This window comes from Stenotrophomonas sepilia, from assembly GCF_003244875.1.
Classification (GTDB): domain Bacteria; phylum Pseudomonadota; class Gammaproteobacteria; order Xanthomonadales; family Xanthomonadaceae; genus Stenotrophomonas; species Stenotrophomonas sepilia.
On the sequence record NZ_LXXZ01000059.1, the window covers coordinates 54,712 to 104,706 of the forward strand.

Below are 49,995 nucleotides of genomic sequence, written 5' to 3' on the forward strand. Positions count from 1 at the left end.
ATGCGGACTACCTGCTGGCCGCCCGCCAGGCACTGGAACAGATGCCAGCCCTGGCCGGGCACCGGTTGATGGTGTTCCACAGCATCCACTTCTACGATGATGGCCGCATCAATCTGGACCTGGTCGATCCGCAGCAACCTACGCACGTGGACAGCTACCACTTCGAGCACGGCCAGTGGCGCAAGGGCGACCCGGTCGATCCGCAGCGCTTCGCGCCCACCATCACCCTGCGCCGCAGCAGCACGGCGCTGGCCAACATCGATTTCGAGGCGGTGCCACGCGTCGCCCAGGCGCTGCAGGCGCAGCGCAACGCGCTGATGGCCACGCCGGGTGACGTCGGCCACGTCTATGTGATCGTGCGCAAGGGTGGCAGGCTGGTGTGGCTGCCGGACGAGGTCGCCGGCGATCGCCAGTCCGCACGACTCTCGTTCGACGCACAGGGCCGTTCCGGCAACGCGAACCGACGATAGTCAACGCAAAAAGGGGACGGAGGGGATTAAGTCGTTTACGCCTTGGTGCCGTCTGCGACTTAATCCCCTCCGTCCCCTTTTTGCTGTTTCACCGAGCGGGCGATGGCGTACTGTGCGCCGTAGTAGGTGGACAGCACCAGCAGGATGGCCAGTGGCAGGCCGCCGGCGAAGCGGTCCCAGGCCAGCAGCGAATCGCTGGCGACGAACAGCAGCGCACCGACGGCAGCCCAGCGTGCACTGCTGGCTTCCACGGCAGCGGGCTGTGGCCGGCGCCATTGCCGTGCCAAGGCCAACACCGCCATCGAGGCCAGCACCATCACGTACGCCAGCACCGGCATACGCATCGGTGCAGGCAGGTGCGGCCACAGCCCAAGCACATTGAGTACAGCGAACGCACCGAGCAGGATGCTGGCGGCGAGCAGGCCACGCCCGGCACGCAGGCCCTCACGGAAGGCCACGATGTAGCAGAGGTGCGCCAGCAGGAACGCCACCAGCCCCGGTACGAACGCGTCCATCGGCAACATCAGCGCGATGTCACCCACGCACGACAGCAGCATGCCGGCCAGCACCGCGCGCCGGTAGGACGGCCGCGCAGGATCACGCACCCGCCACGCGATGGCAGCGATCAGCAGCGTGGTCGCCGGCTTCGCCAGCCAATGCAGCCAGCGCCCGTCACCGTGCAGGAACGCGCCGATGATGGCGAGGACCGCCATCAGAAGGATCCCGACGTCGCGCACGCGCGCTGTCATCGCGCCTTCCACAGATCCGCCAGACGGTCAGGCTTGCCGGCAATGCGCTCCAGCACCGGATACTGCAGGCCACCGTGGTAGTCGATGTTCATCGTCTCGATGCGGTCGAACTGCTTCACCAGCAGCACGATCGGCGCCTTGTCCTTGGCCGCCGTCGCCACCGCATCCTTCAAGCGCTGGCTGCTGTACTCGCGCCCGCCAACCGCGATCACCTTCATGCCGGGTGCAAGACCGGCGTTGAAGGCCGCGCTGTCCCAGATCACGTCACCGACCGTGCCGCTGTCGAGCACGGTCGCGCCCAGCGAGTACGCCAGCAACGCCGCCTTGGCGCGTTTCTCCTGTGCCTTGTAGGCGTCGTTCGGGGTATCGCGGTAGACCAGCTTCCAGCCCGCCAGTTCCAGCCCCCCGGTCAACGAACCGTGGCCGTCCAGGCGCCCGCGCAGGAACGTCGCCCAGTCGTAGGGCGCGATGCCGTTCAAGGTCGCCACCACGTCGTCGAAGGTGTACGGGTTGACGTCCCAGTCGCCGTTGCCGACGCCGAAGAACGCACGCGCGAAGTCATCCAGGCTGCGACGGTTGCCGCTCAGCGCGCGCAGCTTGCCCTCCACTTCCAGCCACAGCATCTGGCCACCGGAGTAATAGTCTTCGCTCATCTGGTAGTTGCGGTACGGCAACGTCCGGCGCTGGGCGATGGTCGGGTCGTTGGTGGTGTCCTGCAACGGCCGCCAGGCCAGGCCCGGGCGGCCGCGATCATAGGTCGCGGCCACATTGGCCAGCATGTCGCGTGCCTGCGCGACCGACCACAGCCCCGAGCGTGCCGCCAACACCTGCCCCCAGAACTGGGTCTGGCCTTCGTACACCCACAGCAGGCTGTCGCCCATCGGCGTGTTGAAGTTGGCGGTGGCCAGGTCAGCGCCACGGCGGTACTTGCCGTTCCAGGAATGGGTGTACTCGTGCGGCAGCAGATCGCGCATCCAGGCGTTGTCGTCCCACTCGGTGAAGTAACCCGGGTCGGCGCTGTTCTCGCTGGAACGGTGATGCTCCAGGCCGATGCCACCAAGACGGTCGGTCAACGCCAGCAGGAATTCATAGTGGTTGTAGTGACGCGCACCGTAGAGCTTGTCGGCCTGCTGCACCAGCGCGCGGTGCAGGGTGATCTGTGCCTCGCTCGGCTTCAGCGACTTGGCCTCGTCGGCAAACACATTGAGGTGCACCGGCACCTTCGCGCCCGGATCGAGATCGATGCGCTTGTAGTGCTCGCCGGCAAACAACGGCGAATCGACCAGATGGTCATACGAGATCGGCTTGAACACCACGGTGTCGCCGTCGCGGCGTGCGGTTTCCAGCGCAGTGGCAAACGACCAGCCCTTGGGCAGGGTCACGCTGGCCTGCGCCTGCAGGTCGCGTGCATCGACGCCGGCCGGATACAGCGAGTTGGCATTCCACTGCAGGTTGAGCATCTCCGGGGTCATCACCACCCGCCCCTGGCTGCCCCCCTGCGAGGACAGGAAATCGAAGTGGGCGACGATCTCGCTGACGCCCTCGGGCACGTCCACCTTGAACGCATAGACGTTGTACTGGTCGCGCTGCCAGGCCAACGGCTTCCCGTTGGCGGTCACGCGCAGGCCGGCCAGCTTGTCGATCGGGCCGGTGGGCGAATGGTTGCCGGGAATCCACTGCGGGTACAGCAGGGTCATCGGACCGGGTTTGACCGGTACGGTGGCGGTCACCTTGAAGATGCGCCGGGCCAGGTCACGCGCGTCGACATCGATGCGCAGCAGGCCGGCGGCTGCGGCATCCCCCGGCGGCGAGGCCTGCGCCAGCGCGGGCGTGGCCGCCAGCGCGAACAGCACGGACATCACCAGGGCACGAGTCTTCATCGGCAACTTCCAGCAGCGGAGAATCCTCCGATGCTAGGCCTGTGCGGTGCCCTGCCCCATGGCCAAAGGTCATGGGCGGTGCGCCCATCAGTGCATGCCAAAGGCGTGCGAACCAAGGTTCGCACCCACCTTGTGCTGGTTCGCACCCACCAGAGCGGTTTCGGTAGATCCACGCCATGCGTGGATGACGCGCTTCCCGGTCAGTCGACCAGGCGCAGACGCAGTTCCTTCGGCAGCGCGAACACCATCGATTCCGGCTCGCCGTCCAGCTCGGACACGCCACTGGCACCCAGCTCGGCCAGGCGTGCCAGCACGCCATCGACCAGTACCTGCGGTGCCGAGGCGCCGGCGGTCACGCCGATGTGCTGCTTGCCCACCACCCACACCGGGTCGATCTCGTGTGCACCGTCGATCAGGTACGACTCCACGCCTTCACGGCGGGCCAGCTCGCTCAAGCGGTTGGAGTTGGAGCTGTTCGGCGAACCGACCACCAGCACCAGGTCGCAGCGCTTGGCCAGATCGCGTACGGCGTCCTGGCGGTTCTGCGTGGCGTAGCAGATGTCGTCGTTCTTCGGGCCCTGCATCGCCGGGAAACGCTCGCGCAGCGCATCGATGATGCCGCGCGTATCGTCCACCGACAGCGTCGTCTGGGTGGTGTAGGCGAAGTTGTCCGGTTGGTTGATCTGCAGCGTGGCGACCTGCTCGACATCCTCGACCAGGTAGATCTGGCCGGTACCGGCTTCGCGGTTCCACTGGCCCATGGTGCCTTCCACTTCCGGGTGACCGGCATGGCCGATCAGCACCACGTCACGGCCGGCACGGCAGTGGCGGGCGACCTCGAAGTGGACCTTGGTCACCAGCGGGCAGGTGGCATCGAACACCTTCAGGCCACGACGCTCGGCTTCCTGGCGCACGGCCTGGGACACGCCATGCGCGCTGAAGATCACCGTGTTGTTGTCCGGCACTTCATCGAGCTCCTCGACGAAGATCGCGCCGCGCTGCTTCAGGTCGTCGACCACGAAGCGGTTGTGCACCACTTCATGGCGGACGTAGATGGGCGCGCCCAGCGTTTCGATCGCGCGCTTGACGATCTCGATCGCACGATCGACACCGGCACAGAAACCACGCGGGTTGGCGAGCAGCACATCCATCAGTTCAATCTCCCGGCAGCGGCCGGCTTACGGTTTCGGATTGGCATTATCCGCCTTTTTGGCGGACTTGCCGTCGAACAGGCCAAACAGGGCGATGCCGATGGCACCCACCACGATGGCCGAATCGGCGATGTTGAACGAGGGCCAGGTGTAGCTGCCCACGTACCACTGGATGAAATCGACCACGTGACCGTGCACCTGGCGGTCGATCACGTTGCCGATGGCGCCGCCGATGATCAGTGCATACGGCACCGCAGCCTTCCAGTTGCCGCGGGCGGTGCCGCGCAGCCACCAGGCCATCAGCCCGCTGATGGCGATCGCCAGCGCTGTGAAGAAGTACTTCTGCCAACCACCGGCGTCGCTCAGGAAACTGAATGCCGCGCCGGTGTTGTAGGTGCGGTACCAGTTCCAGAAGCCGTCGATGACCACCACCGGCTGGAACTCCGGCAGGCTCGACAGCACCCAGGCCTTGGACCACTGGTCCAGGCCGATGATGGCCGCCGACAGCAGCAGCCAGACCAGGGCGTTCGGATGCGGACGGGGCGCGGCCATCAGAACCAGCTCCGCACTTCGCCGGCGCCGGTCACGTTGCTCACGCAACGGCCGCACAGCTCAGGATGGTCGGCGTTGCTGCCGACGTCGGCGCGGTGGTGCCAGCAGCGCACGCACTTGGCCTTGGTGGTCGGCTGGGCGCTGACGAACACCTCGTCGGTGGTCGCCGGGCGCACCTGCACGTCGCCACTGATGAACAGGAAACGCAGTTCATCGGCCAGCGGCTGCCAGCGCGCCGCCTGCTCTTCGCTGGCGGCGATGGTGATCTCCGCCTCCAGTGCAGCACCGATCGCACCGTTGGCGCGCATCGGCTCGAGCACCTTGGCCACCTGCTCGCGCACGGCCAGCAGCTGGTCGAAGTCGGCGGCGTTGAGCTGGGCACCGGCCGGCAGCGGCGCCAGGCCGTCGTACCAGGTGGTGAACAGCACATGGCCGGCACGTTCGCCCGGCAGGTAGCTCCACAGCTCGTCGGCGGTGAAGGTCAGGATCGGCGCGACCCAGCGGGTGAATGCTTCCGCGATGTGGTACATCGCGCTCTGTGCCGAACGGCGACCGTGTGAATCGGTCGGCATGGTGTACAGGCGGTCCTTGGTCACGTCCAGGTACAGCGAGCCCAGGTCCACGCTGCAGAAGTTCAGCAGCAGCTGCACGATCTCGGCCATGTTGTAGCCGTCGTAGGCCGCCTTGATCTTCTCCTGCAGCTCCCAGGCGCGATGCACGATCCAGCGGTCCAGCGCGACCATCTGCTCGAGCGGTTGCAGGTGCCGGGCCGGATCGAAACCGTCCAGGTTGCCGAGCAGGAAGCGTGCGGTGTTGCGCAGGCGGCGGTAGGCGTCAGCATTGCGCTTCAGGATTTCCTGCGACAGCGACATCTCGTTGCTGTAGTCGGCCGAGGCGATCCACAGGCGCAGGATGTCCGCGCCCAGCTTGTTCATGATGTCCTGCGGCTCGATGCCGTTGCCCAGCGACTTGGACATCTTGCGGCCGTGCTCGTCCACGGTGAAGCCGTGGGTGAGGCACTGCTTGTACGGCGCGCGCTTGTCGATCGCCACGCCGGTCAGCAGCGAGGACTGGAACCAGCCGCGGTGCTGGTCGGAGCCTTCCAGGTACAGGTCGGCCGGCTTGCCGAAGCCACGCGCGGCGAGCACGCCTTCATGGGTCACGCCCGAATCGAACCAGACGTCGAGGATGTCGGTGACCTTCTCGTAGTCGGCCGCTTCGGCGCCGAGCAGCTCGGCGGCGTCCAGCGAGTACCACACATCGATGCCCTCGGCTTCGACGCGGTCGGCAACCTGCTGCATCAGCTCCACCGAGCGCGGGTGGATCTCGCCGGTCTGGCGATGGGTGAACAGTGCGATCGGTACGCCCCAGGTGCGCTGGCGCGAGATGGTCCAGTCCGGGCGACCGTCGACCATGCTCTGGATGCGCGCCTTGCCCCAGGTCGGGAACCAGCCGACAGTGTCGATCGCAGCCAGCGCATCGCTACGCAGGTTGGCCTTGTCCATCGAAATGAACCACTGCGGGGTGGCGCGGAACACCACTGGCGTCTTGTGGCGCCAGCAATGCGGGTAGCTGTGGCGGATCGGGTGGAAGGCCAGCAGCGCGCCGCTGTCGCGCAGCACGCCGACGATGGCCTCCTGCGCCTTCCACAGATGCTGGCCGGCCAGCACCACCTCACCGGCCGGCGGGGTCGATTCCAGGTACACGCCACGGCCGTCGATCGGGGTCACCTGCCCGGCGTTGTACTTGTCCAGCAGGCCGTACTTCTGGCTGACCACGAAGTCTTCCTGGCCGTGACCGGGGGCGGTGTGCACCGCACCGGTACCGTCCTCGTCGGAGACGTGGTCGCCGTTGAGCAGCGGGATGTCGCGCTGCGGATAGAACGGATGCGCCAGCAGCTGGTTCTCCAGTGCCGCACCGGTGGTTTCACCGTGCAGCACCACGCTCTCGACGCCGTAGCGCTGCAGCGCGCGCTCGGCCAGGGCCGCGGCCAGCACCAGCCAACGGCGCTTGCCGTTGTGGGCCGGGCCCTCGGCCAGCACGTAGTTGATTTCCGCACCCAGCGACACCGCCAGCGAGGCCGGCAGCGTCCACGGCGTGGTGGTCCAGATCGGTACAGCCACTTCGACGTCGGCCGGCACGCCCACGCCGAACGCTTGGCCGATGGCCTGCGCGTCACGCGCGGCGTAGGCCACGTCGATCGCCGGCGATTCCTTTTCCTGGTACTCGATCTCGGCCTCGGCCAGCGCCGAACCGCAGTCGAAGCACCAGTACACCGGCTTGGCGCCGCGCACCAGGTGTCCGTTGGCCACGACCTTGGACAGCGCACGGATCTCGTTGGCTTCGAAGTCGAAGCTCAGGGTCTTGTACGGGTTGTCCCAGTCACCGGTCACGCCCAGGCGCTTGAAGTCCACGCGCTGGATGTTGATCTGCTCTTCGGCGAACTCGCGGCACTTCTGGCGGAATTCGACGGCGTCGAGCTTGGTGCCGACCTTGCCCCACTTCTTTTCGACCGCGATCTCGATCGGCAGGCCATGGCAGTCCCAGCCCGGCACATAGGGCGCATCGAAGCCGGCCAGGTAGCGCGACTTGACGATGATGTCCTTCAGGATCTTGTTGACCGCGTGACCCAGGTGGATGCGGCCGTTGGCGTACGGCGGGCCGTCATGCAGCACGAACAGCGGGCGGCCGGCGGCGTTGTCACGCAGCTGCTGGTAGAGCCCCTGCGCTTCCCACCGCGCCAGAATGCCCGGCTCGCGCTTGGGCAGGTCGCCGCGCATCGGGAATTCGGTGGCTGGCAGGTTCAGGGTGGTCTTGTAGTCCTGGCTCACGCAGTGGCTCGCAATCTATGTTCGGAAAGGAGGGCGCGCGCCTGTTCGGCGTCGCGGTGCATCTGGTCGGTCAGTGCCGCCAGATCATTGAATTTCTCTTCGTCGCGCAGCTTGGCGACAAACTCCACGTCGATGTGGCGCCCGTACAGGTCGCCCTGGAAATCGAACAGGTGGGCCTCCAGCAGCGGCTCCACGCCGTCCACCGTCGGCCGGGTGCCGAAGCTGGACACCGACGGCCACGGCTGGTCGAACACGCCATGCACCCAGGTTGCGTAGATGCCCGACAGCGCCGGCGTCTTCGGGAAGCGCAGGTTGGCGGTGGGGAAGCCCAGCGTACGGCCAAGCTGGCGACCGCGCACCACCCGCCCGCTGATCGCGTAGGGGCGGCCGAGCAGGTCGTTGGCGCGGGCGAAATCGCCCCCCTGCAGCAGCTGGCGGATGCGGGTGCTGGAAATGCGCTCGCCATGCAGGTCCACCGCTTCAATCTCGCCGGCGCTGAAGCCCAGTTCGGCGCCCATCTCCTGCAGCAGTGCCAGATCACCGCGGCGGCGGTTGCCGAAGCAGAACTCCGGCCCGATCCAGACTTCGCGGGCGCCCAGCCGGTGCACCAGCAACTGGCGCACGAAGGTCTCGGCCGGCATTGCCGCCATCGCCGCATCGAAACGCAGCAGGCCGATCGCATCGACGCCGAGCTCGCGCAGGATCTCGACCTTGCTGCGCGCCAGGGTCAGCCGCGGCGGCGGCGTGCCCTGGGCGAAGAATTCACGCGGCAGCGGTTCGAATGCCACGGCCACTGCGGCCACGCCCAAGGCGCGCGCGCGGGCGACCGCGTGGCGGACCAGCGCACGATGGCCCAGGTGAAGGCCGTCGAATGCACCGATACAGACCACGCTTCCGTTGGGGAACAGCTCCCCGCCCTCGACGCTTCTGAACAGCCTGCTCATCAACTCTCGTTCCGGCCCGACCGGGGCCGCCGCTTCAATGGTGTAACCCTGAAGTATAGCCGCCACGGGCCGCGATCAATGCCCGCGCAGGTCGCGCGGGCGGAAGCCCATCGCCAGCATGGCCACCGCATAGGTCGCGCCGCCGCCGCCGACCAGCAACGCCAGGGCACCGATCCGCTCCCACACACGCATCGCGGAGAAGCCCGGCAGCCAGTGCAGCAGCGCCAACAGCACGCCAACCATGGCCGCGCAGGCCAGCACCAGGCGCAGCAGATAGCCGCCCCAACCCGGCCGGCGCTGGTAGACATCGGTCTTGCCCAGCCAGTACCACAGCAGGCCCAGGTTCAGGTAACTGGACAGCGCGCTGGCGATGCCCAGTGCCAGGTGCAGGCCCGGCTGCTTGCCGATGGCCGCCATCACGCCCTGCGCCTTCAGCGCGTCGGGCACCATCACCTGGTACAGCACGGCCAGCAGGGCGAAGTTGAACACCATGTTGGCCACCAGCGCCGCCACCCCGGCGCGCACCGGGGTCTTGGTGTCCTGGCGGGCGTAGAAGGCCGGCAGCACCACCTTCAGCAGGGCGAATGCCGGCAGGCCGAAGCTCAGGCCGTACACCGACAGCGCGGTCATGCGGGTGTCGAAGGCGCTGAACTGGCCGTGCTGGAAGATGGTCGCGATCAGCGGCTCGGCCAGCAGCAGCAGGCCCAGCATGGCCGGCACCGAGATCAGCAGGGTCATGCGCAGGCCCCAGTCCAGCGAACGCGAGAAGCCCTCGCGGTCGGTGCTGACATGGTGGCGGGCCAGCGCCGGCAGGATCACCGTGCCCAGGGCCACGCCGAACACGCCCAGCGGCAGCTCCAGGAAGCGGTCGGCCAGCGACAGCCAGGACTGCGAGCCGTCGGTCAGCTTGGCCGCGATCACCGTATCCAGCAGCAGGTTGATCTGCGCCACCGAGGAACCAAACAGGGTCGGCACCATCAGCGTCATGACCTTGCGCACGCCCGGGTGGCGCCAGCCCCAGCGCGGCAGGGTCAGCAGGTTGATGCCCTTCAGCGAGGGCAGCTGGAACAGCAACTGCAGGATGCCGGCGGCCAGCACTGCCCAGCCCAGCGCAAGGATCTGCTTTTCCGGCGTGCCGCCCAGCCGCGGTGCCAGCCACAGCGCGCCGGCGATCATGCACAGGTTGAGAATGACCGGGGTCAGCGCCGGCATGGCAAAGCGCTGGAAGCTGTTCAGCGCACCACCGGCCAGTGCGGTCAGCGAGACGAACAGCAGGAACGGGAAGGTCAGGCGGAACAGGTCGACCAGCAGGCCCTGCTTGACCGGGTCGGTATCAACGCCGCTGGAGAAGACCGAGGCCAGCTGCGGCGCGAAGATCAGCGCCAGTGCGGTGACCAGCATCAGCACCCCGCCCAGGGTACCGGCGGTGCGGGACATCAGTTCGCGCAGCTCGGCGTGGCTGCGGGTTTCCTTCACTTCCGTGAACACCGGCACGAAAGCGGTGGCAAAAGACCCTTCGGCGAACAACCGGCGCAGGAAATTGGGTACCCTGAAGGCGACCCAGAAAGCATCAGTGATGGCGTTGGTGCCGAACGTGGTGGTCACCACGAAGTCCCGGACAAGTCCGAGAACGCGCGAGACCATGGTCATGCTGCTGAACGACAGCAGGCCCCGCAACAACTTGGGTGAACTCACTCAGCGTCCCTCTTGACAATCGACTTGACGTGCATTTCTTACGCCATCATACTAGCTAGCTTGCTGTTCCCATAACACCGATTTTTTCAGGAAACCACCACCGTGGCCAATATCAAGTCCGCCAAGAAGCGCGCCAAGCAGACCGTCGTGCGCAACGCGCGCAACGTGGCTCAGCGCTCGATGCTGCGCACCGCTGTCAAGAAAGTGATCAAGGCGCTGGACGCCAACGATGCCGCCGGCGCCGAAGCCGCCTTCGCCGTTGCCCAGCCGATCCTGGATCGCTTCAGCGCGCGTGGCCTGATCCACAAGAACAAGGCTGCTCGCCACAAGAGCCGCCTGAACGACCGCATCAAGGCCCTCAAGGCCGCCTGATCCGGCGTTGCCGCCCTACCCTTCGGGGTTGGGCTGCAGACAAAAGCCCGGCCCCGGCCGGGTTTTTTGTTGCCAGCGATCCACGGGGTCCGCGCGATCCGGCAGTGCCGGCCGCTGGCCGGCAACCCCGAGGAATGCCGGCCAGCGGTCGGCACTACCGGGGAACAAAAAAACCCGGCCGAAGCCGGGTTTTTCGCATGGAACCACAACAGCATTACTGCGCGTCGCGGGCTTCCTGCTCTTCTTCCTTCTGGCGATCGAAGAAGGCCATGATCCGGCTCATGATCGGGAAGGTGCCTTCGCGCCCCAGTGCGGAGACCAGGAACCACGGCTCCTTCCAGCCCAGCTCGGCAACGATCTGCTCGGCCGCGGCCTGCGCCTCGTCTTCGAACATCAGGTCGGCCTTGTTCAGCACCAGCCAGCGCGGCTTTTTCAGCAGTTCCGGGTCGTGCTTCTCCAGCTCGCGCTCGATCGCACGCACCTGCTCCACCGGCGAGATGCCGTCCACGCCACCTTCCATCGGCGAGATGTCCACCAGGTGCAGCAGCAGGCGGGTGCGCTGCAGATGGCGCAGGAACTGCGCGCCCAGGCCGGCGCCATCGGCCGCGCCTTCGATCAGGCCCGGAATGTCGGCGATCACGAAGCTGCGGTGGTTCTCCACCTTCACCACGCCCAGGTTCGGGTACAGCGTGGTGAACGGGTAATCAGCCACCTTTGGCGTCGCCGCCGAAACGGCGCGGATCAGGGTGCTCTTGCCGGCGTTGGGGAAGCCCAGCAGGCCGACATCGGCCAGCAGCTTCAGCTCCAGCTTCAGCGTGCGCTCCTCGCCCGGCTCGCCCGGCAACGCCTGGCGCGGCGAGCGGTTGGTCGAGCTCTTGAAGTGCATGTTGCCCAGGCCGCCACGACCGCCCTTGGCCACCAGCAGGCGATCGCCGTGCTGGGTCAGGTCGCCGATGACTTCATCGGTGGCGACGTTGATCACCACGGTGCCGACCGGCACGGTGATGGTCAGATCTTCGCCCCCCTTGCCATAGGCCTGGCGGCCCATGCCGTTCTCGCCGCGCTGCGCCTTGAAGATGCGCTCATGGCGGAAGTCCACCAGGGTGTTCAGGTTTTCGTCGGCGCGGATGTACACGCTGCCGCCCGCACCGCCGTCGCCGCCGTCCGGGCCGCCGAGCGGAATGAACTTCTCGCGACGGAAGCCAATGCAGCCGTTGCCGCCGTTGCCGGCGAACACTTCGATTTCTGCTTCGTCTACCAGTTTCATTGTTTCGATGCCTGCGATGGGCGCGGCCTGCTGGCCGCCACCTTGAATGTCATGCCGGCCGTGGGCCGGCAACCCGGCCCAGCCGGTCTTGCTTCAACTCTAACGAAAAGCCCCGCCGAAGCGGGGCTCTTCATGCAGCACTCCCATGCCGGGGCACGGGTGCCGGCGATGCCTGGATCAGGCGTCGGCCGAGACGATGCTGACGGTGCGACGCTTCTTGGCGCCCTTGACCGAGAACTCCACCTTGCCGTCCACGAGGGCGAACAGGGTGTGGTCACGGCCCAGGCCAACGCCCGAACCCGGGTGGAACTGGGTGCCGCGCTGACGCACGATGATGTTGCCGGCTTCGATGGCCTGGCCGCCGAAGATCTTGACGCCCAGGTACTTCGGGTTGGAGTCGCGACCGTTGCGCGAGGAGCCTACGCCCTTTTTATGTGCCATGACTGCTTCTCCTGATGCTTAGCCGGCGATGCCGGTGATCTCGATTTCGGTGTAGTACTGACGGTGACCCTGACGCTTCATGTGGTGCTTGCGGCGACGGAACTTGATGATCCGGACCTTGTCAGCACGACCCTGGGACAGGACCTTGGCGGTGACGGCAGCGCCCTTCAGCGCATCGCCCAGCTTCACGCCGTCGCTGTCACCCAGCATCAGGATGTTGTCAAACTTGATCTCGCTGCCGACTTCGACTTCGAGCTTTTCAATGCGGAGCTTTTCGCCCTGCGCCACGCGGTATTGCTTACCGCCGGTGACCAGTACTGCGTACATGACCAGGCCTTCCTCTGTAGTTATTGTGGTCTGAGCTGCCGCCATCGAGGGCGGACAGGAGCGGGATTGTACGCAGATCATCGGGCGCGGGTCAAGTCAACCCCTGGAGGGCCTGGAGGCCGGGCCCTGCCGGGCCGCGCCATGCCCGGCTGAACGGTCCGGGGTCCAGGCAGCCGAGCATGGCTCGGCTCTACACAAAGCTGTCGGCCCGTCTCACAAGGTGAGACACCGGGCTGGCATTGTCGCCCATTGCCCCCATCTGGTCACCTCGGTAGGCTGACCGATTGCCGTTCCCTGCTGGCCCGGCACCCAGCCAACGCCCCCACAACCGGATCCCCCATGGCGATGGATTTCATCCGCATCCGCGGCGCGCGGACGCACAACCTGAAGAACCTCGACCTCGACCTGCCCCGCGACAAGCTGATCGTGATCACCGGCCTGTCCGGCTCGGGCAAGTCCTCGCTGGCGTTCGACACCATCTATGCAGAAGGTCAGCGCCGCTATGTCGAGTCGTTGTCGGCCTATGCGCGCCAGTTCCTGAGCGTGATGGAGAAGCCGGACCTGGACCACATCGAGGGCCTGTCCCCGGCGATCTCGATCGAGCAGAAGTCGACCTCGCACAACCCGCGTTCGACGGTCGGCACGATCACCGAGATCTACGACTACCTGCGCCTGCTGTACGCCCGCGTCGGCACCCCGCGCTGCCCGGACCACGGCTACCCGCTGGAAGCGCAGACGGTCAGCCAGATGGTCGACCAGGTGCTGACCCTGGACCCGGAACAGCGCTACATGCTGCTGGCCCCGGTCATCCGCGACCGCAAGGGCGAGCACGCGCAGGTATTCGACCAGCTGCGTGCGCAGGGCTTCGTGCGCGTGCGCGTGGACGGCGAGCTGCATGAGATCGACGCGGTGCCGCCACTGGCGCTGCGCCAGAAGCACACCATCGAGGCGGTGATCGACCGCTTCCGCCCGCGCGAGGACATCAAGCAGCGCCTGGCCGAGAGCTTCGAGACCGCGCTGAAGCTGGGCGACGGCATGGCGTCGGTGCAGAGCCTGGACAACACGGAAACCGCGCCGACCCTGTTCTCCTCCAAATACTCCTGCCCGGTCTGCGATTACTCGCTGCCGGAACTGGAGCCGCGCCTGTTCTCGTTCAACGCACCGATGGGCGCCTGCCCCGGCTGCGATGGCCTGGGCATGGCCGAGTTCTTCGATCCTTCGCGCGTGGTGGTGCACCCCGAGCTGTCGCTGGCCGCCGGTGCGGTGCGCGGCTGGGACCGCCGCAATGCCTACTACTTCCAGCTGATCGCTTCGCTGGCCAAGCACTACCGGTTCGATGTCGACGCGGCCTGGAACTCGCTGCCGGACAAGGTGCAGCAGGCCGTGCTGTACGGCAGCGGCGACGAAGCGATCACCTTCACCTACTTCACCGAAGCCGGTGGCCGCACCCAGCGCAAGCATCGCTTCGAGGGCATCATTCCCAACCTCGAGCGCCGCTACAAGGAAACCGAATCGCCGGCGGTGCGCGAAGAGCTGTCCAAGTACATCAGCGAACAACCCTGCCCGGAATGCCATGGCGCGCGCCTGAACAAGGCTGCACGCAATGTGTTCGTGGCCGACCGCCCGCTGCCGGAGCTGGTGGTGCTGCCGATCGACGAGGCGCTGAAGTTCTTCAGCGAGCTGAGCCTGCCGGGCTGGCGCGGCGAGATCGCCGCGAAGATCGTCAAGGAAATCGGCGAACGCCTCGGCTTCCTGGTCGACGTGGGCCTGGATTACCTGACCCTCGAGCGCAAGGCCGACACCCTGTCCGGTGGCGAGGCGCAGCGCATCCGCCTGGCCAGCCAGATCGGCGCCGGCCTGGTCGGCGTGATGTACGTGCTCGACGAACCATCGATCGGCCTGCACCAGCGCGACAACGAACGCCTGCTCGGCACCCTCACCCGCCTGCGCGACCTCGGCAACACGGTGATCGTGGTCGAGCATGACGAGGACGCGATCCGCCTGGCCGACTACGTGCTGGACATCGGCCCGGGCGCGGGCGTGCATGGCGGCGAGATCGTCGGCCAGGGCACCCTGCAGGACATCCTGGAGGCACCGCGCTCGCTGACCGGCCAGTACCTGTCGGGCAAGCGCGCGATCGAGATCCCGGCGCGCCGGCACAAGCCGAACCCGAAGATGACCCTGCACCTGCGCGGGGCCAGCGGCAACAACCTCAAGGGCGTGGACCTGGCGATTCCGTCGGGCCTGCTGACCTGCGTGACCGGTGTGTCCGGCTCCGGCAAGTCGACCCTGATCAACGACACCCTGTTCTCGCTGGCCGCCAACGAGATCAACGGCGCCTCGCACCCGATCGCCCCGTACAAGGAGATCGATGGCCTGGACCTGTTCGACAAGGTGGTGGACATCGACCAGTCGCCGATCGGCCGCACCCCGCGTTCGAACCCGGCCACCTACACCGGCCTGTTCACTCCCCTGCGCGAACTGTTCGCACAGGTGCCCGAAGCGCGTGCACGCGGCTACTCGCCGGGCCGCTTCAGCTTCAACGTGCGTGGTGGCCGCTGCGAGGCCTGCCAGGGCGATGGCCTGATCAAGGTCGAGATGCACTTCCTGCCGGACGTGTATGTGCCGTGCGATGTCTGCCACGGCAAGCGCTACAACCGCGAGACGCTGGAGATCCTGTACAAGGGTTTCAACATCAACGACGTGCTGGAAATGACCGTCGAGGATGCGCTGAAGCTGTTCGAGCCGGTGCCGTCGATTGCACGCAAGCTGGAAACGCTGGTCGACGTCGGCCTGAGCTACATCAAGCTGGGCCAGAGCGCGACCACGCTGTCCGGTGGCGAAGCGCAGCGCGTGAAGCTGTCCAAGGAACTGTCGCGCCGTGATACCGGCCGCACCCTGTACATCCTCGACGAGCCGACCACCGGCCTGCACTTCCACGACATCGAAGCGCTGCTGGGCGTGCTGCACAAGCTGCGCGACGAAGGCAACACGGTGGTGGTGATCGAGCACAACCTGGACGTGATCAAGACCGCCGACTGGATCGTCGATCTGGGTCCGGAGGGTGGCCACCGCGGCGGCACCATCCTGGTCACCGGCACGCCGGAAGACGTGGCGGCCTGCCCGCAGTCGTATACCGGCCAGTTCCTGGCCCGCATGCTGCCCTCCACCAGCGCGCGCCCCGAGCAGCCGGCCGCCGTGGCCAACAAGCCCGACGCCCGCCCGCCGCGCAAGGTGAAGCCCGAGAAGCCGGCCAAGGTGGCGAAGAAGGCCGTGGCCGCCAAGAGCACCGGCAAGGCCAGCAAGAGCACGTCGAAGAAGAAGGACGCCTGATGAGCAGCGAACACAAGATCCTGGCCCGCATCCCGATCAGCGTGCGCTGGCGTGACATGGACAGCATGGGCCACGTCAACAACGCCAAGTACATTTCCTACCTGGAAGAAGCGCGCGTGCGCTGGATGCTGGGCGTGGACGGCGTGTCGATGACCGACCGCATCGCCCCGGTCGTGGCCGCGACCAACGTCAATTACCGGCTGCCGATCGTGTGGCCCAACGACATCGTGGTCGAATTGTTCGTCGAGCGCCTGGGCAACAGCAGCGTGACCATCGGCCACCGCATCGTCGACCAGCAGGACGCGTCGAAGCTGTATTCCGACGGCAACGTGGTGGTGGTCTGGATGGATACGCAGACCGGCAGGAGCGCGCCGCTGCCTGAGGCGATCCGCAGCGCTTCCACCTGAAGGTAGTGCCGGCCGCTGGCCGGCAACCTCCAGACGCTTCGCGCATGCCGGCCAGCGGCCGGCACTACCGATCCAATTCAAAGGACTGAGATGATCCACCAGACTGAACTGAGCGACCTGCTGCCCGGCATGGTCCCCTTCCCCACCGACGTCTTCCCCGCCGACCAGGCCTGGCTCGGCCAGCACCTGCTGCCGCTGCTGAAGATCGACCTCGGTGTGCTGCGCCCGGAACTGGCCGGCCAGGTGGCGACGATGCTGTGCCCGATCGAGCCGTACGACGGCTGCATCGGCGAAACCACCGAAGAACACCACAACGATTTCACCGGCACCAACTGGATCGCCTTCGAGCTGACCACCGGCAACCAGATGCGCTTCCTCGGCAACGAGGGCTATTTCATCGGCGACGCAGTACAGGACAAGGACGCGCAGGAACACATTGCGCAGATGCGCGACAGCTACGCCAAGGCCCGCCACTACCACGCCACGCATGGCCGCCTCGCCTGCTACTCGCGCTACGGCAAGGGTGAAGCCAGCGAGCGCGATTATCTGGATACGCTGGGGGGACAGATTTCCTGTGGCAACTGGATTGAAACGGCCGATATTCCGGCCGCCTTCACCCTGGAATTCACCGACGCCGCCAACGACCGGCATGCTCCAGATGATGCCGAACTGGCGATCATCCGCCGCGATGGCCACAAGTTCTTCGCCGTCGCCGAAGTCGCCGGCTACAACTGGTGCGCCACCGGCGCCGACGCGATCGTGATGCTGTATGAGCCGGTGAGCCGCACGGTGCTGTTCTCGTACGACTGGTCGTAAGACCCTGCGGTAGCGCCGGCCGCTGGCCGGCATTTCCTGTGCTGCCGGCCAGCGGCCGGCACTACCCGACCGTCATTTCGCGGCCTTGCGCACGGTCAACGCCGCACTCGCTTCGCCGCCGCCTTCCAGCTGCAGCCGCAGCGGTACCGCCAGCCCCTCCTTCAGCGCCCCCCGGCCCTGCATCAGCATCAGGTGCATGCCACCGGGCTTGAGTTCGGCACGCGCGCCGGCTGCCAGCGGCAGGCGCTCGATCGCGCGCATCCGGCTGACCCCATCGACGATCGTGGTCTCGTGCAGCGACACGTCGCCGAAACTACTGCTGGTCGCACCGGTGATCACCACTGCCCTGCTGCAGCCGTTGTGGATCACGCCATAGCCGGCAGTCATGGGCATCGCCGGATTCGGTGGCAACCGCGCCCAACCCTGCTCCATCGTGACGCAGCGTGATTCCGCAGCCGAAGCCGATGCTGCGGCCGCACACAGCACCCACAGTACGCCAACGAATGGTTTGGTTATCATCGCCCAGGTTCCTTCTTCGCAACGAGTCCGCAGCATGACGACGCTCATCGAGGTGATCAACCACGGCCCCATCCGCGAACTGCGCCTGGCGCGGCCGCCGGTCAATGCACTGGACACCGATCTGTGCCGGCAGTTGATCCATGCCATCGAACTGGCCATGGCCGAAGACGCGCACGGCATCGTGCTGTCGGGCAGCGAGCGCATCTTCACCGGTGGAATGGACGTGCCGCACCTGCTCTCGCATGGCGATGACAAGCACAAGCTGCTGGACACCTGGAACGCTTTCTTTGGCGCCGTGCGCACACTGGCCGAGAGCCGCATCCCGGTGGTCGCGGCGATCACCGGCCACGCCCCGGCCGGCGGCTGCGTGCTGGCCCTGTGCTGCGACTACCGGGTAATGGCGCGCAGCGCCGATCCGTCGCGGCCGTATGCCATCGGCCTGAACGAGGTGCAGGTGGGCCTGATCGCGCCGGAGGGCATCCAGCGCCTGCTGCGCCGTGCGGTAGGCGTGCACCGCGCCGGCGTGCTGCTGACCACCGGTTCGCTGGTACCGGCCGAACAGGCGCTGCAGATCGGCCTGGTCGACGAGCTGGCTGAGGGCGACCTGGTGGTGGCCCGCGCCGTGGCCTGGCTGCAGAACCTGCTGAAGCAGCCTCGGCAGCCGATGCTGCTGACCCGCGCCATCGCTCGCGCCGACCTGCACGAAGCGCTGCACCCGGACCTGATCCAGCTCGACCGCTTCGTCGACGCCTGGTTCGCCCCGGACGCACAGAACGCCCTGCAGGCCCTGGTGGCGCGCCTGGGCAAATAGACGGTAGTGCCGACCGCTGGCCGGCAACCGCAAGCGCCCCAGGAGGATCATGAGGTTGCCGGCCAGCGGCCGGCACTACCGATGATGGGCTGGCCCGCACCGGTATAATCGGGGCCTCTTCACTGCTGTGGCCGCCCCCTTGAACGACACGCCCGAACCCGTCGTCTCCGAGCTGATCGACCTGCTCACGCTGGAGCGGCTGGAGGACAACCTGTTCCGCGGGCAGAGCCGCGACATCGGCACCAAGTACGTGTTCGGTGGGCAGGTGCTGGGCCAGGCACTGGCTGCGGCGCAGGCCACGGTCGACAATGGCCGTCACGTGCACTCGCTGCACGCCTACTTCCTGCGCGCCGGCAACATCGACCACCCGATCGTCTACGACGTGGACCGCACCCGCGATGGCGGCAGCTTCTCGGTGCGACGGGTCACCGCGATCCAGCACGGCAAGGTGATCTTCTTCTGCGCGGCCTCGTTCCAGCAGGCCGAGACCGGCGCCGAGCACCAGCACAAGATGCCCGAGGTGCCGCAGCCGGAAGACATCGAACCGAATCGCCCGCTGCCGGCCGAGGTGCTGGAGCGACTGCCGATCAAGGTGCAGCGCTGGCTGTCGCGTGGCGGCCCGTTCGAGTTCCGCCACGTCTACCCGCGCGACGAACTGAACCCGCCCAAGCGCCCGCCCTACCACCAGGTGTGGCTGCGCCTGAGCGAGCCGGTCGGCGATGCACCGGAGCTGCACCAGGCGCTGCTGGCCTATGCCTCCGACTTCCACCTGCTGGGCACGGCAACCTTCCCGCACGGCATCAGCTACTACCACCCGCACGTGCAGATGGCCTCGCTCGACCACGCAATCTGGTTCCACCGCCCGTTCCGCGCCGACGACTGGCTGCTGTATTCGCTGGACAGCCCCAGCGCGCAGGATTCGCGCGGCCTGGCCCGCGGCCAGTTCTTCACCCGCAACGGCGTGCTGGTGGCCAGCACCGCGCAGGAAGGCCTGATCCGCGTCGTTCCCGACCAGGCCGCGGCCGCTGCCGTGCCGGCCAAGGAGTAAACCCATGCGCCAGATCTTCAGCAGCCAGCGCGTGGAAACCGTCGAAGGCGTGGCCGAGCTCCTGCGCGGGCATGGCATCGAGGTCAAGGTGACCAACGGGCGCTCCTACAAGACCCGCCGCCGCGGCCAGTTCAGCTATACCGACCTGGGCAACGCCAGTGCCTATCCGGCGGTGTGGATCGTGCGCGCCGACGATCAGCCGCGCGCGCGCGAAATCCTGCGCGAGGCGCGCCTGCTCGATACCACCCGCCGCGACCACCCCACGGCCGAGTTCGCCTTCCGCGACGCGCCTGGAACGGGCAGCGGCGGCCGCAGCTGGGCCTGGCGCATCCGCATCGCCCTGCTGGTGGTGATTGCTGGCGTGGCGTTGGTCATCGGCCTGCGCCATCGTGGTGCCCCGGCACCTGCCCCGCAGGCCCAGCCGCAGCAGGCGCAACCGGCCCCGCAGGCCGCCCCGGAAGAGGACGAAGTCCGGGTCCGCATCCAGCCCTCGAAGTGATTCGCGGGTGAAAAAGGGGACGGAGGGGATTAAGTCGTTTGTGGCACAAACGACTTAATCCCCTCCGTCCCCTTTTTGTCATGAGGATGCCGGCCAGCGGCCGGCACTACCGCACAGAATGGTGGTCACACTTCGCGCGCGGCTCCGTCATGGGACACAATCCCCGCAGGAGAGCCGCCGCCATGACGACGTTCGCCGCATCGATCGACCAGACCCTGGAACGCGAACTGCCCGCCGCCGCCAGCGGTTGCCAGCACGCCTACGGCCGCATCGTGCTGGCCTGCCAGAACACGGTCACCGCCATCGCGCTGGCCATCACCCGGGACCGCCAGGCCAGCGAGGACATCGCCCAGGAGGCCTTTGTGAAGGGCTGGCAGCAGCTGCACCAGCTACGCAGCGCGACCAGCTTCCTGCCTTGGCTGCGGCAGATCACCCGCAACCTGGCCCGCGACTGGCTGCGCGCCCAGCGTGGCCGTCCACTGACCGGCGAGGCGGCCGAGGTGGCGATGGGGATGGCCGCAGATCCGTCCCCGGGCGCAGCCGATCGCCTGCAGCGGGTGGAGGAAGAAATCGCCGCCGAGGACATCATCTCCACCCTGCCCGCCGACAGCCGCGAAGTCCTGTTGCTGTACTACCGCGAAGGCCAGCGCTCGCAGCAGGTGGCCGACCTGCTCGGGCTCAGCGACGCGGCGGTGCGCAAGCGCCTGTCGCGCGCCCGCGCGCTGGTGCGCGACGGCCTGCTGCAGCGCTTCGGTGAATTCGCCCGCAGCAGCGCACCGAGCGCCGCCTTCGCCACCGCCGTGGTGTCAATGATGCTGGTGGCCGCGCCCGGCACCGCCAGCGCCGCGATCGTGCTCGGCACCGGCGTCGGCATCGGTGGCAGCAAGCTCGGCCTGGGCGGCGCCAGCGTAGCCGGTGGTACCGCAATGGGCACCCTGACCGCCACGCTCGGCCAACTGCATGTGCTGCCAGTGGCAAGCTGGGGGGCGATCCTCGCCGGTGTCGCCGGCGGCGCGATCGGCAGCTACCTCGGTGCACGCTTCCTGATGTCCTATACCGAGACCGAACGCGAACGCGCGCAGGTTCGGCACTTTGTCCGCCTCAACACCGGTACTGGCCTGGTCTGGTGCCTGGCGATGCTGCTGGCGGCACTGTTGCAGGCTCCGATCTGGAGCCAGATGCTGCTGCTGGCATTGGGCCTGGGTGTGGTCAACTACCAGTGCCTGGTGCCGCTGCAACGGGTGATGGCGCCGATGATCGCGCGCGATTCGGCGCGGCGTGGGCGCCGCGGAACCAACTGGAAATTCGAATCCATGTACGGTCGCACCGGCATCATCGGGGCGAACCTGCTGGTGATCGCCCTGGTGGTGTATGTGCTGATGCGCAACGGCCACCTGTAACCGACAACGCCGGCACTGCGCCGGCGTTGTCTCCGATCACCGCATTGACACTCAGCGCTGCGGCTTCGGTGCGCCGCCATCGCGTGGACCGCCCTGGCGCGGGCCGCCGTGCATCGGGCCCTTGGCTGCGTCGAACTCGGCCTTGCTCAGCTGGCCGTCCTTGTTGGTGTCGGCGGCAGCGAACCAGGCATCACGATGCTGCTTCATGCGCAGCTCGCGGTCGGCCTTGTCCAGGTAACCGTCCTTGTTGAGGTCGAGCCGGTCGAAGCGCGCAGCCAGGCGCGGATCGGCCTTGGCCTCGTCGCGGCTGATGCGGCCGTCCTTGTTGACGTCCAGCCTGGCCCAGCGCTCACCGCCGTGGCCACGGCGGCCATGCTGCCAGCGCGGCAGCTCATCGCGCGAGAGCTTGCCGTCCTTGTTCTTGTCCAGCTCGTCGAACTTCGCGGCCAGGCGCGGATTGGCAGCCGCCTCGCTGCGGTCGATCACGCCGTCGCCATTGGTGTCCAGCTTGGCCGGGCGCTGCGCGGGCATGGCCGGGGTGTCGGCGGCCAGCGCGATTCCGGAAGCGGAGGTGCCCAGCAGCAGGGCCAGCAGCAGGGGGGTACGGATCATGAGGTCACTCCTGGGGATGGGAACAGCGTCGGGGTGATCACTTCACCCTCGGGGGACAACAACGCCCGGGCGCGACGTCGGTTGACGCCACTGCCGATTCCATTCATCCGCCGGACAGTCGCCGCCTCTGCGACAGGCTGGGGCTATGCTGTGCCCATGGCGATACATGGCGACAGAGACGACGAACTGCGGCTTTTCCAGACCGGCGAGCACCCCTGCGGGTACTGGTCCGACCGGGTGGCGCGCGACCTGGTGCTGGACCCGCACGATCGCCGGCTGGGTGGCCTGTACCCGCTGGCACTGAGCTGGGGCTTCCGCCGCAGCGGCGACCTGGTCTACCGGCCGCACTGCGCGCACTGCCAGGCCTGCGTGGCGGTCCGGATCCCGGTGGCACGCTTCGCCCCGGACCGCAGCCAGCGCCGCTGTGCCGCCCGCAATGACGACCTGGAGGTGCGGATCACTGCCGCCACCGCCCGCGACGACCTGTTCGCGCTGTATCACCGCTACCTCACCCACCGCCACGCCAATGGCGGCATGGACGACCACGGCCCGCACGAGTTCGAGCAGTTCCTGATCGGCAGCTGGTCGCACACCCGCTTCATGGAGATGCGCCTGCCCGGCCACGACGGCCAGCCCAGCCAGCTGCTGGGGGTGGCGGTGACCGACGTCACCGAGCATGGCCTGTCGGCGGTCTATACGTTCTTCGACCCGGACCACGCCGCGCGCGGGCTGGGTACCTTCGCGATCCTGCAGCAGATCGAGTGGGCGCGCCGCGAGGGGCTGCCGCACGTGTACCTGGGCTACTGGATCCGCGGGCACCAGAAGATGGACTACAAGCGCCGCTTCCATCCCCTTGAGGCCTACGACGGCCGCCGCTGGCACGATTTCGACAACGAACTGGACGGGCGCTGACAAACCGCTGACACCGGGCCGGGTGCAGAATAGGGGGATGAACGCCAAACCCCTGATCCTCGCCATGGCCCTGCTCTGCGGCGCCACCGCCCCCGCCTTTGCCACGTCCCCCGCGATGACTGAGAAGCCGTCCACTGCGCTGCGCCTGGCCACCTACAACACGTCGCTGTACTCCGATGATGCCGGTGGCCTGATCAAGGAACTGGAGGGCGACAGCGAGCACGCACGCAAGATCGCCGCCGTGCTGCAGCAGGTGCGCCCGGACCTGGTGCTGCTGAACGAATTTGATTTCGACGATGCCCATCGCGCCGCCGACCTGTTCCAGAAGCGCTACCTGGAAGTCGCCCAGCCCGGCGGCGGCAAGCCGCTGCACTTTGCCTACCGCTACCTGGCGCCGGTCAACACCGGTGTGCCCAGCGGCCTGGACCTGGACAACAACGGCGTGGTCGGCGGCGAAGGCCGCGGCCGTGGCAATGACGCGTGGGGCTACGGCCTGCACCCGGGCCAGTACGGCATGCTGGTGCTGTCGCGCTACCCGATCGATGAAACCAAGGTGCGCAGCTTCCAGCTGCTGAAGTGGAGTGCGATGCCCGGTGCCATCCGCCCGGTCGATCCGCGTACCGGCCAGAGCTTCTACAACGACCACGTGTGGTCGCAGCTGCGCCTGTCCTCGAAGTCGCATTGGGACGTACCGGTGAAAACCCCGGGCGGCGTGGTCCACGCGCTGGTCTCGCATCCGACGCCGCCGGTGTTCGACGGCCCGGAAAAGCGCAACGCGGCACGTAACCACGACGAACTGCGCCTGTGGCAGGAATACCTGTCCAAGGGTGAGAAGCCCTGGCTGTGCGACGACAAGGGCCAGTGTGGCGGCCTGGCGCAGGACGCGCGCTTCGTGATCCTCGGCGATCTGAACAACGACCCGGTCGATGGCGATGGCCGCCACGAGGCGATCGTCGAGCTGATCGAGAACGCGCGCGTGCTGCGCTACCCCACCCCGCGCAGCGTCGGCGGTGAGCAGACCAGCCTGGCCTATGCGGCCAAGGGTATCGAACGCAAGGGCGCACCGTTCCACGCCACCGGCGATTTCGGCCCGAAGTCCGGCACCATGCGCCTGGACTACGTGCTGCCCTCGACCGGCTTCGAATACGTGGGCAGCGGTATCTTCTGGCCGGCCAATGAAAGCCCGGAAGCGAAGATCGCCGACGGCAGCGACCACCATCTGGTGTGGGTGGACGTGAAGCAGTAACCGGAATGGCCGATTGCTGAAGATGTTGTAGAGCCGAGCCCATGCTCGGCTACTGCAACCAACCAAGCTTAGTAGCTCTGCCAGTCAATCTGAGCGTCAGCCCCGAGATACCGGTCCTGCCAAGCCTGCTCCCGGCCCGGGGAATCGATGAACTCATCCTCGGAAAGCTGCTCATATCCGAGCTCGATCTCCATCTTGTTCTCTGGATCCAGATGAAACGTCAAACTCGTCCAGAGTGCATGGTGCCATTGCGCAAAGAGCTGATGCATCTCCAGAAGCGCTGCTTCAGCATCATCTGGAATTTCTAGATAGCCGTATGAGCCTGACGGCTTGCGGTAGAACGCCCAACCCGACCAGACATTCTTGATGATCTCGAAGTTCAGCCAGATCTCGCATTGGTCGGTAGGCACGGCATCAATCAGTGATTGGCCAATTCGGTGATACAAGGCAGGTAGCGCTGATGTAAGCCGCTCGTCCAAGCCTTCTCCTGAGATGTCTTTGGCATTCATCCGTCAGAAGATAAAACACGCAGGATTTTGACGCTCAACCAGATGTCGCTTTCAGCTCGCAATTGCGGCCTAGCGCTCTACGTCTTTGCAGCAAACCCTCTAACGGCAGCACCTGGCACTCAATAGCCCCAGCAGGCCGTCGCGCATGACTGAAGATGTGATCCATTGTCGGGCTGAAAGCGTCACATGGAAAAGCAGCCGAGCGTGGGCTCGGCTCTACAGAAGACTCACACAGTTCATGGCAAGCCGGCGGGTGCGGCCTGGCGCTACCGCACAGAAATCTGTACCGACCAACGGTCGGTACCTACCGGGATGCGGCCGCCGGGCATGGCCCGGCGCTATCGGTTTAGGGGCGCAGTTCGACGCCGATGGCGTCGGCGGCGTCACGCGCGATGGCGCGTGCTTCGTCGATGTTTTCCGCGCGCGCCAGGGTGACACCGACGCGGCGGTGGCCATGCACGCTCGGCTTGCCGAACAGGCGCACGGCGGTATCCGGTACCTGCAGCGCGGCGGCGACGTTGTTGAAGTACGGCACACCCTCGCCGTGTGCCAACAGCGCGCACGACGCCGACGGACCACTCTGGCGGATCACCGGAATCGGCAGGCCAAGGATGGCGCGCGCGTGCAGCGCGAACTCACTCAGCTCCTGCGATACCAGCGTCACCAGGCCGGTGTCGTGCGGGCGCGGCGACACTTCACTGAACCACACCTCATCACCCTTCACGAACAGCTCGACACCGAACAGGCCCCAGCCACCGAGGTCATCGGTGATCGCACGCGAGATCTCTTCGGCACGCGCCAGCGCCGCGCTCGACATCGGCTGCGGCTGCCAGCTTTCGCGGTAGTCGCCGTCCTTCTGCAGATGGCCGATCGGCGCGCAGAACGAGGTGCCACCGGCATGGCGCACGGTCAGCAGGGTGATCTCGTAATCGAAGTCGATGAAACCCTCGACGATGCAGCGGCCGGCACCGGCACGGCCACCGGTCTGTGCGTACTCCCAGGCCGGAGCGATGTCCGCTTCGCTGCGCAGGGTGCTCTGGCCCTTGCCCGAGGACGACATGACCGGCTTGACCACGCACGGCAGGCCGATGGCGGCCACGGCAGCGCGGTATTCGGCCTCGGTATCGACGAAGCGGTAGGGCGAGGTCGGCAGGCCCAGGGTTTCGGCGGCGAGGCGACGGATGCCTTCGCGATCCATGGTCAGGCGTGCGGCGCGCGCAGTCGGGATCACCCGCAGGCCCTGCTCCTGCTCCAGCTGGACCAGGGTCTCGGTATGGATGGCCTCGATCTCCGGCACCACCAGATGTGGCTGCTCCTGGGCGATCAGGGCGCGCAGCGCCATCGCATCGAGCATGTCGATCACGTGCGAGCGGTGGGCGACCTGCATGGCCGGGGCATCGGCGTAGCGGTCAGCGGCGATCACTTCCACGCCCAGCCGCTGCAGCTCGATGGCCACCTCCTTGCCGAGTTCGCCCGAGCCCAGCAGCAGCACGCGGGTGGCGGAGGGGGACAACGGAGTTCCAAGCTTGGCCATGGCGGTTCCAGCAGCGACGTGAAGGCGGGTGGGCATTCTAGCTGGCCGCGCACCCTGACCATGGCATCCGACGAACGGTAGTCGACAAGTGATATCAATTTGATATCTTCAATTCGAACCCTCAAGGACGTACCGCCATGAAAGAGAAGTCGCTTGCCTCCCTCAACGGCCTGGGCACCCTGGCCGGATCCCTGCTGGTCGCGCTGGCGGGTACCGCACTGTTCGTACTCGGGGCGACGACCAGGACCGGTTCCGGCTCACCGAACCTGCTGCTGATGCTGGCCGGCATGCTGGTGATCTTCGCTGCGGTCTTCATCCTGGCCGGCCTGTACACCATCCAGCCCAACCAGGCGGCGGTGCTGAGCCTGTTCGGCAAGTACGTCGGCACCGTCAAGGACAACGGCCTGCGCTGGAACAACCCCTTCTATGCCAAGCGCCGGGTCAGCCAGCGCGTGCGCAACTTCGAGAGCGGCAAGCTGAAGGTCAACGAGCTGGACGGCAGCCCGATCGAGATCGCCGCGGTCATCGTCTGGCAGGTGGTCGATGCCTCCGAGGCCGTCTACAACGTGGACGACTACGAAAGCTTCGTGCACATCCAGTCCGAATCGGCGTTGCGCGCGATGGCCACCAGCTATCCCTACGACCAGCACGAGGAGGGACAGCTGGCGCTGCGCAGCCATGCCAGCGATATCTCCCAGCACCTGAAGAACGAGCTGGCCGAACGCCTGGCCGACGCTGGCGTGCAGGTGATCGACGCACGCATCAGCCACCTCGCCTACGCCGCCGAAATCGCCCAGGCGATGCTGCAGCGGCAGCAGGCCAACGCAGTGATCGCTGCACGCACGCGCATCGTGGCCGGTGCGGTCGGCATGGTTGAAATGGCCCTGGCCGAACTGCAGAAGAACGGCGTGGTGCAGCTGGATGAGGAACGCAAGGCGCACATGGTCAGCAACCTGCTGACCGTGCTGTGCTCGGACCGCGGCACCCAGCCGATCGTCAACGCCGGTTCGCTGTACTGAACCACCCTCGCAACGGGGCGCCCCACCGCCCCGCCAGGAGCTTGCATGAGTGAGAAGAAAGCCTACCCGCTGCGCATCAATGCCGACGTCCTGGCCGCCGCGCAACGCTGGGCTGACGACGAGCTGCGCAGCCTCAACGCGCAGATCGAGTATGTGCTGCGCGACGCGCTGCGCAAGGCAGGCCGCCTGCCGAAACCCACGCCATCTTCAGAGGACAAGGAATGAGCAAGCGCTGGAGCTACCAGACGATCGAGGTCAAGACGTCCATGATGGGCCTGCTCAAGGCCGAGGACATCCAGAGCGAACTGAGCCGCCAAGGCCAACTGGGCTGGGAGCTGGTCAACATCATCATCCCCGCACCGATGCGCCCGGCGATGCTGGTGTTCAAGAAGGAGGCCTGAGCCATGGGCGCCAGCGATCCGAAACAGTACGAGGTGGCCGAGAGCTCGCCGTTGCGCGTGCTGTGGATCGTGCTGCCCCTGCTCGCCGCCTTCGTGGCCTGCTTGTATGCGCAGCTGTACAAGGCGCCGGCCAGTGCCCCCTGGATCGAAGTAACGCTGTCGCCGCCCTGGTTCCGGATGGGCGGCAGTGCCGCCTGGAGTCTGCTGGTGATCGCGGTACTCGGCATCGGGTTGGGCGCAGCATTCTTCCGTCGCCGGGTGGAACTGGCCGACAACGTGCTGGATGTGCGCTCGACGATGTACCGCCGCCGCGTTCCGGTGGCGCAGCTGCGGCTGGACCAGGCCGAGGTGGTCGACCTGCAGCGTGACCCCCGCTATGGCATCCGCTTCAAGACCAACGGCTACGCAATGCCGGGCTTCTATTCCGGCCACTTTCGCCTGCAGGGCGGCGCCAAGGGCTTCGCGCTGGTCACCAACCGCGCGCGCGTCCTCGCCCTGCCGGTCCGCGATGGCAGCACCCTGCTGCTCAGTCTCGATCGGCCACAGGCGCTGCTGGAAGCACTGCGCAAGGTGGCCGTGCCGGGCCCGCGGCAGTAAGCTGCGGCGATGCAACGACGCCTGCCCCTGCTGATCAATACCGAAGCCATCGAACTGTGGCCCGCAGACCTGCTGCGTGCGCGCAGCAATCTCGACGCGCGCCTGCTGTCACGAGCGAACTGGGTGCTGCGGCGCAAATGCGATGGCCGTTACCTGGCGGCGGTGGTGGAACACGGCGTGCACGCCATGGTGCCGCGCCTGGCGCGCGAGCCCGGGGCCGAGGAAGCACTGGCCTTGCTGGATGCAGCCGCGGCCCGGCCATTCGGTGCAAATCTGGAAGCGCAGTGGCTGCCCCTCGCCGGCCTGCAGCAGCGCCTGCAGCAGCTCGGCCTGGATGCCCAGCGCTATGCCGACGACAGCGGCCTGCCGCTGGAACCCGAACCGTGCCTGCTGCACTTCGCTGGGCGCGACCGCTTCGCCCGCCCGCTGTGGCTGCGCCGCGGCGCTGCACAGGGCTGGCGGCGGATGCGCCTGCATGCAGCGCGCGATGGCATCGCACTGGATGCAATCTCCGGCTTCCGCAGCCATGCCTACCAGCTGGGCATCTTCGAACGGAAACGGGCGCGCGGGCTGAGCGTGACGGAGATCCTGAAGGTGAATGCCGCGCCGGGGTTCAGTGAACACCATAGCGGCCATGCGCTGGACATCGGCACGCCGGGCGACGCCCCGGCCGAGGAATCGTTCGACGCTACCGATGCGTTCGCCTGGCTACAGGTGCATGCCGGCGCGCATGGCTTCCAGCTGAGCTACCCGCGCGACAACCCGCACGGCATCGTCTACGAACCCTGGCACTGGTGCTGGAGACCGGCCAACGGCTGAGCCCCTCGTGGCGACCGCAAGGCGAAATTCATGGAGCTGTCCGGGCGGATTCCGCGCGCGCCCACCACGAGATGGAACAAGAAGGCAAAGACAGAAGCCGGTCGCTTCGCTCGAAGCCTCTACAACGGATCAGCGCGCGGCTGTTGGGTCCGCCTTCAAGCGAGCCGAGCACCGCAGGCCCGGCGAGGGCGAATAGGTGCGTGCGATTCTGTAGAGCCGAGCCACGCTCGGCTGCTCTCCGCACCGTCCCTCGACGGGCCGAGGAGCGCAGGGGACCGGTGCGCAGCACCGGCTCGCGGCCGGCGGCGCGTTTCTTTTGGTTACTTTTCTTTTCGCGCGAAAAGAAAAGTAACGCCCATGAACCATCACGATCGCATCGGCATGGATCGGAGCGACAGCCCTGCGAACGTCACCGCCTCAACGCATTGATCGCCAGCAACACCCATCCGGCCATCATGCTGGTGCCACCGATCGGCGCCATCCGCGTCGGCCACTGCCACAACGCCCCACCCATCAGGCTGCCGGAAAACAGCAGGACACCCAGCAGCAGCACGTACAGCGCCAGGTGTGCGATCGCGCCCTGCGCGCGCGGCCCAAGCGCCACCAGCACCGCGCCATGCGCGAACGCATACAGCGCCGCCATGTTCAGATGCTGCTGCGCCAACGGGTCGGCCACGCCATGCGATGCATAGGCAGACAGGCCGATCGAGGCGGCAGCCAACAGCGCCCCCAGGCAGGCCAGCAGGGAAGGCTTACGTGCGCGACGTTCCAGATTGAACATGAGGGCTCCTTGCGCAGCGCCCCTTGACGGGCGCCGGATGAAAAAAAACGCGCCGCAATGAGCGGCGCGTTTTCGTGTCCAACACTACATGGGTCAGCCGGGGATTACTTGACGGCCCAGTAGATGTCGTAGGTACCTTCCGGGGTGAACGACTTGTCGATGCCGTCCTTCCAGGTTTCGTACGGACGGTCGATGACTTCGTTGCCCGAGGTCACGGCCCAGGCACGCAGGCCGTTGCGCGCCACGTCCAGACCCGCCATGTGGCCGGTGTAGGCCGCATGCGCCGAACGGTGCGGAGCAACGTGCACGTACTTGACCGGAGCGCCACCGTCGATCTTGACGGTCAGCTCGTCGGCAGCAGCACCTTCAGCACCCTTCTTCTTCACCGGCTGGGCGATGTCGAAAGCGTACTTCTCCTGGCCGAAGTCGGTGGTGATGATGCGGAACGGACCGGCAGCTTCAAGGCCATTGGCCTCCATCACGCGCTTGATCCACTCCTGGTTGTCCTTGATGGACTTGGTGATGGTGTCCTGACCGCGGTCCACGTTGCCGGCGTTGACCACCAGCAGGTTCTCGGCCGGCACTTCAACGATGGCCAGGTCGGTCAGCGGGGCTTCCGGCGTGCGGTAGTCCACGTTCGGCACGGTTGCGAGCATGTTGGCCATGCGCGACAGACCCATCTTGATGTCATCGCCGATCTGGCGGCTGACATACAGGCCGGAGTAACGGCCGAACAGGTCGAAGCCGTACTTCACCGAGTAGTCCTGGGTGATCTTGACGTTGCGACCGCCCTTGCCGGTCGGCTCCAGGTTGAAGGTGGTGACCTTGTCGTGACCCTTGGTGGCGTCCTCGATGGCGATCACAACACGCTTGTTCTCTTCGGCTTCGGTGATCTTCCAGGAACCGGTACCCAGGTCCTTGGAGGTGAAGTCGAGGGTGGCACCGACACCCGAGGCCGGGCCGGACAGCTTCAGGTCAACGGCGGGATCGCGCAGTACCAGCGGGTTCCAGTCCTTGAAGCGGCGCAGGCTGCTGACCGTGTCGTACACGATCGTCATCTTGCGGTTGGTCTCGATGCTTTCGGTGATGTGACGCTCGCCCGGCAGACATACGCCAATGATGACGAACAGGCCAGCCACGATCCCCAAGGCGATCAGGAACTCGATAATACGGGTCATTCAGAGAGTCTCCGGGGCCGATCCCACGGCCGGGTTGATTGAAGCGAAGCGCCAATCCTAGCAGGCTTCGCGGGCATTGTTTATCGGGATTGGCGCACCGGTTTCCCTGCCGGCTGCGTATTTGTATGGACAAAGGATTCGAAGGGTAACGCATACCGCTACCCGGCAAGTAGGGGGCAACCCTGGCGGAAACCCCGGACTACGACCCAAGTCTTTGTACTTGAAAGATTTTTTCTCAGACCAGCTGGAGTTCGAACGCCTTCAATACGGCACGCGTACGGTCGCGCACACCCAGCTTGGAAAGGATGTTGGACACGTGGTTCTTGATGGTGCCCTCGGCGACGCCCAGCGAATTGGCGATCTCCTTGTTGGAGAAGCCACTGGCCATCAGCCGCAGGATCTCGGTCTCGCGGTCGGTCAGCGGGTCCGGGCGGTCCAGGCTGACGAATTCATTGCGCATGTGCTCCAGGCCGGACAGCAGGCGCTGGGTTACCGCCGGCTGCACCAGCGATCCCCCGTCGGCCACGGTGCGGATGGCACCGACCAGCTGTGCCAGGGTGACGTCCTTGAGCAGGTAGCCCTTGGCACCGGCCTTGAGCCCGGCCAGCACCAGCTGGTCGTCGTCGAAGGTGGTGAGGATGATGGTCGGCGGCAGCTGTTCCTGCCGCGACAGCACCTGCAGGGCCTCCAGCCCCGACATCACCGGCATGCGCATGTCCATCAGCACCACGTCGGGGCGTACCTGGGGGATCAGCTCGACCGCCTGCCGGCCGTCGCCGGCCTCGGCCACCACCTCGATGCCGTCGTCGAGCGCCAGCAGGGAGCGGATTCCCTGCCGCACCAGGGTTTGGTCGTCGACCAGGCAGACGCGAATCATCAACGCACTCCTTCAGGAACCTTGGTAAGGGCCGCCACCAGCACCGTTGCCGGCACCGTCGCCCGCAGCCGGAAACCCTCACCGGGGCGGGTTTCGATCTGCAGCTGGCCACCACATTGTTGCAGGCGCTCGCGCATGCCGCGCAAGCCATTGCCCACATTGACCATATCCGCGCCGACGCCGTCGTCGCGGGCCTCGACCACCACCCGATCGGGGGCTTCACGGTACACCTTGATCCACAGGTGGCGGGCGCTGGCATGGCGCACCGCGTTGGTGATGATCTCCTGGGTGCAGCGCAGCAGTACGTGGGCCCGCTGCGGGTCCTCCACGTTCAGCGGATCCTCGATCTCCAGCTGGATGTCCAGCGAGGGCACGTTCTCGGTCAGCGGGCGCAGCGCGGCGGCCAGATCAATCGCGCCGGTCTCGCGCAGCTGGCTCACCACCTCGCGCACATTGCCCAGCAGCAGCTTGGCCAGCGCGTGCGAGCGCTTCACGTGGTCGAGGGCCTGGCCCTCGGCCAGGTGCCCGGCGACCTCCAGGTTCAGGGTCAGCGCGGTCAGCTGGTGGCCCAGCAGGTCATGCAGTTCGCGCGAAATGCGGGTGCGCTCGTTGACCCGCGCGCTCTCGGCCAGCAGGGCGCGGGTGGCGCGCAGTTCCGAATTGAGCCGGCGCTGCTCGTCGCGGGCCTCGGTCTGCTGCCGCGCGACCAGGCTGGTCACGAAGATGAACATGGAGAAGCCGCCATACAGCAGCGACTGCATCACCGCTTCGAACAGCGGGAAGCGCAGCAGCAGGTAATAGACCGGAGCCACGGCCAGCTGGCTGACCAGCAGCCACAGCACGCCCAGCCGTACCGACAGCATCCACGGAATGACCCCGGCGGCCACCATCATCAGGATGCTGCCCAGGCCCGACCCGCTGAGGAAGCTGACCCCCAGCGCCGAGACCGTCAGCAACAGCAGCAGGCCGCGGTCCAGCCAGCTGGTGTGGCTGTCGCTGCGCAGGATGCGGGTCAGCCAGTAGTAGGCCGTGCCGAAGGACAGGTAGGCGACGAACAGCAGGATCGCCCAGCCGCCCATGTCAGCGCGGCTGTGCAGGTTCTCGAACTGCGAGTACGCCAGCGGCAGGCCGACCATGACCCAGGTGAACAGGCCGGCCAGGCGGAGGACGCGGGTATGGCTGAGGACTCCCAACATGCCAGCACTCTACGGGCCCGGCCTGCGTCGCGCACTCCCACGGAAGTCATGCCCCTGCGGTCGCCTGTTCATGCCGCAGCCCACCCCGGGCATGCAATAATCGTGCGCAGGGTCCCTTGATGGACCAACCGCGTTACCCCACGGAGTCACAATGTCGATTGTCATCCGCGACGTGCGCGAGCACGAGCTCGATTCCGTCCTGGCTTTGAACAACAATGCTGGCCTGGCCATCCTTCCCCTGGATGCGGCCCGCCTGCGCCTGTTCTATGAAACCGCTGAGTACTTCCGCGTCGCCGAGCGCGACGGCAACCTGGCCGGCTTCCTGATCGGCTTTGGCAGCGACAGCCAGCACGACAGCAGCAATTTCGCCTGGTTCAAGCAGCAGCTGGACGCCCCGTTCTTCTATATCGACCGCATCGTGGTCGCCAGCCGCCGTCGTGGCGGCGGCGTCGGCCGTGCGTTCTATGCCGACGCGCAGAGCTTCGCCGAGCTGCGCTACCCGCAGATGACCTGCGAAGTCTTCCTCGACCATGGCGCCGATGCCGCCCTGCTCTTCCACGGCAGCTTCGGCTTCCGCGAGCTGGGCCAGAACACGATGCCGCAGGTCGATGTGCGCGCCAGCATGCTGGCCAAGGAACTGTGCAGCTACCCCTGGGTCAAGGAGACCTACGGCGGCAAGCTGCCGGATGTGGCATGGACACGCGCACGGCAGCTGCCGGCGCAGGCACAGCGGCCGACGGGGACCTGAGCGTGGCGGTGAATTTCGATTACGAACAGGCCGGTGAACTGAAGATCGGCCAGGTGGGCATCGCCAACCTGCGCATCCGTACCCTTGATGTCGAACGCCTCGTGCAGGAAATGCGCGAGCGCGTGACCCGCGCCCCGAAGCTGTTCGGCCGCGCCGCGGTGATCCTCGACTTCGGCGGCCTGAGCCAGGTGCCGGATGTGGCCACCGCGCAGGCGCTGGTCGACGGCCTGCGCAGCGCCGGCGTGCTGCCGGTGGCGCTGGCCTATGGCACCAGCGCGATCGACCTGCTCTCGCAGCAGCTCGGCCTGCCGCTGCTGGCCAAGTTCCGCGCGCAGTACGAGCGTGCCGAGGCCGAACCGGCCCCGCCGCCGCCTGCACCGAAGCCGCGCCGCGCAGCCCGTGCCGAACCGAAGCCGGCCCCGGCAACGCCGGTGGCCAAGGTGGCCGACGCGGCTGCACCGAAGCCGGGCCGCATGCAGCTGGGCAACGTGCGTTCGGGCCAGCAGCTGTACGCGGAAAACTGCGACCTGACCGTGATGGCCACCGTCGGCGCCGGCGCCGAGGTCATCGCCGATGGCAGCATCCACATCTACGGCACCCTGCGCGGCCGCGCGCTGGCAGGAGCCCAGGGCAACACCGCGGCACGCATTTTCTGCCGTGATTTCCATGCGGAACTGGTCGCCATTGCCGGCCATTACAAGGTACTGGACGATGTCCCGGACAACCTGCGCGGCAAGGCCGTGCAGGTCTGGCTGGAACAGGACCAGATCAAGATCGCTGCGCTGGACTGACGCAGCCCCCAAACAGAATCATCAGGAGAAGTCCTTTGGCTGAAATCATCGTAGTCACCTCCGGCAAGGGCGGCGTCGGCAAGACCACTTCCAGCGCGAGCCTGGCCTGCGGCCTGGCGCGGCGCGGCAAGAAGGTGGCGGTGATCGACTTCGACGTCGGCCTGCGCAACCTCGACCTGATCATGGGCTGCGAACGCCGCGTGGTGTATGACTTCGTCAACGTCGTGCACGGCGAAGCCACCCTCAAGCAGGCCCTGATCAAGGACAAGCGCTTTGACAACCTGTACGTGCTGGCCGCCTCGCAGACCCGCGACAAGGACGCACTGACCCAGGAAGGCGTGGGCAAGGTCCTGAAGGACCTGGCCGCCGACGGCTTCGAGTACATCATCTGCGACTCCCCGGCCGGCATCGAGAAGGGCGCCTTCCTGGCGATGTATTTCGCCGACCGCGCGGTGGTGGTGGTGAACCCGGAAGTGTCGTCGGTGCGCGACTCCGACCGCATCATCGGCCTGCTCGACTCGAAGACCCACAAGGCCGAGTCCGGCCAGGACGTGCCGGCCTTCCTGCTGCTGACCCGCTACACCCCGGTGCGCGTGGAAAGCGGCGAGATGCTGAGCATCGCCGACGTCGAGGAAGTGCTCGGCCTGAAGGCGATCGGCGTGATTCCGGAGTCGGGCGACGTGCTCAACGCCTCCAACAAGGGCGAGCCGGTCATCCTGGATGTCGAATCCGCTGCCGGCCAGGCCTATGAAGACGCCGTCGCGCGCATCCTCGGCGAAGAACGCCCGATGCGCTTCACCAACGTCGAGAAGAAGGGCTTCTTCAGCAAGCTGTTCGGAGGGTAAGCATGGGCCTGTTTGATTTCCTCAAAGCGAAGAAGACCACCGCCGAAACCGCCAAGAACCGCCTGCAGATCATCATCGCGCAGGAACGCAGCCACCGCGGTGGCCCGGACTACCTGCCGCTGCTGCAGCGCGAGCTGCTGGAAGTGATCAAGAAGTACGTGAACATCGACGTCGATGCGGTGAAGGTCGACCTGGTGAAGGATGGCCAGCACGACGTGCTGGACATTTCCGTGGCGCTGCCCGAAGGCCCGGACAAACCCTGATCCCCTGCCCCGCCCGTGCCTGCATGGGCGGGGCTGCCTGACCCGCATGACCGATACGACAACCGCCGTGGACATCACCTGCGTGGGCGACATCGCCTTCGCCGACGCGCAGCGCCTGCTCGCCGCGCATGGCCTTCGGCTGCACCACGTGGCGCCCGGCGAACCGATTCCCGGCAGTTACTGGGGCGAGCCAGAGGCCGGCATCATCGCCAGCAACGTGTACGTGCGCGATGACACGCCCGTGCACTCGATGCTGCATGAGGCCTGCCACCTGATCGTACTGCCACCGGAGCGGCGTGCGCAGGTGCATACCGATGCCACCGACTCGGTGGCCGAGGAAGACGCGACCTGCTACCTGCAGATCGTGCTGGCCGGGCAGCTGCCCGGTGTCGGCAGCCAGCGGCTGATGGCCGACATGGATGCCTGGGGATATACGTATCGGCTGGGATCTACGAAAGCGTGGTTTGAACAGGACGCCGAAGACGCGAAGGCGTGGTTGATCGAACGCGGATTGCCGCTAGCGTGATGCATCGGTAGTGCCGGCCGCTGGCCGGCAACCAGGTGATGCTTCACGGGTTCATGAGGTTGCCGGCCAGCGGCCGGCACTACCCCATCAGCCCTGCCCGGCCAGCGTCCGCAAGGTAATGCCGACGATGTAGGCCAGGTACGTGCCGGTGGCATAACCCATCGTTCCCAGCAGCACGCCGACCGGCGCCAGGGCCGGATGGAACGCCGCGGCCACCACCGGCGCCGAGGCTGGGCCACCGATGTTCGACTGCGAACCGATGGCGAAATAGAAGAACGGCACCTTCAGCAGCTTGCCCAGGCACCACAGCAGCACGATGTGCACGCTGATCCAGATGATGCCCAGCAGGAACAGCCACGGGCGATCCAGCAGCGCCAGCAGATCCATCTGCATGCCGATGCAGGCGATCAGGAAGTACAGCAGCAGCGAGCCCAGGCGCGATGCGCCCGCACCTTCCAGGTTGCGCGCACGGGTGAAACTGAGGCTGAGGCCGAGCGTGGTCGACAGCACCACCACCCACACGAACGGCGCGTCCAGGCTGAACTGCGCAGCCCAGCTGACATTCGCCTTGAACCACGCCGCCAGCGGTGCGCCAATGGCGTGAGCCAGGCCGACACCGCCGAAGGCCACCGCCACGATCAGCATCAGGTCGGTGAGGCTGGGAATGCGCTCGTGTTCGGCCTGGAAGCGCGCGATGCGCTCCTTCAGCTCATCGATGGCCGAGGTATCGGCGCCACTGCGCGCGTCGATCTTCGCCGCGCGCCCGGCCAGGAAGATCAGCGCGGCCATCCATACGTAGCCGACCCCCACGTCGACCACCGCGAACTGTCCGAAGGTGGTCGCATTGACGTCGAACACTTCACGCATCGCCAGCATGTTGGCGCCGCCACCGATCCAGCTGCCGGCCAGCGCGGCCATGCCGGCCCAGGTGTCGCCGGCCACGGTTTCCGGATGCACGGCACGCATCAGCAGGAACGCCACCACCGCACCGAGCATGATGCTGGCCGAGGCCCCCAGGTACATCAGCACCAGCTTCGGGCCGAGCCGCAGGATGCCCTTGATGTCGACCGCAAGGGTCAGCAGGATCAGCGCCGCCGGCAGCAGGATGTCGCGCGCGATCGGGTTGTAGAGCCGGGTGTTCTGCCCGTCGATCAGGCCCACAGTGTTGTAGATGCCGGGAATCAGGTAACACAGCAGCAGTGCCGGCACGAAGGTGTAGACGCGCTTCCACAGGCCCTGCTCCCGCGAGGCGGTCCAGAACACGGCGCCAAGGGTGGCGGCGATCAAACCGAAGACGACGATGTCGTTCTGGATCAGGGCAGTCGAAGGCATGCAGGCGCTCTGGTAGAGCCGGCCGCTGGCCGGCTGCTGTGGGCGGCAGATCAGGAAGGCGTGCCGACCAACGGTCGGCACCCACCGGTAACGCAGATGGTGAAACAAATGCGCCGCCCCTAAGGGCGGCGCTGCAATCATCAATTGCCGATGTGCTGCTTCAGCCAGGCATTGACGGTGTCATGCCACAGGATGCTGTTGTTCGGCTTCAGCACCCAGTGGTTTTCATCCGGGAAGTACAGGAACTTCGATTCGATGCCCTGGCGCTGGGCGGCGGTGAATGCGGCCAGCCCCTGCTCGACCGGAATGCGGAAGTCCTGCTGGCCGTGGATGACCAGGATCGGCTTCTTCCAGTCCGCCACGTGGTTGACCGGGTTGAACTTCTCGTAGTTGGCGGCCTTCTGGTACGGCGTGCCGCCCTGTTCCCACTCGGTGAACCACAGTTCTTCGGTGGCGTAGCCCATCATGCGCTGGTCGAACACGCCGTCGTGGTTGACCAGGCACTTGAACGGGCCGTTCCAGTTGCCGGCGATCCAGTTGACCATGAAGCCGCCGTAGCTGGCGCCCAGCGCGCAGGCCTTGTCACCGTTGAGGAAGGCGTACTTCTTCAGCGCCGCATCCCAGCCCTTCTGCAGGTCTTCCAGCGGGCGGTCGCCCCAGTGCTGGCTGATCGCATCGGTGAATGCCTGGCCATAGCCGGTGGAGCCGTGGAAGTCGATCATCACCACCGCGTAGCCCTGGCCCGCGTAGGTCTGCGGGTTCCAGCGGTAGCTCCAGCCATTGCCGAAGCTGCCCTGCGGGCCGCCGTGGATCAGGAACGCCACCGGGTAGGACTTGCCTTCCTGGTAGTTGTGCGGCTTGACCACGTAGCCGTGCACGGTGTCGTTGTTCCAGCCCTTGAACTCGAACTGCTCGTAGTCGCCGAAGGACACGTCCTTCAGCACCTCGCCTGCGGCCGGGGTCAGCGCGCGCAGTTCGCCGATGGCTTCGCCCGTCGCCGGCAGCAGGCCGACCAGCACCTGGTCGTTGCTCTTCAGGCTGTTGCGGGTGATCGCCACGCTGTTGCCGGCCACGTCGACTGCGGTCACGCTGCCGTCGCCGATCAGCTTGGTGGCCTTGCCGCTGGCCACGTCGATCTGGAACAGCGGGTGTTCGCCGAGGTCATCGGCAGTGGTGTAGATGCTGGCGCCGTCGGCGGACAGGGTGATGCCACCGGCCGAACGATCCCACTGCGGGGCAATCTCGCGGGTCTTGCCGCTGGCAACGTCCATCGCCATCAGGCCGAAGCGGTCGGCCTCGAAGCCCGGGCGCTTCATCGCGCGGTAGAACAGCGTCTTGCCGTCGGCACTGAACACCGGGCCGGCATCCCAGGCCGGGTTGGAGGCCGTCAGGTTGACCGGCGCCTGCTTGCCGGCGGCGTCGAAGCGGTACAGGTCGAAGTTGGTCGACCACGGCTCCTGCTTGCCGGCCACGCGGATGCTGGCCACCACGCTGGCGCCGTCCGGCGACCAAACGAAGTCGTCATTGCCGCCGAACGGCTTGGACGGCGCATCACCATCGATGGTCGCGCTCAGCGCCGAAGCGCCCTTGACTGCACCGGCCTTGGCTGCCGGCAGCGGAGCGACGAACAGGGTATTGCGGCGACCGTCGTTCCAGGTGTCCCAATGGCGCACGAACAGCGAATCCCACACCTGGCCGCTGGCCTTGGCGTCCTTCTTTTCCTTCAGCTTCTTCTCGGTGCAGGCCAGGTCCGAGGCGCACGCCTGGAACACGCCGGCGCTGAACAACACGCGGTCGTCCTGCGGCGACACACGGTAGCTGTCCACGTCGACGGGGAAGTCGGTCAGCTGGCGCGGGGTGCCGCCGCTGATCGGCTGCGCGTACAGCTGCTGGCTGCCGTTCCTGGCACTGAGGAAATACACGGTCTGGCCATCGGCCGACAGCGAAGCGGAATTGACGTTCCAGCCGGCCGGGGTGATCTGCTTCGGCGGCGCTGCGTCGCGGGTGCGCAGGTTGCGCGCGAACAGCGCCGTCGAGGCCTTCAGGTTGGCGTCCACGCTGCGCTTGGCGAACACCACGGTGCCGCCGTCAGCGGTCAGTACCGGCGCGGAGACGCGGTCCATGGCCACCATGTCGCGGACTTCCAGGCCGCGGGCAGCGGCGACGCTGGGCAGGGCGGCCAGCAAGCTCAGTGGCAGCAGGGCATGACGCAGTTTCATCGGGGTCTCCGCAGGACGGCAAAAAACCGATGGTAGGCCCGCATGGCCGGGGCTGCCAAGGCCATCGGTCATGGCTGCAGGCGGGCAATCGCCAGAAACAGCAAACCCCGCCGAAGCGGGGTTTTGCGGTAGTGCCGGCCGCTGGCCGGCAACACCAAGGCCCTTGGAGGTTCCGTGGTTGCCGGCCAGCGGCCGGCACTACCCGTTGCACCCAGGGTCAGAGCCCGCCCCTTACGCCTTGGCGTACTTGCCGGTGCGGTAGATCAACCAGCCGACCAGGAACAGCACGGCCAGGCCGATCCACTGTGCGCCCGGCAGGTGGAACGGCACCGCCAGCACGTCGGCACGGCTGCTGATCACGATCGGAATCGCGATGGCGATGCCCATCAGTGCCTCACCGGTGATCAGGCCGGCGGCAAACAGCACGCCCGGCTTGTGCACGCGGTCGCGGCCTTCTTCGTCATCGGCGCGCACCTTGTGGAAGCGCTCGACCAGATGGGCGATCAGGCCGCCGAGGAAGATCGGCACCATCAGTTCCAGCGGCAGGTAGATGCCGATGGCGGCGGCCAGCACCGGCACGCGGAAGCGCGCGTTGCGTGACTTCAGCCAGCTGTCGAAGGCGATGATGGCAGCACCGACCACAGCACCGATGCCGATGAAGGTCCACGGCAGTTCACCACCGAACAGGCCCTTGGCCACCGAGGCCATCAGGTTGGCCTGCGGCGCAGCCAGCGCGTTCGGGTGCAGCTCGGACTTCACGCCGATGCCGTAGGCAGTGGCCAGCAGGTTCAGTACCGGGGCCATGATCAGCGCGCACGAGAACGCACCGATGCCCAGCATCAGCTGCTGCTTCCACGGGGTGGCACCGACGATGTAACCGGCCTTGAGGTCCTGCAGGTTGTCACCACCGACCGCAGCGGCGCAGCACACCACCGCACCGATCATGATCGCAGCCACCGCACCCAGCGGTGCACCGCCGGCACCGACCGGCTTGAGGCCGTCAGCGCCCAGCAGCACGACCAGCACGGCCGAGGCGAACAGGATGGTCGAGATGGTGATGCCCGAGACCGGGTTGTTGGACGAACCGATCAGGCCGGCCAGGTAGGCCGAGACCGAAACAAACAGGAAGCCGGCGACGATCATGATGAGGGTCATCGGGATCGACACGTGCCACTGGCCGACGATGGCCTGATACAGGGCCAGCAGCGGCAGCACGAACGCCACCAGGGCGACCAGCATCCACTTCATCGGCAGGTCGCGCTCAGTGTGCGCCAGCACCGGGCCGCCACTCTTGCGGGCCGCGGCGAAGCCGCTCTTGACGCCGTTGAGCAGCGACTTGCGCAGCGAGATCAGGGTCCAGATGCCACCGATCAGCATCGCACCAACGCCCAGGTAGCGCATCTTCGCGCCCCAGATGGCGAACGCGGCCTCGGTGGAGGAAGCCGCGGCAACCGACGCGGCCAATGCCGGATCGGTGTTCATGAAGAACGCCTGGTAGATCGGAATGGCGATGTGCCAGGTCAGGATCGAGCCGGACACCACCACGATGCCGACGTTGAGGCCGACGATGTAGCCCACGCCCAGCAGTGCAGGCGACAGGTTGGTGCCGATGAAGGCGGTGACCTTGGAGCTGCCGACATAGGCCGAGGTGGCCCAGGCGTCCGGGATCAGGCGCATGCCGCTTTCCGCGGCCAGCTTGACGAAGGCGCCGATCACCGCCGACAGGCCCAGGATCTTCAGGCCCGGACCCGGGTTCTCACCGGCCTTGAGCACTTCCGCCGCCGCCTTGCCTTCCGGGAACGGCAGCGGGTCTTCAACGATCATCGAACGGCGCAGCGGCACCGAGAACAGCACGCCCAGCAGGCCGCCCAGGCCGGCGATGCCCAGCACCCACCAGTACTTGAAGTCCGGCCAGTAGCCCATGATCACCAGCGCCGGGATGGTGAAGATCACACCGGCGGCGATCGATGAACCGGCCGAGGCACCGGTCTGCACGATGTTGTTTTCAAGGATGGAGCCACCGCCCAGCAGGCGCAGCACGCCCATGGAAATCACCGCGGCGGGAATGGCGGTGGCGATGGTCAGGCCTGCGAACAGGCCGAGGTAGGCGTTGGCGGCCGACAGCACCACCGCCAGCACGATGGCCAGGGCCACTGCGCGGAAGGTGAGCTGCTTGGGCGCAGCGTCGTGGTTCATGGAAGCCCCTGCTGGCAAAAAATCCCTGCCACGCTAGCGTTCAGGGCAGATCAAGTCCAGCGTGCCAAAGGATGGGGGCGTGCGCTGCAGCGCAACGGGCCAACACGTGGCCCGGCAATCGACCGACCCGGCAAAGTCCGGATGGGCGCTCCGCAAATGATATGTTATATCTTAATGCTACCTTGTTCTTACTGCATCGCATGCCCCCTTCCCCCTCCCCTCGCCTGGCCTCCATCGACCAGCTGCGCGGCACCGTGATGCTGCTGATGCTGCTGGACCACGTGCGCGAGACCTTCTTCCTGCAGCACCAGGTGAGCGACCCGATGGACGCAGCCACGGTCTCCCCTGCGCTGTTCGCCTGCCGTCTGCTGGCCCACCTGTGCGCACCCGTGTTCGTCCTGTTGACCGGCCTGTCGGCCTGGCTGTACGGCCAGCGCCAGCCGGATCCGCGCCGGGCCACAGCCGCCTTCCTGCTCAAGCGCGGGCTGTTCCTGGTGGTGCTGGAACTGACCCTGGTGAACTTCGCCTGGACCTTCCAGCTGCCGCCGCACACGCTGTACCTGCAGGTGATCTGGGCCATCGGGCTGAGCATGATCGCGCTGGCCGGCCTGCTGTGGCTGCCACGCCCGGCCCTGCTGATGCTGGCAATCGCGGTGGTGGCCTGGCACAACCTGTTCGACGGCCTTCGAGTGCAAGGCAATGGCCTGCTGGCGGTGCTGTGGAAAGTACTGCACCAGCGCGACTGGATCGAGGCTGGCACGCTGCGCCTGCGCACCTCCTATCCGGTACTGCCGTGGATCGGGGTGATTGCGCTGGGTTATCTGATGGGGCCCTGGTTTGGCCGCGCGCGCGCGCCGGAGCAGCGCCAGCGCTGGCTGCTGTGGGCAGGCGTCAGCGCGCTGGCCCTGTTCGCATTGCTGCGGTTGGCCAACCAGTACGGGGATGCACCGTGGCAGTACCAGGCCACCACGCTGCGTACCTGGCTGAGCATCTTCAACGTCACCAAGTACCCGCCGTCCTTGCAGTTCCTGCTGCTGACCCTGGGCGTGGGAGTGTTGCTGCTGCGGCTGTACGAATGGCCGCCGCTGGCGCGGGCACTACAGCCGCTGGCCGATATCGGCGCTGCGCCGATGTTCTTCTACCTGCTGCACCTGTACGTACTGAAGGGGCTGTACCTGGCCGCGTTGGCGGCCTGGGGGCCGACCCATGGCGAGCTGTATGCCCTGGATTCGGTCAGCGGCCTGCTGCTGGTGGCCTGTGCGCTGGCGGTGGTGCTGTACCCGCCGACGCGGGCCTTCGCGCGGTTCAAAGCGCGAAGGCGCGATCTGCCTTGGTTGCGATACCTGTGATCGCCCAGGCCAGTCCGGCAATCCACGCATGGCGTGGATCTACTGAAAGCGGATCAGGTCACAGGCCTATAATTCCGCGATGAATTCCACCGCTATCGCTTCCGACGACTTCCTGGGCCACCCCAAGGGCGTCTACGTCTGCTTCTTCACCGAAATGTGGGAGCGCTTCTCCTTCTACGGCATGAAGGCGCTGCTGCTGCTGTACCTGACCAAGTACCACCTGTTCGGCGACAAGGCCGGCCTGGACCTGCTCGGTGCCTATGGCGGCCTGGTGTACTGCATCCCGGTGTTCGGTGGCATGCTGGCCGACCGCTGGCTGGGCATGCGCCGGGCAGTGCTGTTCGGCGGCATCCTGCTGGTGCTCGGCCACCTCGGCATGGCCTTCGAGGGCCACGCCGCGTACCGGGTGAACGGCGAAGTGGTGCGCGACACCTCCGCACTGGCGGTGACCTACCTGTCCGTGGCGCTGATCATCATGGGCGTCGGCTTCCTGAAGCCGAACATCTCCACCATCGTCGGCAAGCTGTACGCCAAGGACGACCCCCGTCGCGACTCGGGCTTCTCGCTGTTCTACGCCGGCATCAACCTCGGCGCGCTGTTCTCTTCGCTGGTGTGTGGCTTCCTCGGTGAGGCCTATGGCTGGAAGTATGGGTTCGGTGCTGCCGGCATCGGCATGCTGGCCGGCCTGGCGATGTTCCTGTGGGGCCAGAAGTACCTGCAGGGCCATGCCGAACCGCCGCAACCGGCCGCGCTGAAGCAGAAGGTGCTGGGACTGCCGCGCGAATGGCTCATCTATCTGTGCGCGGTGCTGGGTGTGCTGCCGGTGGCGTGGCTGATGTGGGCTGCCGGCAACGGCGCGTTCGCGCTGGGCGGTGAAATCAGCCTGGCGCTGATGCTGATGCTGGTGGTGCTGGGCGGCGTGCTGGTCTGGTTCGCCTGGTTCACCGGCAGCAAGTGCACGCCGGTGCAGCGCCAGCAGATGATCGCGCTGATGGTACTGATCTTCCTGGCGCTGGTGTTCTTCACCATGTACGAGCAGTCCTACGGCTCGTGGGTGACCTTCACCGACCGCCTGTTGACCAAGGACATCGTGCCCTCGCTGGTGATCACGGGCGGCACGCCGCTGCCGTGGTCGATCCTCTCGCTGCTGCTGGCACCGCTGGGCTTCGTGATCAGCGCGCGGCTGTCCGAGCGCCGCCCGGGCTCGTCTGCACCGCGCACGTTCTTCGCCGCCATCGTCGTGCTGATGCTGGTGCTGCTGGTGCGCGACTGCCTGGTGATCCCGCAGACCGCCGGCTCGCTCACCTACCTCGGCGGCCTGTTCCTGGTGCTGCTGGCGCCCGTGTTCGCCGCGCTGTGGACGTGGATGGACCGCCGCGGCTGGGAGCCGGGCAAGCCGGTGAAGTCGGCCTGGGGCCTGGTGATCGGCGCACTGTCGTTCTTGCCGCTGGCACTGGCGGCGCAGCAGGTGGGCGCCACCGGCGAGATGGCCAGCGTGTGGTGGCTGGTGCTGGCCTACTTCCTGCTCGCCAGCGGCGAGATGTGCCTGTCGCCGGTCGGCCTGTCGGCAGTGACCCAGCTGGCCGTGCCGCGGGTGATGAGCCTGATGATGGGCACCTGGTTCCTGGCCACCGCATTCTCGGAGACGCTGGCCGCGCTGTTCGGCAAGCTGGCCGCGATCGAGGTGCCGGAAGGCGAATCGCTGGACATGGTGGCCGCAGCCGGCGCCTACGCGCACCTGTTCTGGCTGCTGATGTGGATCGGCCTGGGTTGCGCACTGGCGGCCTTCATCGCCGCACCGCTGCTGAAGAAGATGATGCACGGGGTGAAGTAAACCCCGCGCTTGCGGAAAACCAGGGCGGCGGAACGTTCATCCGCCGCCCTGTCAGCTCAGGGCGCCTTGTCCTTGCCGGTCGCAGGCGCGGCCGTCGCGGTCTTGCCACCCAGGCTGCGCGCCAGGAAGGCCAGCAACTTGTCGTAGTACTCGCTGCGATGGGCCTCGGTGTAGAAGCCGTGGCCTTCGGTCTTGTAGTACAGGCTTTCCACCGGCGTGCCGGCGCGCTTGAGCGCCGCTTCCATGCGTTCGGTGTGCTGGATCGGCGCGCGCTTGTCCTCGCCACCGGCGGCCAGGAACACCGGCACCTTGATCCGTTCGGCCAGGTTCACCGGCGACACCGCACCCAGCTTGGCCGGATCCCCCAGCCATTCGCGCAGATAGGTCACGCCTGAACCCCGGTCCTGGATGTCGCCGCGGGTGTACATCATCGGCAGGTCGTAAACCCCGACATAGCCCGCCGCGCACTGATACAACCCGGGTTCGCGGGCGGCACCCATCATCGCCGAGTAGGCCCCGTAGCTGGCGCCGTAGATACAGATGCGACGGCCGTCGGCGATGCCTTCGCTGATTGCCCAGCGGGTGGCATCAGTGACATCGTCCTGCATTGCCGCGCCCCACTGCTGCGCACCGGCCTGGGTGTGGGCCCGGCCGTAGTTGCCCGAACCACGGAAGTTGACCTGCAGCACGGCATAACCGGCCGCGGCCAGCATCTGCGTTTCGCGGTCGTACTGGCCGGAATCGAAGATGTCGAACGGGCCGCCATGCGGCATCACCACCATCGGCAGGTTGCGCCCGTCGCTGCCGGCCGGCAGGGTCAGGAAGCCATGCAGCGGCAGGCCATCGCGGGCCTTCAGTGCAATCGGCTTCACGCTGGCACTACGGTCAACGTCGATCCAGTCGCTGCGGCTGATCAGGTGATCAGCCTTGCGCGCCACCGTGTCGTACACGTAGAAATCGCCCGGGTTCGAGCCCGACCAGGTTTCCACCAGCACGACACGGCCATCGCGGGTGCTGGAGGTGATGTAGACGGGCCCTCCGAAGGCGGCTTCCAGGCTGCGGTACAGGCGCGCCTCCGGCGACTTCTCGTCGAAGAACCGGGTACGCGGCGTATCGCCCAGATACAGCGCGCCCACCGGCACGTGGGTGCCGGGCCGATGGATGATGCGATACGGATTGACCACCTCGTCGCGCAGCAGCGTGGCACGCTCGCCGGTCTGCGGGTTCCAGCTGACGATCGCATCCGGGCCCTGGGCCTGCTCGACGTTGAGGTAGGCCAGGCTGTCATCGGCCGAGAAGCCGAGGGCGGTTTCGATGCGCTTGCTGACCGCCTCGTCGTTGATCAGCTTCCAGGTGTCGCCGCTGCGTTCGCGGAAATACAGCTTGTTGATGTTGTCGCTGCCCGAGCCGTGCACGAAGCGGACCTCGCCGGCGCCATCGGTGGTGAATTCGCCGCGCCGTACCGGCGAAGATGCCACCCGCGCACGGCGGCCGGTGGTCACATCCATGCGATCGACGCGGGTGAACGGGTCCTCGGCCAGCGGCCATACGGTCACCAGCACGTTGCGCTCGTCGCCCGGCAGGTCGTCGGCCAGGAAGGCGGCCACTGCTTCGACTTTCTTCGGCTGGATGCGGGTCCCCGGGCCCTTGCTTTCGACGCGATAGCCGACCAGCAGCTCGCCACGGTTGCCGTTGGCGTCGACGGCATAGAGTTCGCCGGTGGGATTGGGTTGGTCGAGCGAGCCCCACTTCTGGGCCAGGCCGATCAACAGGCGTTCGTTGCTGACCCAGTCGAATTCCTGCGCGTGGTTGCGGCTGGGTGGCCAGAAACTGCCGACCAGCTGCTTGTCCTTCAACCGCAGGATCGCGATCGCGGTGCTGTCTTCCCTCGGCACCGTTGCCGCTACGTACTCGCCCCCCGGCGAAATCTTGATGTCGGTGAAGGTCTCCCGGCGCAGGTACTGCGTCAGGTCCACCGCCCCCACGCTGCCTGCGGCAACGCCCCCGATGACGGCCAGTGCGGCCGCCAGAATCGTCTTGTGCATCCTTCCCCTGCTCCTGTGGACACCTTGTCCTGGTGGCCGATTCTAGGCAGGGCCATGCCTTTCCCGCCAGAGCCGGAAAAGACGACGGCACCGTTGCCGGTGCCGTCGTTGCCACTACCTTGGAGAGAGAGTCAGGACGTGGGTTCGGGGGGCGTGCGCCGGGTCAGTGGACCCCGCGCACCGCCAACATGAGGGCCAGGATGCTGAGGATCACGGCGATGGTGCCGTCGAGCACGCGCCAGGTGCTGGGCTTGGTGAACAGCGGCGCCAGCAGGCGTGCGCCGAGGCCCTGCGCGGTCAGCCACAGGCAGCTGGCGGTGACCACGCCGGCGGCGAAGGCCATGCGGGCGTTACCGAAGTTCTCGGCGATCGAGCCGATCACCATCATGTCCAGCCAGAAGTGCGGATTGATCAGCGAGAAGCCGACCGCGGCCATCAGCACCGCGCGGCGGCTGCCGTCGTCGCTGTCAGCCTCGCCCATGCCACCGCCCCCCGCGATTGCACGGCGTGCCGACTTCATCGCATACCAGGCCAGGAAGGCGACGCCGGTCCACAGCACGGCGCTGGTCAGCCACGGCAGCGCCGAGGTGAGCGTGCGCAGGCCGGCCACGCTGGCGAAGATGAAGATGGCATCGATGGCCGCGCAGGTGGCGACCACCGGCACGATGTGCTTGCGCAGGATGCCCTGGCGCAGAATGAAGGCGCTCTGGGCGCCGACCACGGCGAACAGGCCGATGCCGGTGGCTGCACCAGAGAACCAGGCACCGAGGCCGGTGCTGGCGGAGATGACCGAGAACATGGGATTCACTGCCTTGTATTGCTTGGGGGGACGGTGCCTCGCGAAGGCGGACAGCACCGGAACGGGCGCTATTGTCGCGCCGCAACATGAAAAAGACGAGCTAAACTTCCTAAATCAACATTAGCGGAGCTTAATTCGATGCGTATCGATCATGCCCAGCTGCGCGCCATGGCCGCGGTGATCCGCGAAGGCAGCTTCGACCGCGCCGCGCAGTCGCTGAATGTCACGCCCTCGGCCATCTCGCAGCGGGTCAAGGCACTGGAGGACCGGATCGGCCGCCTGCTGGTCAAGCGCGGCACGCCGGCCACCGCCACCGCCGAGGGGCAGCTGCTGGTGCAGCTGGCCGAGCAGACCGCCCTGCTCGAACACGATGCGCTGCACCGGATGGGCCTGGCCGACGAGGACCTGCCCCAGGCCAGCATCCCGGTGGCGGTGAACCACGACAGCCTGGAGACCTGGTTCCCGCAGGCGGCCTACCAGTTCGCGCAGAGCACCGGCACCACCTTGGACCTGCGTGTGGAAGACCAGGACCACACGGTGGAGCTGCTGCGCCAGGGCACGGTGCTGGGCGCGGTGACCACCCTGGACGAGCCGGTGCAGGGCTGCCAGATCCATGCGCTGGGCAGCATCCGCTATGCAGCGACCTGCACCCCCGAATTCCGCGAACGCCACTTCGCCAAGGGCGTGACCGCGCAGGCGCTGGCGCAGGCCCCGGTGCTGGTGTTCAACCGCAAGGACGAAATGCAGTCGCGCTTCGCCCGGCGCATGGCCGGCGACGACCTGCCCAGCACCGCACCGACCTGGTGGATTCCCTCCACCCGGGCCTTCGTGCAGGCCAACCTCGGCGGACTGGGCTGGACCATGAACCCGCTGCCGCTGGTCAAGCGCCACCTGGACGCAGGCCGCCTGGTCTACGTGCGCCAGCGCGCGTGGGAAGACGTGCCGCTGTACTGGCAACACTGGAAAGGCGACGTGCAGACCATGGCTCTTCTGACCCGCGCGGTGCTGGATGCGTCCTCGGCGCTGATCCGGCGCAAGCGCTGAGCTGCACAGCGACAAGGGCGTGGAGGGATCAAGTCGCTTCCGCCGTGCAGGCCGTATGGCCTGATACGACTTGATCCCCGGCGTCCCCTTTTTCGGCGCGTGACCGGGGTCCGTTCCGGGGCGCCCGGTTGTGCCAGCATCGCAGCACCCGACACGGAGCGCCGCGATGCAGACCGATCCGCTGTTCCTGCACATCCGGGTGGTGATGGGCATCATCCTCGGCCTGTCGATTACCACCGTGCTCAAGGGCCTGGCGCAGATCATCGAGCATCCGCAGCGCCGCGGCTGCTCGGCCCTGCACCTGGGCTGGGTGGCGTGGACGCTGATATCGCTGGTGACCTTCTGGTGGTGGGAGTTCCGCCTCATCGAGGTGCACCGCTGGACGTTTGAAACCTACCTGTTCGTGATCGTGTACTGCGCGACCTGGTTCCTGCTGTGCGCGCTGCTGTTTCCCGACGACCTGCGCGAATACGGCAGCTACGGGAACTATCTCATGCAGCGCCGGCGCTGGATCTTCAGCGTGATTGCTGCACTGACCCTGCTCGACCTGGTCGATACCGCCATCAAGGGCAGCAGCCGCTGGAAGCTGCTGGGAGCCGCGTACCCGTTGCATGCCGTGTTGATGCTGGCGGTGGCGGTGCTCGGCTGGCGACTGCGCAGCCAACGCACACAGCTGCGCCTGGTGCTGGCAACGCTGGCGTACCAGATCGGCTATTTCGCCGTGGAATACTTCACCGTCGGCAGTGACTGACCCGGCTGCCTGCACTCCCGGGAAACGCCTTCGACGCCCCGCGGCCGGGCGGCATCGGCA

General features: G+C 66.7%; 48 protein-coding genes (1 of these 48 only partly in view). 25 read left to right on the plus strand and 23 right to left on the minus strand.

Translation table 11 applies throughout. From position 1 onward, the window contains the following. A protein-coding gene (locus A7X97_RS12270; protein WP_072166914.1) for a hypothetical protein crosses the window boundary here: on the plus strand, positions 1-470 show its 3' portion. Its footprint begins 238 nt before the window's first position; only the last 470 of its 708 coding nucleotides appear in the window; the start codon falls outside the window, past its left edge; its stop codon occupies positions 468-470. A 59-nt stretch (positions 471-529) separates the two neighbouring features. On the opposite strand, the gene A7X97_RS12275 is transcribed toward A7X97_RS12270, so the two are convergent. From A7X97_RS12275 to murJ, 7 genes are all read right to left on the minus strand, one after another. Beyond that, positions 530-1,219: a lysoplasmalogenase gene (locus A7X97_RS12275; RefSeq protein WP_088496459.1), complete on the minus strand. Its 690-nt coding sequence runs from the start codon at positions 1,217-1,219 to the stop codon at positions 530-532. Beyond that, positions 1,216-3,099, minus strand: a complete 1,884-nt coding sequence (locus A7X97_RS12280) for a M61 family metallopeptidase (protein ID WP_111007993.1) — start codon at positions 3,097-3,099, stop codon at positions 1,216-1,218. Before A7X97_RS12280 ends, A7X97_RS12275 begins: the two co-directional genes overlap by 4 nt. Positions 3,100-3,299: 200 nt before the next feature. Then, positions 3,300-4,250 carry a 4-hydroxy-3-methylbut-2-enyl diphosphate reductase gene (gene ispH / locus A7X97_RS12285; RefSeq protein ID WP_088496454.1) on the minus strand — a complete coding sequence of 317 codons (951 nt, stop codon included), beginning with the start codon at positions 4,248-4,250 and terminating at the stop codon, positions 3,300-3,302. Between the two features lie 27 nt (positions 4,251-4,277). Beyond that, positions 4,278-4,802: a signal peptidase II gene (gene lspA / locus A7X97_RS12290; protein ID WP_005408564.1), complete on the minus strand. Its 525-nt coding sequence runs from the start codon at positions 4,800-4,802 to the stop codon at positions 4,278-4,280. Continuing rightward, positions 4,802-7,633, minus strand: a complete 2,832-nt coding sequence (ileS, locus tag A7X97_RS12295; RefSeq protein WP_088496455.1) for an isoleucine--tRNA ligase — start codon at positions 7,631-7,633, stop codon at positions 4,802-4,804. Before ileS ends, lspA begins: the two co-directional genes overlap by 1 nt. Further along, entirely contained in the window at positions 7,630-8,577 is a 948-nt protein-coding gene (locus A7X97_RS12300) for a bifunctional riboflavin kinase/FAD synthetase (RefSeq protein WP_069139084.1), read from the minus strand. Before A7X97_RS12300 ends, ileS begins: the two co-directional genes overlap by 4 nt. 75 nt (positions 8,578-8,652) lie before the next feature. Then, entirely contained in the window at positions 8,653-10,257 is a 1,605-nt protein-coding gene (murJ, locus tag A7X97_RS12305) for a murein biosynthesis integral membrane protein MurJ (protein WP_088496456.1), read from the minus strand. A gap of 117 nt (positions 10,258-10,374) precedes the next feature. Here murJ and rpsT point away from each other — a divergent pair, with 117 nt between their 5' ends. Further along, on the plus strand, positions 10,375-10,644 hold the full coding sequence (gene rpsT / locus A7X97_RS12310; RefSeq protein ID WP_005408560.1) for a 30S ribosomal protein S20: 270 nt from the start codon (positions 10,375-10,377) through the stop codon (positions 10,642-10,644). Positions 10,645-10,858: 214 nt separating this feature from the next. Here rpsT and cgtA read toward each other — a convergent pair whose 3' ends face one another. From cgtA to rplU, 3 genes are all read right to left on the minus strand, one after another. Continuing rightward, positions 10,859-11,911 carry an Obg family GTPase CgtA gene (gene cgtA / locus A7X97_RS12315; protein ID WP_065196548.1) on the minus strand — a complete coding sequence of 351 codons (1,053 nt, stop codon included), beginning with the start codon at positions 11,909-11,911 and terminating at the stop codon, positions 10,859-10,861. 177 nt (positions 11,912-12,088) lie between these two features. After that, the gene (gene rpmA / locus A7X97_RS12320; protein ID WP_005415704.1) at positions 12,089-12,352 is read right to left on the minus strand and encodes a 50S ribosomal protein L27; all 264 of its coding nucleotides are present in this window, start codon (positions 12,350-12,352) and stop codon (positions 12,089-12,091) included. Between the two features lie 18 nt (positions 12,353-12,370). Next, complete coding sequence (gene rplU / locus A7X97_RS12325) at positions 12,371-12,679, minus strand: 50S ribosomal protein L21 (protein ID WP_005408557.1); 309 nt, start codon at positions 12,677-12,679, stop codon at positions 12,371-12,373. Between the two features lie 339 nt (positions 12,680-13,018). Between rplU and uvrA the strand changes: the two genes are divergently transcribed. From uvrA to A7X97_RS12340, 3 genes are all read left to right on the plus strand, one after another. After that, complete coding sequence (gene uvrA, locus A7X97_RS12330) at positions 13,019-16,012, plus strand: excinuclease ABC subunit UvrA (RefSeq protein WP_061480766.1); 2,994 nt, start codon at positions 13,019-13,021, stop codon at positions 16,010-16,012. Further along, positions 16,012-16,419: an acyl-CoA thioesterase gene (locus A7X97_RS12335; RefSeq protein ID WP_061480767.1), complete on the plus strand. Its 408-nt coding sequence runs from the start codon at positions 16,012-16,014 to the stop codon at positions 16,417-16,419. The genes uvrA and A7X97_RS12335 overlap by 1 nt, the downstream gene beginning before the upstream one ends. Positions 16,420-16,509: 90 nt before the next feature. Beyond that, a complete protein-coding gene (locus tag A7X97_RS12340) occupies positions 16,510-17,235 on the plus strand; it encodes an enolase (protein WP_088496139.1) in 726 nt (241 codons plus the stop codon). A gap of 72 nt (positions 17,236-17,307) precedes the next feature. Here A7X97_RS12340 and A7X97_RS12345 read toward each other — a convergent pair whose 3' ends face one another. Continuing rightward, positions 17,308-17,754, minus strand: coding sequence for a copper chaperone PCu(A)C (locus tag A7X97_RS12345; RefSeq protein ID WP_072166920.1), 447 nt, complete (start codon positions 17,752-17,754; stop codon positions 17,308-17,310). A gap of 34 nt (positions 17,755-17,788) precedes the next feature. Between A7X97_RS12345 and A7X97_RS12350 the strand changes: the two genes are divergently transcribed. From A7X97_RS12350 to A7X97_RS12365, 4 genes are all read left to right on the plus strand, one after another. Next, positions 17,789-18,565 carry an enoyl-CoA hydratase/isomerase family protein gene (locus A7X97_RS12350; RefSeq protein WP_088496140.1) on the plus strand — a complete coding sequence of 259 codons (777 nt, stop codon included), beginning with the start codon at positions 17,789-17,791 and terminating at the stop codon, positions 18,563-18,565. Positions 18,566-18,692: 127 nt separating this feature from the next. Further along, positions 18,693-19,613, plus strand: a complete 921-nt coding sequence (tesB, locus tag A7X97_RS12355) for an acyl-CoA thioesterase II (protein ID WP_005408551.1) — start codon at positions 18,693-18,695, stop codon at positions 19,611-19,613. A 4-nt stretch (positions 19,614-19,617) separates the two neighbouring features. Beyond that, positions 19,618-20,112: a pathogenicity-like protein gene (locus A7X97_RS12360; RefSeq protein ID WP_088496141.1), complete on the plus strand. Its 495-nt coding sequence runs from the start codon at positions 19,618-19,620 to the stop codon at positions 20,110-20,112. A gap of 182 nt (positions 20,113-20,294) precedes the next feature. Continuing rightward, positions 20,295-21,512 carry an RNA polymerase sigma factor gene (locus A7X97_RS12365; protein WP_088496142.1) on the plus strand — a complete coding sequence of 406 codons (1,218 nt, stop codon included), beginning with the start codon at positions 20,295-20,297 and terminating at the stop codon, positions 21,510-21,512. A gap of 51 nt (positions 21,513-21,563) precedes the next feature. Here A7X97_RS12365 and A7X97_RS12370 read toward each other — a convergent pair whose 3' ends face one another. Next, complete coding sequence (locus A7X97_RS12370) at positions 21,564-22,124, minus strand: EF-hand domain-containing protein (protein ID WP_061480377.1); 561 nt, start codon at positions 22,122-22,124, stop codon at positions 21,564-21,566. A gap of 156 nt (positions 22,125-22,280) precedes the next feature. Between A7X97_RS12370 and A7X97_RS12375 the strand changes: the two genes are divergently transcribed. Together A7X97_RS12375 and A7X97_RS12380 are read left to right on the plus strand one after the other, a co-directional pair. After that, positions 22,281-23,036 carry an arginyltransferase gene (locus A7X97_RS12375; RefSeq protein WP_061480378.1) on the plus strand — a complete coding sequence of 252 codons (756 nt, stop codon included), beginning with the start codon at positions 22,281-22,283 and terminating at the stop codon, positions 23,034-23,036. 37 nt (positions 23,037-23,073) lie between these two features. After that, positions 23,074-24,282, plus strand: a complete 1,209-nt coding sequence (locus tag A7X97_RS12380; protein ID WP_088496143.1) for an endonuclease/exonuclease/phosphatase family protein — start codon at positions 23,074-23,076, stop codon at positions 24,280-24,282. A gap of 68 nt (positions 24,283-24,350) precedes the next feature. On the opposite strand, the gene A7X97_RS12385 is transcribed toward A7X97_RS12380, so the two are convergent. Next, positions 24,351-24,761: an immunity protein YezG family protein gene (locus tag A7X97_RS12385; protein ID WP_172412095.1), complete on the minus strand. Its 411-nt coding sequence runs from the start codon at positions 24,759-24,761 to the stop codon at positions 24,351-24,353. Between the two features lie 376 nt (positions 24,762-25,137). After that, the gene (gene purT / locus A7X97_RS12390; RefSeq protein WP_088496145.1) at positions 25,138-26,325 is read right to left on the minus strand and encodes a formate-dependent phosphoribosylglycinamide formyltransferase; all 1,188 of its coding nucleotides are present in this window, start codon (positions 26,323-26,325) and stop codon (positions 25,138-25,140) included. Between the two features lie 137 nt (positions 26,326-26,462). Here purT and A7X97_RS12395 point away from each other — a divergent pair, with 137 nt between their 5' ends. Genes A7X97_RS12395 through A7X97_RS12415 form a run of 5 tightly spaced genes read left to right on the plus strand, consistent with a single transcriptional unit; the run spans position 26,463 to position 29,161 of the window. Then, positions 26,463-27,344: an SPFH domain-containing protein gene (locus A7X97_RS12395; protein ID WP_088496146.1), complete on the plus strand. Its 882-nt coding sequence runs from the start codon at positions 26,463-26,465 to the stop codon at positions 27,342-27,344. 45 nt (positions 27,345-27,389) lie between these two features. Then, positions 27,390-27,569, plus strand: a complete 180-nt coding sequence (locus tag A7X97_RS12400; RefSeq protein WP_005415691.1) for a type II toxin-antitoxin system antitoxin — start codon at positions 27,390-27,392, stop codon at positions 27,567-27,569. Then, the gene (locus tag A7X97_RS12405) at positions 27,566-27,745 is read left to right on the plus strand and encodes a DUF4177 domain-containing protein (RefSeq protein WP_005415690.1); all 180 of its coding nucleotides are present in this window, start codon (positions 27,566-27,568) and stop codon (positions 27,743-27,745) included. The genes A7X97_RS12400 and A7X97_RS12405 overlap by 4 nt, the downstream gene beginning before the upstream one ends. Positions 27,746-27,748: 3 nt before the next feature. Then, positions 27,749-28,342, plus strand: coding sequence for a PH domain-containing protein (locus A7X97_RS12410; RefSeq protein ID WP_072166927.1), 594 nt, complete (start codon positions 27,749-27,751; stop codon positions 28,340-28,342). Between the two features lie 9 nt (positions 28,343-28,351). Further along, positions 28,352-29,161, plus strand: coding sequence for a M15 family metallopeptidase (locus A7X97_RS12415; RefSeq protein WP_072166928.1), 810 nt, complete (start codon positions 28,352-28,354; stop codon positions 29,159-29,161). Between the two features lie 409 nt (positions 29,162-29,570). Here the strand turns inward: A7X97_RS12415 and A7X97_RS12420 are convergent, their stop codons facing one another. The 4 genes from A7X97_RS12420 to A7X97_RS12435 form a co-directional block, all read right to left on the minus strand. After that, the gene (locus A7X97_RS12420; protein WP_061480384.1) at positions 29,571-29,942 is read right to left on the minus strand and encodes a DUF423 domain-containing protein; all 372 of its coding nucleotides are present in this window, start codon (positions 29,940-29,942) and stop codon (positions 29,571-29,573) included. 104 nt (positions 29,943-30,046) lie between these two features. Further along, positions 30,047-31,120: a polyketide cyclase gene (locus A7X97_RS12425; RefSeq protein ID WP_111007994.1), complete on the minus strand. Its 1,074-nt coding sequence runs from the start codon at positions 31,118-31,120 to the stop codon at positions 30,047-30,049. A gap of 235 nt (positions 31,121-31,355) precedes the next feature. Further along, a complete protein-coding gene (locus A7X97_RS12430) occupies positions 31,356-31,997 on the minus strand; it encodes a response regulator (protein WP_006424175.1) in 642 nt (213 codons plus the stop codon). After that, positions 31,997-33,193 carry a sensor histidine kinase gene (locus A7X97_RS12435; RefSeq protein ID WP_072166929.1) on the minus strand — a complete coding sequence of 399 codons (1,197 nt, stop codon included), beginning with the start codon at positions 33,191-33,193 and terminating at the stop codon, positions 31,997-31,999. Before A7X97_RS12435 ends, A7X97_RS12430 begins: the two co-directional genes overlap by 1 nt. 151 nt (positions 33,194-33,344) lie before the next feature. On the opposite strand from A7X97_RS12435, the gene A7X97_RS12440 reads away from it, so the two are divergent. From A7X97_RS12440 to A7X97_RS12460, 5 genes are read left to right on the plus strand one after another with little or no spacing between them, the layout of a single operon-like run. Next, on the plus strand, positions 33,345-33,941 hold the full coding sequence (locus tag A7X97_RS12440; protein WP_019659316.1) for a GNAT family N-acetyltransferase: 597 nt from the start codon (positions 33,345-33,347) through the stop codon (positions 33,939-33,941). Further along, positions 33,887-34,732 (plus strand): septum site-determining protein MinC, encoded by an 846-nt coding sequence (minC, locus tag A7X97_RS12445; RefSeq protein WP_111007995.1) that lies wholly within the window; start codon positions 33,887-33,889, stop codon positions 34,730-34,732. The genes A7X97_RS12440 and minC overlap by 55 nt, the downstream gene beginning before the upstream one ends. A 35-nt stretch (positions 34,733-34,767) precedes the next feature. Further along, the gene (gene minD, locus A7X97_RS12450) at positions 34,768-35,577 is read left to right on the plus strand and encodes a septum site-determining protein MinD (RefSeq protein WP_072166930.1); all 810 of its coding nucleotides are present in this window, start codon (positions 34,768-34,770) and stop codon (positions 35,575-35,577) included. Positions 35,578-35,579: 2 nt separating this feature from the next. Further along, positions 35,580-35,840 carry a cell division topological specificity factor MinE gene (gene minE, locus A7X97_RS12455; RefSeq protein WP_005408532.1) on the plus strand — a complete coding sequence of 87 codons (261 nt, stop codon included), beginning with the start codon at positions 35,580-35,582 and terminating at the stop codon, positions 35,838-35,840. A gap of 46 nt (positions 35,841-35,886) precedes the next feature. Then, positions 35,887-36,366: a hypothetical protein gene (locus A7X97_RS12460; RefSeq protein WP_088496150.1), complete on the plus strand. Its 480-nt coding sequence runs from the start codon at positions 35,887-35,889 to the stop codon at positions 36,364-36,366. 87 nt (positions 36,367-36,453) lie between these two features. Here A7X97_RS12460 and A7X97_RS12465 read toward each other — a convergent pair whose 3' ends face one another. From A7X97_RS12465 to A7X97_RS12475, 3 genes are all read right to left on the minus strand, one after another. Then, positions 36,454-37,698, minus strand: a complete 1,245-nt coding sequence (locus A7X97_RS12465; protein ID WP_088496843.1) for a DUF819 family protein — start codon at positions 37,696-37,698, stop codon at positions 36,454-36,456. Positions 37,699-37,838: 140 nt separating this feature from the next. After that, a complete protein-coding gene (locus tag A7X97_RS12470; RefSeq protein WP_072166932.1) occupies positions 37,839-39,917 on the minus strand; it encodes an alpha/beta hydrolase family protein in 2,079 nt (692 codons plus the stop codon). A gap of 231 nt (positions 39,918-40,148) precedes the next feature. Beyond that, entirely contained in the window at positions 40,149-42,113 is a 1,965-nt protein-coding gene (locus A7X97_RS12475; RefSeq protein ID WP_072168689.1) for an OPT family oligopeptide transporter, read from the minus strand. Between the two features lie 200 nt (positions 42,114-42,313). On the opposite strand from A7X97_RS12475, the gene A7X97_RS12480 reads away from it, so the two are divergent. Both A7X97_RS12480 and A7X97_RS12485 read left to right on the plus strand, forming a co-directional pair. Next, entirely contained in the window at positions 42,314-43,462 is a 1,149-nt protein-coding gene (locus A7X97_RS12480; RefSeq protein WP_088496411.1) for an acetyltransferase domain-containing protein, read from the plus strand. 79 nt (positions 43,463-43,541) lie between these two features. Then, positions 43,542-45,296 (plus strand): peptide MFS transporter, encoded by a 1,755-nt coding sequence (locus A7X97_RS12485; protein ID WP_111007996.1) that lies wholly within the window; start codon positions 43,542-43,544, stop codon positions 45,294-45,296. Positions 45,297-45,352: 56 nt separating this feature from the next. Here the strand turns inward: A7X97_RS12485 and A7X97_RS12490 are convergent, their stop codons facing one another. Next, on the minus strand, positions 45,353-47,341 hold the full coding sequence (locus A7X97_RS12490; RefSeq protein ID WP_088496413.1) for an alpha/beta hydrolase family protein: 1,989 nt from the start codon (positions 47,339-47,341) through the stop codon (positions 45,353-45,355). A 163-nt stretch (positions 47,342-47,504) separates the two neighbouring features. After that, positions 47,505-48,140, minus strand: a complete 636-nt coding sequence (locus A7X97_RS12495; RefSeq protein WP_072168685.1) for a LysE/ArgO family amino acid transporter — start codon at positions 48,138-48,140, stop codon at positions 47,505-47,507. A gap of 138 nt (positions 48,141-48,278) precedes the next feature. Here A7X97_RS12495 and A7X97_RS12500 point away from each other — a divergent pair, with 138 nt between their 5' ends. Continuing rightward, entirely contained in the window at positions 48,279-49,184 is a 906-nt protein-coding gene (locus A7X97_RS12500) for a LysR family transcriptional regulator ArgP (protein ID WP_088496414.1), read from the plus strand. 166 nt (positions 49,185-49,350) lie between these two features. Beyond that, positions 49,351-49,935 carry a hypothetical protein gene (locus tag A7X97_RS12505; protein ID WP_072168683.1) on the plus strand — a complete coding sequence of 195 codons (585 nt, stop codon included), beginning with the start codon at positions 49,351-49,353 and terminating at the stop codon, positions 49,933-49,935. Positions 49,936-49,995 lie beyond the last annotated feature (60 nt).

Excerpts from the sequence above, each read along its gene's own strand:
- A7X97_RS12275 (WP_088496459.1), bottom strand. The coding sequence starts at position 1,219 with ATGACAGCGCGCGTGCGCGACGTCGGGATCCTTCTGATGGCGGTCCTC.
- A7X97_RS12280 (WP_111007993.1), bottom strand. The coding sequence starts at position 3,099 with ATGAAGACTCGTGCCCTGGTGATGTCCGTGCTGTTCGCGCTGGCGGCC.
- ispH (WP_088496454.1), bottom strand. The coding sequence starts at position 4,250 with ATGGATGTGCTGCTCGCCAACCCGCGTGGTTTCTGTGCCGGTGTCGAT.
- lspA (WP_005408564.1), bottom strand. The coding sequence starts at position 4,802 with ATGGCCGCGCCCCGTCCGCATCCGAACGCCCTGGTCTGGCTGCTGCTG.
- A7X97_RS12300 (WP_069139084.1), bottom strand. The coding sequence starts at position 8,577 with ATGAGCAGGCTGTTCAGAAGCGTCGAGGGCGGGGAGCTGTTCCCCAAC.
- cgtA (WP_065196548.1), bottom strand. The coding sequence starts at position 11,911 with ATGAAACTGGTAGACGAAGCAGAAATCGAAGTGTTCGCCGGCAACGGC.
- rpmA (WP_005415704.1), bottom strand. The coding sequence starts at position 12,352 with ATGGCACATAAAAAGGGCGTAGGCTCCTCGCGCAACGGTCGCGACTCC.
- rplU (WP_005408557.1), bottom strand. The coding sequence starts at position 12,679 with ATGTACGCAGTACTGGTCACCGGCGGTAAGCAATACCGCGTGGCGCAG.
- uvrA (WP_061480766.1), top strand. The coding sequence starts at position 13,019 with ATGGCGATGGATTTCATCCGCATCCGCGGCGCGCGGACGCACAACCTG.
- A7X97_RS12335 (WP_061480767.1), top strand. The coding sequence starts at position 16,012 with ATGAGCAGCGAACACAAGATCCTGGCCCGCATCCCGATCAGCGTGCGC.
- A7X97_RS12340 (WP_088496139.1), top strand. The coding sequence starts at position 16,510 with ATGATCCACCAGACTGAACTGAGCGACCTGCTGCCCGGCATGGTCCCC.
- A7X97_RS12345 (WP_072166920.1), bottom strand. The coding sequence starts at position 17,754 with ATGATAACCAAACCATTCGTTGGCGTACTGTGGGTGCTGTGTGCGGCC.
- A7X97_RS12350 (WP_088496140.1), top strand. The coding sequence starts at position 17,789 with ATGACGACGCTCATCGAGGTGATCAACCACGGCCCCATCCGCGAACTG.
- A7X97_RS12360 (WP_088496141.1), top strand. The coding sequence starts at position 19,618 with ATGCGCCAGATCTTCAGCAGCCAGCGCGTGGAAACCGTCGAAGGCGTG.
- A7X97_RS12365 (WP_088496142.1), top strand. The coding sequence starts at position 20,295 with ATGACGACGTTCGCCGCATCGATCGACCAGACCCTGGAACGCGAACTG.
- A7X97_RS12370 (WP_061480377.1), bottom strand. The coding sequence starts at position 22,124 with ATGATCCGTACCCCCCTGCTGCTGGCCCTGCTGCTGGGCACCTCCGCT.
- A7X97_RS12375 (WP_061480378.1), top strand. The coding sequence starts at position 22,281 with ATGGCGATACATGGCGACAGAGACGACGAACTGCGGCTTTTCCAGACC.
- A7X97_RS12380 (WP_088496143.1), top strand. The coding sequence starts at position 23,074 with ATGAACGCCAAACCCCTGATCCTCGCCATGGCCCTGCTCTGCGGCGCC.
- purT (WP_088496145.1), bottom strand. The coding sequence starts at position 26,325 with ATGGCCAAGCTTGGAACTCCGTTGTCCCCCTCCGCCACCCGCGTGCTG.
- A7X97_RS12395 (WP_088496146.1), top strand. The coding sequence starts at position 26,463 with ATGAAAGAGAAGTCGCTTGCCTCCCTCAACGGCCTGGGCACCCTGGCC.
- A7X97_RS12400 (WP_005415691.1), top strand. The coding sequence starts at position 27,390 with ATGAGTGAGAAGAAAGCCTACCCGCTGCGCATCAATGCCGACGTCCTG.
- A7X97_RS12405 (WP_005415690.1), top strand. The coding sequence starts at position 27,566 with ATGAGCAAGCGCTGGAGCTACCAGACGATCGAGGTCAAGACGTCCATG.
- A7X97_RS12410 (WP_072166927.1), top strand. The coding sequence starts at position 27,749 with ATGGGCGCCAGCGATCCGAAACAGTACGAGGTGGCCGAGAGCTCGCCG.
- A7X97_RS12415 (WP_072166928.1), top strand. The coding sequence starts at position 28,352 with ATGCAACGACGCCTGCCCCTGCTGATCAATACCGAAGCCATCGAACTG.
- A7X97_RS12420 (WP_061480384.1), bottom strand. The coding sequence starts at position 29,942 with ATGTTCAATCTGGAACGTCGCGCACGTAAGCCTTCCCTGCTGGCCTGC.
- A7X97_RS12425 (WP_111007994.1), bottom strand. The coding sequence starts at position 31,120 with ATGACCCGTATTATCGAGTTCCTGATCGCCTTGGGGATCGTGGCTGGC.
- A7X97_RS12430 (WP_006424175.1), bottom strand. The coding sequence starts at position 31,997 with ATGATTCGCGTCTGCCTGGTCGACGACCAAACCCTGGTGCGGCAGGGA.
- A7X97_RS12435 (WP_072166929.1), bottom strand. The coding sequence starts at position 33,193 with ATGTTGGGAGTCCTCAGCCATACCCGCGTCCTCCGCCTGGCCGGCCTG.
- A7X97_RS12440 (WP_019659316.1), top strand. The coding sequence starts at position 33,345 with ATGTCGATTGTCATCCGCGACGTGCGCGAGCACGAGCTCGATTCCGTC.
- minC (WP_111007995.1), top strand. The coding sequence starts at position 33,887 with ATGGACACGCGCACGGCAGCTGCCGGCGCAGGCACAGCGGCCGACGGG.
- minE (WP_005408532.1), top strand. The coding sequence starts at position 35,580 with ATGGGCCTGTTTGATTTCCTCAAAGCGAAGAAGACCACCGCCGAAACC.
- A7X97_RS12460 (WP_088496150.1), top strand. The coding sequence starts at position 35,887 with ATGACCGATACGACAACCGCCGTGGACATCACCTGCGTGGGCGACATC.
- A7X97_RS12465 (WP_088496843.1), bottom strand. The coding sequence starts at position 37,698 with ATGCCTTCGACTGCCCTGATCCAGAACGACATCGTCGTCTTCGGTTTG.
- A7X97_RS12470 (WP_072166932.1), bottom strand. The coding sequence starts at position 39,917 with ATGAAACTGCGTCATGCCCTGCTGCCACTGAGCTTGCTGGCCGCCCTG.
- A7X97_RS12475 (WP_072168689.1), bottom strand. The coding sequence starts at position 42,113 with ATGAACCACGACGCTGCGCCCAAGCAGCTCACCTTCCGCGCAGTGGCC.
- A7X97_RS12480 (WP_088496411.1), top strand. The coding sequence starts at position 42,314 with ATGCCCCCTTCCCCCTCCCCTCGCCTGGCCTCCATCGACCAGCTGCGC.
- A7X97_RS12485 (WP_111007996.1), top strand. The coding sequence starts at position 43,542 with ATGAATTCCACCGCTATCGCTTCCGACGACTTCCTGGGCCACCCCAAG.
- A7X97_RS12490 (WP_088496413.1), bottom strand. The coding sequence starts at position 47,341 with ATGCACAAGACGATTCTGGCGGCCGCACTGGCCGTCATCGGGGGCGTT.
- A7X97_RS12495 (WP_072168685.1), bottom strand. The coding sequence starts at position 48,140 with ATGTTCTCGGTCATCTCCGCCAGCACCGGCCTCGGTGCCTGGTTCTCT.
- A7X97_RS12500 (WP_088496414.1), top strand. The coding sequence starts at position 48,279 with ATGCGTATCGATCATGCCCAGCTGCGCGCCATGGCCGCGGTGATCCGC.
- A7X97_RS12505 (WP_072168683.1), top strand. The coding sequence starts at position 49,351 with ATGCAGACCGATCCGCTGTTCCTGCACATCCGGGTGGTGATGGGCATC.